Origin of the sequence: Nonomuraea sp. NPDC050153, from assembly GCF_044460125.1 — a bacterium.
Classification (GTDB): Bacteria; Actinomycetota; Actinomycetes; order Streptosporangiales; family Streptosporangiaceae; genus Nonomuraea.
Genome location: NZ_JBITJQ010000002.1, coordinates 827424 through 875593 on the forward strand (window position 1 = coordinate 827424; position 48170 = coordinate 875593).

The following is a 48170-nucleotide window of genomic DNA, read 5'->3' on the forward strand; positions in this document are numbered from 1 at the left end:
TCCTGGCCTTCATCGCGACCTGGAACGAGTTCATCATCGCCGTCACCATGATCAACGACCAGTCGCGGCAGACGGCCACCGTGCGCATCGCGCAGTTCACGGGGGCGGCCAAGTTCGACACGCCGTTCGGCACCCAGATGGCCGCCGGCGTGCTGGTCACGATCCCGCTGGTGCTGCTCGTGCTCTTCTTCCAGCGCCGCATCGTCGCCGGGCTGACGGCGGGCGCCCTGAAGTGACCCCGGCGGGGGTCAGACGGCGGGTGCCCTGAAGTGACCCCGGCGGGGGTCACTCGCTGGGAGTCGGGCCGGTGGGGGTCTCCTCGGGCTCGCCCGGGTCGGGGCCCGACTGCGGGGCCAGGCCGAAGACGATCTCGACCGCGCTTCCCGGCCTGGCGCAGTCGCCGGACTGGAGGCCCTGGTCGAGGATCGTGCCCACGCGCGACTCGTCGTCCACGACCTGGCCCCTCGTCCGCACCGCGAACCCGGCCGCGACCAGCGCCGCCCGGCCGTCCTCCAGCGACTGCCCGACGACCGACGGGACGGTGGCGCCGTTGCGCGCGACCGTGAGCGCCACCGAGGTGCCGCCCGTGACGCGCCGGCCCGCCTTGGGCTGCGTGGAGAGCACCTGCCCGTCCGGCTGGTCGACGCAGGAGCGGGTGACGGCGCCCACCGCCAGGCCCGCGTCGGTGAGGGCGTTCTCCGCCGCCTTGCGCTGCAGGCCCGTGACCGCGGGGACGGCCAGCCCGGCCGACACCTCAAGCGAGACCTTGCTGCCCCTGATCACCAGCATGCCTGGGGCGGGCTGGGCGCCGAGAACCTGGCCGATCTTCTTCGGCGAGTCGAGCTGGGTGACGGTGCCGAGCACCAGCCCGGCCTGCTTGATCGCCTTCGTGGCCGCGCTCTTGTCCATTCCCGCCAAGGCCGGGACCGGGACCGTGGCCGGGCGCACCACCGGCGGATCCGCCGTGGGCCCGCGTTCCTGAGCTGTCGCCGTGGTCCTCATCGGGGTCTTCAGCGGCGTCGTCTTGTCCACCGGAGGCCGGGATCTCACCGGATCGGACTGTGGGGGGACCGACGGGCCGGCCGCCTGCGGCAGCTGGGGCCGGTCATCCCTGTCCGCCGTGGGTATGTGGGCGGTGAGCAGCACGGCCGCCGTCACCAGCAGGGCCGCGCAGACCGCGACGGCGGCCCTGGGCCAGGGGCCCTTGGACGGCACCGGCGGCAATGGACCGTTCCCCGAGCCGGAGCCATCGGGTAACGACCCGCCCGCTTCCGTGTTCTGCCCTGCGCTCTCCCCGGCGCTCTCCCCGGTGCGGGAGCCGGGCAGCAGGTAGCCGCCAGGCACCCCCGTGGCCTCCGGCTCGGCCATCGGCGACCGTTCCGACGAGCGCTGCTCGGGCACCAGCGGCTGGACCCGCAGGATGTGGGCCGGCGGCGAGCTCAGCACCTCCGCCGGCACCTCCGACTCCCCCAACAGCTCGAACAGCAGGTCCCTGCTGGTGGGCCGGTTCCGCGCGTCCTTGTCCAGGCACGCCGCCACGAGGGTCCGCAGCCGCCCGTCCAGGCGGCCCAGCTCGGGCGGCGCGGTCAGGATGCGGTGCAGCACCGGCGCGACCGAGTCCTGCCCGAACGGCGCCGTGGCGTTGGCCGCGAAGCACATCGTGGCGCCCCACGAGAACACGTCCGCGGCACCCGTGACGGCCGACGCCGTGATCTGCTCGGGCGCCATGTACGCGGGCGTGCCCACCCCGCGCCCGGTCACCGTGGCCGCCGCGTCCAGCGCCCTGGCCAGGCCGAAGTCGATGACGCGGGGCCCGTCGGAGCCGAGCAGCACGTTCTGCGGTTTGAAGTCCCGGTGCACGATCCCGGCCCGGTGGATGGCCGTGAGCGCGGTGGCCGTGCTGACCGCCAGCCGTTCCAGCGCCCCGCCCCGCCGCGGCCCGGTGAGCACGACCTCCCTGTGCAGGGACGGCCCGTCGACATACTCGCTGACGATGTACGGACGCCCCTCGTCGAACCCGGCGTCGACCACCTGGGCGGTGCAGAACCTCGCGACGTGCTTGGCCAGCTCGACCTCCCGCAGGAACGCCGCCCGCTCGTCGCCCACGGGTCCGTGCAGCAGCTTGACCGCGTAGGGCTCCCCGCTCCGCGAGCCGAGGAACACCGCGCCCTGACCACCCTCGCCCAGCCGCCCGGACAGCACGTACTCCCCGAGCCGCTGCGGGTCCCCCGTTCTGAGCGGCTGCGCCGTCGGCACGGACGTCTCCCCTCGCCGCCACCCCTTCCCTGCCTTCTACTGAAAGCAACGGGCCGCCCCGAGTCAACGGTGGTCAGGGCAATCGCGGCCTGACCGTGACACAGCTGGTCAGGATGCCCGCGTGACCGTGCCCGAATAGGTCACCTCGTCCTTACCCTGGCGCGTCACCTTGATGGCCATCTGGTTCGATGCCGACGTCGGGATCATCTGCAATGTCCCTGGATAGCACTCGTCGCCCGTGACCCCGTCGAGGGTGAAGACCATCCCGCTGCCGTGCCGCAAGAGCCGTCCCGAGCAGTGCAGGTCCGCTCCCCACAGCATGGCCCCGCCGTCCTCGTCTGGGCCCAGGCGCAGCTCGACGGGGAAGACCCGCTGGGCGGTGAAGTGCTCGGCCGAGCCCGTCCACGTCCCTTCCAGCCCCGGGCCCTGGGCGCCGCGCAGCCAGAACACGAACCCGGCCACCGCCATGACCACACCCGCCGCGGCCACGACCACCTGCCAGGCCTTCACCCGCCTGCGGGGCGTGGGCTCGGGAGCGGTGTCGCGGGTGACGGCGGGGAAGCTCGTGGTGGGGTCGGGGTCGTGGATGCGCCCCGGCCCGTCGCCGGGCGGCGCGCTCTCCATGACCAGCCGGAGCCCGGCCGTCTGCGGCTCGCGATCGGCGAACGCCCTGCCGGAGCCGGTGGCGGACGTGACCCGGGCGGCCGGGCCGGGGCCGACGGCGGCCTGCGCGCCCGAGGACAGCACGTCGCCGCCCGCGGCCGCCTGTCCCAGCAGCCGCCGCAGCGCCTCCTCCGCGTCCGGCCGCTCCCCCGGCTCCGGCGCCAGGCACGCCTCCACGATCTCCCGCAGCCGCCCGGTCAGCGGCCCGAGGTCCGGCTTCCCGTACAAGATCCTGGCCAGGACCTCCTGGTAGGTGTCCGCCGTGTACGCGTGCCGCCCCGTCGCCGTGTACGCGACGGTCAGCGCCCATGCCCACAGGTCGGCGGGCGGTCCGGCGAGCTCGCCGTTGATGCGCTCGGGCGACAGGTACGCCGGCGTGCCGACGGGGACCATGCTGGAGGTGGCCGCGGTGTCCATGAGCCGGGACACCCCGAAGTCGATCACCCGCGGCCCGTCGAGCCCGAGCAGCACGTTGCCCGGCTTGAAGTCCCGGTGGACCACCCCGGCCCGGTGGATGGCCCCGAGCGCGGTGGCGGTGCCGATGGCCAGGCGTTCGAGCGACCCGCCCAGGCGTGGCCCCTTGGCGACCACGTGCTCCAGGAGCGAGGGGCCCTCGACGTACTCGCTGACCAGGTAGGGCCGGTCGCCTTCGAGGTCGGCGTCGAGCAGCTGCGCCGTGCAGAACGCGGCCACCCTGCGGACCGCCTCGACCTCTCCCAGGAACCGGCGCCGCACGTCCGGGTCGCCGGACAGGCTCGCGTGCAGCAGCTTGATCGCGACCTGGGCGCCCTGCTCGGAGTGGCCGAGGTAGACGACGCCCTGTCCGCCCTGGCCGAGCCTGCGCGACAGGCGGTACGATCCCAGCTGTCGCGGATCATCGGCGCGGAGTGCGGACATATTTCACGATTATGCCGGGGAATCGATCAGTCGCGCATAATCATCGAGGATCGGCAGCACCGTATCCGCGGGCGCGCTGGGCAGGGTGGCCACCGCCTCCTCGATGCCGAGCCCGGCGAAGTAGTCGATCTTCTCCCTGGTCGGCACCGTCCCGAACGGGATCACCCGGGCCATCGGCCGCCCGGCCTTCTCGCACGCCTCGCGCAACATCGGCAGCGCCGCCCTGATCCCCTTGCCGCCGATCGGCATCCAGCCGTCGGCGTACTCGGCGACCTGGGCGAACAGCTTCGGCCCCGCCGCGCCGCCCACGTACACCGGCAGGTTCCGCAGCGGCTTGGGCCAGGACCAGGACGCCTCGAAGCCGTCGAACGCGGCCACCTCGTCCCGCCACAGCGCCTGCATGGCGAGCACGTTCCGCCTGGCCACCTCGCGGCGGCGGGCGTACGGGACGCCGTGGTTCTCGATCTCCTCGACGTTCCAGCCGAAGCCGACCCCGACCGCGACGCGCCCGCCCGAGAGGTGGTCGAGCGTGGCGATCGCCTTCGCGGTCACGATGGGGTCGCGCTGGGCGGCCAGCAGGATGCCGGTGCCGACGCGCAGCCGGCGTGTCGCGGCGGCGGCGAAGGACAGGGCGACGAGCGGGTCGAGCGTGCGCTTGTACTCCTCGGGCAGCACGTCCTGCCCCGCCGCGGGAGGCGTGCGGCGCGAGACCGGGATGTGGGTGTGCTCCGGCACGTAGAGGGAGTCGAAGCCACGTTCCTCCGCGGCCCTGGCGAGGTCCTGAACCGGCATGGCCAGATCCGTGGCGAACATCGTGACCCCGAGTCTCATGGGACCTCCTCCTAGTTAACCAAGCGATTGCTCGGTTAAGATTTCCAGAGTACCTTGCAGAAGACCATTCCGCGGAAAGAGGTCCCCGGTGAAGTTTTCTATCTTCCTGAATCCGCAGATTCCCGGCTCCGGGTACGCGGCCGAGGAGAACGCCAAGGCCAAACGCCCGATCGGGCGCGACACGGAGTCGTACCAGAAGCTGCTGCACGAGGTGCGGGAGATAGCAGTGCACGCCGACCAGCTCGGGTTCGACGCGCTGATGATGACCGAGCACCACTTCCACTCGGAGGGCATGGAGTTCTCGGTCAACCCGCTGATGTTCCTCACCGACCTCGCCGCCAGGACCGAGCGGATCCTGCTCGCACCGCTCGGTCTGGTGCTGCCCGCCTGGGACCCGATCAGGGCCGCCGAGGACGTGGCGCTGCTCGACCAGTTCAGCAAGGGCCGGCTGCGGCTGGGCGTGGCGCGCGGCTACCAGAACCGCTGGATGAACGTCCTGGGGCAGCGCTGGCACGCCGCCGCCGCGCGCTCCGACGGGTCGGCCTCGGACACGCGCAACTTCGACGTCTTCGGCGAGGTGCTGAAGATCATGAAGCTGGCGTGGACGCAGGAGACGTTGCGCTACAAGTCCGACGTGCTGGACTACCAGGTGCCTTATCCATACGAGGGCATCGAGGGATGGCCCGCGCTGGAATGGACCCAGACGTTCGGCGCGCCGGGCGAGATCTCCGAGGACGGCAAGGTGCAGGCCGTCTCCGTCTGCCCCCGGCCGTACCAGAACCCCCACCCCGAGCTGTGGCAGCCGTTCACGATCTCGGACCGGTCGGTCATCAGGGCCGCCCAGGAGAACATCCTGCCGTGGATGTTCACCCCCAACCCCGACGACCACGCCGCCAAGGCCAAGCTGTACCAGGAGGAGTCGGCCAAGCAGGGCCGCCACTACAAGCTGGGCGAGCACACCGGCATCCTCAAGATCGTCGGCATCGCGGACACCACCGAGGAGGCCATCAACACCTTCGGCCGCAGCATCCCCAAGGACTTCGCCGCCTTCTTCGGCCCGTTCGGCTACCTGGAGGTGCTGCGCAAGAAGGAGGACGAGAAGCACAAGCCCATCTCCCCCGAGAAGGGCGACGCCAAGCGGATGAACGACGTGGAGATGGCGCTGTTCGGCACGCCGGACGACGTCAAGCGCGGGATCCAGCGGATGCTCGACCGCATGCCCGACCTGGAGTGGTTCGGGCTCTATATGCAGGGCCAGCAGGGCGTGCTGCCGCTGGACACGGTCAAGCGGAACCTGGAACTGTTCGCCACCAAGGTCATCCCGGAGTTCCAATGAGATTCTGGCTGGGGGCCTCGTTCGTCGACACCGACCAGTTCACGGAGCTGGCGCGGGCGGCCGAGCGGTGCGGGTTCGACACGCTCACGCTGTCGGACCACCTGTTCTACGCCGACTTCGCCTCGCCGTACCCGTACTCGCGGTCGGGCCGGCCCCGCTGGGACGCGCGTACGCACTGGCCGGACCCCTGGGTGACGATCGGCGCCATGGCGGCGGTGACCACGACCCTGCGCTTCTCCCCCAACGTCTACATCGCGCCCGCCCGCGACCTGTTCACCGTGGCCAAGCAGGTGTCCACCGCGGCGGTGCTGTCGAAGGACCGGGTGACGTTCGGGGTCGGGGTGGGGTGGTGCAAGGAGGAGTTCGTCGGCACCGGGCAGGACTTCCACACGCGAGGGCGGCGGCTGGACGCGATGCTCCCGACCCTGCGCTCGCTCTGGGCCGGCGAGACGGTCGCCCTCGACGGCCTCCCCGAGCTGTCGATCTCGCCCACCCCCGCCCGGCCGATCCCCGTCTACGTGGGCGGCGACAGCGACGCGGCGCTGCGCCGGGCCGCCCGGCTGGGTGACGGCTGGATCGGGAACCGGATCTACACCGAGGAGCAGCTCGACGCGGTGCTGGACACGCTCCGCGGCCACCTCGACGAGAGCGGCCGGAGCGAGCCGTTCGACATCATCGCGGGGCTCGCGGTGATGCCGGACGCCGACACCTACCGCCACTTCGCCGCCAAGGGCGTCACCGGGACCATGGCGGCCCCGTGGTGGCTGGCCACCCCCGAGGAGAAGGCCAGGTACGGCGAGGGGACGCTGGACCTCAAGATCGCCACCATGGAGCGCTTCGCCGAGGAGGTCATCGCCAAGCTCTGACGTCAGCGCGGCCGCAGGCCCAGCTCCTCCAGGGCCTGCGCCAGGTCCTTCGGCGCCTGCGTCACCGCGCCGATGCGGGCCAGGGCGGCCAGGCCGAGATAGCCGCCGTACGCGGTCAGTGCCCGCCGGGCCGCCTCGTCCGGCGGCTGGCCGACCTCCTCCAGGACGGCTCGCATGAACGCCAGCCGCCGCTCGCTCACCCGCCGCACCACCGGGCCCACCACCGGGCCCATGACCGGGTCGTCGGCCTCGCTGATCAGCCGGAACGAGATGGCGGCGTCCTGCCCGTCGCCGAAGGCCCACTCCAGCAGCGTCCGCATGCGCTCCACCGGATCGGGCACCGGCTCCAGCCGGGCGATGACCTCGTCGGTGCCGGCCTCCCACCGCTCCAGCGCCGCCTCGACCAGCGCCTGGCGGTTGGGGAAGTGCCAGTAGAAGCTGCCCTTCGACACGCCGAGCCGCACCGCCACCGGCTCCACGGCCACGGCGGCCAGCCCGCCCTCCGCCAGGGCTTCCAGCGCGGCCCGCGCCCAGTCGTCCGCGTTCAACCGACCCATTCGCCCATCCTTCCATACGCCGCCGTATAGTCAGAACCGTACGCATCCGTATGGAAAGAGGTGGCCCATGCCCACGCTCACGGACCGGTTCATCCCGCGGCCCGACGCCTCCGAGCGGCACTCCATCGTGATCAAGGCACCGCGCGAGCGCGTCTGGGACGCCGTCGCGGACCCGGGCTCGTTCGACCTCCGGGCCGTCGTGGCCATCCGCGACGTGGCCGCGCGCCTGAGCGGCGGCCGGCCGCACCGGGGCGCGCCGCGCTTCACGCCGCTCGCCGAAGACCCGGGGCACGAGCTGGTCATGGGGCTCATCGGGCAATGGTGGCGCCTCGGGCACGCCGAGAGCAGCGGCGCGATCTCCGGCGCCGCCGACTTCCACGCGTTCGACCGGCCCGGCTACGCCAAGGGCACGCTGAGCTTCCGGCTGGACGACGCGGGCAAGGGGCGGGTCAGGCTCGTCACGGAGACCCGCGTGGTGGCCACGAGCGAGGACGCGCGGCGCGCGTTCCTGCGCTACTGGGTGGTGATCCGGCTCGGCAGCGGCCTGATCCGCCGCATCATGCTCGCCGCCATCCGCGCCCGCGCCACCCGGCCTCTCTAGCCGTTCGGCCCCGGCACCTCGTCCGTCAGCTCGATGACGATCGAGCGCCGGTCCTCGGGATGCCGCTCCCGCCGCGCGCCGTCCCGGGCGCGGGGGGTCGGGGGTGGGCGGTAGCCTTCGTCCTGTGCTGGAAAGGATCTCAGCCACCCGTTACGTGACCCCGCTGCGAGAGGGCGGCTCCCTGCCCGGCGTCGTCGAGGCCGACGACCTGGGCACGTACGTGGTGAAGTTTCGCGAGGCGGGCCAGGGCCGGCGGGTGCTCGTCGCCGAGATCATCGCGGCCGAGCTGGGCCGCAGGCTGGGGCTGCGCACCCCCGATCTCAAGCTCATCGACCTCGACCCGCAGCTCGGCATCCGGGAGCCGGACGAGGAGGTGCAGGACCTCCTCAAGGCCAGCACCGGCCTCAACCTGGCGGTCGACTTCCTGCCGGGCGCGCTGGGGTTCGAGCCGCTGGCGTGGGCGGCGGACCCGGTGTTCGCGGCCAGGGTGCTGTGGTTCGACGGCCTCATCCACAACATCGACCGCAGCTGGCGCAACCCCAACCTGCTGGTCTGGCACCGCGAGACCTGGCTGATCGACCACGGCGCGGCGCTCTGGTTCCACCACAACTGGCGCACGGCCGACCCCCAGCGGAAGTTCGACGCGAGCGACCACGTGCTCGCGCCGTACGCCGGTGACGTGGAGGCCGCGGGTGACCAGCTGGCCGCGAGGATCACGCGAGGGCTGCTGGAGACCGCGACCGCGATGGTGCCCGACGAGTGGCTGGACGGCGAGCCGGGGTTCGACGGGCCGGAGACGGTGCGCGAGGCGTACGTCGATCATCTGATGGAGCGGGCGCACGGCCCGCGCGAGTGGCTCGTGCGCGGCGAGGCCAAGCCGCCGCGCGGCGGCCCGGGGTCCGTGGGCGAGTTCTGGCGGGGAGGCGGCCGGTGACCAGGGACGTCTACGAGTACGCGGTGATCCGCGTGATACCCAGGGTCGAGCGCGGCGAGCTGATCAACGCGGGCGTGCTCCTCTACTGCCAGCCGCGCGGCTACCTGTGCGCGCGGGTCGAGCTCGACGCCGCCCGGCTGCGCGCCCTCGACCCGAACGCCGACATCGACGAGGTGCGCCGTGCGCTCAGCGCGTACGAGCTGGCCTGCGGCGAGCGGCCGGGACCGCTGGCCGAGGAGCCGCTCGGCGGCAGGTTCCGCTGGCTGACCGCGCCGCGCAGCACGATCGTCCAGACCGGGCCCGTGCACGCGGGCCTCACCGCCGACCCCGACACCGAGCTGGCCAGGCTGTTCGACAAGCTCGTCCGTATCTAGAAGAGGACGGACATGAAGGTGTCGACCTCCTGGAAGCCCACCTTGCGGTAGACGGCCCTGGCCGAGAGGTTGAAGTCGTTGACGTAAAGCGTGACCACGGGGGCGAAGCAGCTCTTCGCGGCCTCCACGACGGCGGCCATGCCGGCCGCGGCGTGGCCCCTCCCCCGCAGCTCGGGGGCGACCCAGACGCCCTGGATCTGGCAGGCCTGCGGCGTGACGGCCCCGATCTCCGCCTTGAACACCACCCGGCCGTCGTCGATGCGCGCGTAGGAGCGGCCGATCCTGATCAGCTCGGCGACCCTGGTGCGGTAGAGCGCGCCGCCGTCGCCGAGGTTCGGCGAGACGCCGACTTCCTCGGTGAACATGGCCACGCACGCGGGCAGCAGGATGTCGAACTCCTCCGGCCGCACCCGGCGCACCAGCGGATCGGCGGGCACCGGCGACTTGCGCGAGGTGGCCATGACCGGCTGCGCCCAGCGGATGGCCCGCGCCCGGCCCCAGTGCGGCTCCAGGCGCTCCCACAGCAAGGAGACGGCGTCGACCGGGCCCACGATGGAGGAGCAGCGGCGCCCCTGCTTGCGGGCACGGTCGGCGAAGGCGTGCACGGCCTCGGGGCCGGCGTTGACGGGCACCATGTTGGCCCCGGCATAACAGAGTGACACAAGGCCGCCACGCGCCCCGAACCCCCACATCTGCCCGCCGAGCCTCGCCGGATTGAGTCCGACGGCCCGCACCCGGGAGGAGACGAAGACGTTCGCGACCGGGTCGGTGTCCAGCAGGGCTAGGACCTCGTCCCGGTCGCTGTCGTCGAGCACGCGCGACGCCGATGTACGCAGCATCACATGGTCAGACTACGCGAAGGGGCACCGATTGGCTCAGTGGGCGACGGCCACGGTAATCCTTTCTTGACGTCAGTCAGAGACCAAGGGTGCCGAGGAGCCCGAGCAACCCGGCCGGCGGGCTCACCGCGTCCGCCGTCATGTGGGTGGACGGGCGCGGCTCCGGCAGCGCGGCGCACTCCACGTCACGCGGCGGCACCGTGCCGTCACGCAGGTACGCCGCCAGGTGCTCGTCCACGCACTCGTTGCCGGTCAGCGACACGCCGTGGTTGCCGCCGCCGTCGATCACCATCGACGCGCGGACGAAGTGCTTGCGCATCTCCAGCGCCCCCTTGTACGGCGTCGCGGCGTCGTCGCGGGACTGGATGAAGAGCACCGGCGGCAGGCTCGCCGCACCCTGCACCTCGATCGGCGTCCCGCCCCGCACCGGCCAGAAGGCGCACGGCGCGTTGAACCAGGCGTTCGGCCAGGTCAGGAACGGCGCCCGGCGGTGCAGCCGGGTCATGTCGGTCCGCCACTTCTCCCACTTGCGCGGCCACTTGGCATCCGCGCACTGGACGCCCAGGTAGGAGGCGTAGCCGTTCTCGTCCTGCTTGTCGTCCTTGCCGTGCTTGTCGTAGACGCCGACCAGCCCTTTCACGTCGCCCTGCCGCACGTATGAGGACCAGGCCGCGGCGAACGCGGGCCAGACCCGGTCGCTGTACCCGGCGACCGTGAACGTGTCGTCCAGCTCGCTCGGCCCGACCACGCCGCCGGCCGGGCGGGCCCGCAACCGGTCGCGCATCGCGTAGTAGGCGAACGACGTCTGCTTGGGCGTGGTGCCCAGCCGGTAGACGTCGTTGTGCTTGGCCGTCCAGGCCAGGAACTGGCGGTGACGGTTCTCGAAGGCGCCGTCCTGCTTGAGGTTCGCCTCGTACCACACGGCCGTGGGGTCGACCGTGCTGTCCATGACCAGCCGCCGGACCCTGGTCGGGAAGAGCGTGGCGTAGACGGCGCCCAGGTAGGTGCCGTACGAGTAGCCGAGGTAGCTGATCTTCTGCTCGCCGAGCGCGCCCCGGATCGAGTCCATGTCCCTGGCGGAGTTCTCGGTGGTGAGATGCGGCAGCAGCCAGGACCACTGCGCGCCGCACCGGTCGGCGAACTCGTGCGCCCGCCCGAGCAGCACCCGCTCCTCGGCCGGCCCCTTCGGCACCGCGTCCGGCCTCGGGGCCTTGAAGAAGACGTCCGGGTCCACGCAGTGCAGCGTGGGCTCGCTGCCCCCGACGCCGCGCGGGTCGAACCCGATGATGTCGTAGCGCTCGCTCACGTCCGACGGTAGCGACGAGGACACGTACTCGGCCAGGCTCCGCCCCGGCGCCCCCGGCCCGCCCGGGTTCACCAGGAGCACGCCCAGGTAGTTGGCGCTCTTGGACACCCTGGCCCGGACCCGGTTGACGGCCAGCTCGATCGTCTGACCCCATGGCTCCCGGTAGTCGAGCGGCACGCGTATGGTGCCGCATTCCAGGTTGGCCGGCGCCGGCCTCCCACCCCCTATCGGACAGGGTCCCCAGGCGATGGCCGACGGCGCCTGTCTCGCGCCATTGGCCATCGCCGTCCCATCCCCGCTGACCATCCCGCCGACGAGCACCGCAACACCGGCGGCAACCCCAACGACCCGCTTCACCCGGCCCCCTCCCATGTTCATGAGCCATGCGATGCTCCCGTGCGCGACCGAGTGATCACGTTGGGTATGGGGAAAAGCTTGCCAATTTGTAATCGCGCGATTGCACGACGTAACGATCACATATCGGGCGCTGCTCGGGGTCCGGCCTGGGCGCTGCTCCGGCGGTCATGTTCCCGGTCGCCAACCCGCCGGACCGAAGCCAGACGTGTTCGACTTCGCGCCCGCGAGCGAACACCTGGAGGTGGAAGAGCCCGTCCGACATCCGGACGGCCTGGGCGACGGCCGCCCAGGCTATGCGTGTTGGGCCGTGTCGAACAGGGCCTTGGCGGCGTCGCCGAAGTACGGGCCGTACATGGTGCGCTGGTCGTCGCTGTACTTGAAGCTGCTCACCGACGTGATCGTGCCCTTGCCCGTGCCCAGGTCGAACGCGGTCATCCACGGCCCGCCGCTCGAACCCGCCGTCATGTCGCACCCCAGCCCCTGGTCCCGACTCTGCGCGTACGGGTCGGCCTTCAGCCGTCCCGCGCAGTAGAACAGATGGCGCCCGTCGTACGGCGGGTCGGCGGGGTAGCCGAAGCCGAACGCCTGGCCCCCGCGGGCGGCGTTGAAGGCGATCTCCTGCGTGCCCACCACGTCGGCCACGTGCCTGCCGCCGGACGTGGCCAGCGCGACCATGCCCACGTCGTAGTTGTCGTCGCCGCTGCGCGACCAGGGCCCGGCCACGAACATGCGGCGGGCCGCGTACTGGCCGTACCGCTGCGCCCCGCCCGTCCCGTACCCCGGCACGAACGTCCAGTTGGCGGCCCAGCCGCCCGCGCCGTCCTTGACGCAGTGCCCCGCGGTGACCACGACGTCCCTGTTGGCGCTGCGCACGGTGCTGGCCGAGCAGACGAAGTCCGCACCGCGCACGGTCAGGAAGACGCGGCCGGTGGTCCTGGCCACGGCGCCGCCGGTGATCCAGCGCGAGCCGACCGTGTTGGTCTCCGGCCGCCTGGCCGTGGACTCCCCGTCCCGCTCGGCGGCCGCCTGGTGCCGCCGCGGGTCGCGGCCCCACAGCCGGGCGGCCAGGCCCTCACCCGACGCGCCCGTGGTCACGCCGTCGCCCGGCGAGGTCAGGCGCCGGCCCGACACCTCAGGAGCGGCGTGCACCTCGGTGCGCCCCGTCAGACCGCTCAGCAGGCCCTCGCCGCGCGTCACGATGTCCGGCAAGTCGATCGGCAGCGCTTTGGCCATGCGCTCCGGCGTCCAGTAGTCGAGCACGCGCCGCTGCTCGACGGTGGTGCGCGCGGCCACGTGCTCGACTATCTCGTGAGGCACTGCCCGGTGGCCAGGTCCGTCGGCCTGCTGCCGGCCGGGGGGCACGCCGAGGAGGGCGGGCCCGATCAGCCCCGCCAGGAGCGGGGCGGCCGCCAGCAGGGGGGTGCTCAAGGTCATGCCCCCCGAGTGTGCACTACGAGATGTGTTCTTGTGACTACTTTCGGTAAATTCCTCAGAGTGCGTTGGTGCTCTGGGCTGCTTGATAGACGTTCTGCGCCTCGTTCCCGAAATATGGGCCGAACATCCAGTTGGGAGCGAAGTTGTATTTGAAGCTGTTGACCGAATTCTGCGTGCCGAGTCCCGTCGACTCGTTGAAATTCAGCATCCAGGGACCGCCGCTCGAACCGCCGGTCATGTTGCAGGTCAGGCCGTGGTCCTGGCTCATGAGGAAGTCGTCGAACGTCCGCCCGCTGCAGTAGATGAGCTTCGAGCCGTCGTACGGCGCCGCCGCCGGGTAGCCGAACGCGTACATCTGCTGCCTTCTGCCCTGGTTGAACGCGACGCCCTGGCCGCCCACGACGTCCACCAACGTCTTGCCTTCCAGGGGCGCGACCACGGCGGCGGCGACGTCGAAGTTGATGTCCTCGCTCGCGTTCCACTGCTGCGTGGTCAGCAGTTTCGTGGCCGCCCAGGTGCCGGACGGCCGGTTGCCGGCGTTGTAGCCGGGCACGAAGACCCAGTTCGTGTGGAACGTTCCGTTCAGCTTGACGCAGTGGCCGGCGGTCAGGACCACGCTCTTGTTCGCGCTGGTCACCGCCGAGCCCGAGCAGGAGGCGTTGCGCCCCTGCGTGGTGAAGAAGACCCGGCCGGTGGTCTTCACGACCGCGCCGGAGCCGGTCCACGGCCCGCCGGACGACCTGGCCGCCTGCAGCTCCGCCCCGGCGCGGGTCGCCCCGGTGGGCGGCGCGGTCCACGGGGTGCCCTCGGCAGGCTCTCCCAGCGCCATCTTCGCCCCCTTCTTGGGGCCGGGCGCGTCCAGCGGCTGGGCCGCCTCCATCCGCTGCTCGGTCCAGTACGTCAGGACCTGCCGCTGCTCGGACGCGGTGTCCGCCGCCGCGTGCTGGGCGGGTTTCGGCCGCATCTGCACGGCGGCCTGCGCCCCACCGGCGGGCAGCAGCGCGGCGCCGCCGGCGGTGAGCGTGAAGAGGGAAAGCAGAACGACTGCGCGGTGCATTACGTACCTCCCGAAAACCGGACCTGGGGTACGGAAGGTAGTCGTACCAATATCCAGATTTCTCAAGATTTGCGCATACCGCTATAGCCGTATTCCGGCATAAATTCACTGCGTTATCTCAGGTCACATAAGTGCAGGGATTTGGGCAGGGGCGGCACCCCGTGCCCGAGCGCGCCCTGCAGCGGGGACAATGGACGCGTGCATGAAGAGACCCTGCGCTCGGTCGTCGTCCTCGGCTCCACCGGCTCCGTCGGCACCCAGGCCCTCGATGTCATCGCCGCCAACCCCGGCGGTTTCAAGGTCGCCGGGCTGGCGGCGGGGGGCGGCAAGGTCGACCTGCTGGCCAGGCAGGCGGCGGCGTTCGGCGTCGAGGTCGTCGCGGTGGCCGACCCCGCGGCCGTGCCCGCGCTGAAGGAGGCGCTGTCCGCGCACGGCGCGAGGCCCACGGTGCTCGGCGGCCCCGAAGGGGTCGCGGAGGTGGCCGGCCAGCAGTGCGACATGGTGCTCAACGGCATCACCGGCGCACTCGGGCTGACCTCCACGCTGGTCGCGCTGGAGGCGGGCAGGACCCTCGCCCTGGCCAACAAGGAGTCGCTGATCATCGGCGGCCCGCTGGTCAAGCGGCTCGCCAAGCCCGGCCAGATCCTCCCGGTCGACTCCGAGCACTCGGCGGTGCAGCAGTGCCTGTGGGCCTCGGGGCCCGACGGCTACGACCCCGACAGCGTCAAGCAGCTCGTGATCACCGCGAGCGGCGGGCCGTTCAGGGGGATGAAGCGCGAGGAGATGGCCGACGTCACGCCCGAGATGGCGCTGGCCCACCCCACCTGGTCGATGGGCCCGGTCATCACGATCAACTCCGCCACCCTGGTCAACAAGGGGCTGGAGGTCATCGAGGCGCACCTGCTGTTCGACTTGGGTTTCGACCGCATTGAGGTCGTGGTCCACCCGCAGTCGATCGTCCACTCCATGGTGGAATACGTCGACGGCTCGACCGTGGCCCAGGCCAGCCCGCCCGACATGCGGCTGCCGATCGCGCTCGCGCTCGGCCACCCCCACCGCATCCCGGGTGCGGCACGGGCCATCGACTGGACCAGGGCGCACACGTGGACGTTCGAGCCCCTCGACGACGTCGCGTTCCCCTCCGTCGCGCTGGCCAGGCACGTCGGCGGCGAGGGCGGCACCGCGCCCGCCGTCTACAACGCGGCCAACGAGGCGTGCCTCGACGCGTTCATGCGGGGCGAGCTGCCGTTCCTGGCGATCGTCGACACCGTGGCCAAGGTCGTCGAGGAGCACCAGGTCACCCCGGCCGACTCCGTCGAGGAGGTGCTCGCGGCCGACGCCTGGGCCCGGGCCCGCGCGATCGAGCTGTCCCGCTGACTACCTAGACTGGAAACCGTCGTCACAGTAAGGGTTGAAATGTCTTCTGTAGCTCTCGGCATCCCGACGGTCCGTCCCAAGCCGCTCGCCGAACGCCGACACTCGCGCCAGATCATGGTCGGCAGCGTGCCCGTCGGCGGCGACGCACCCGTCTCGGTGCAGTCGATGACGACCACGGTGACCGCCGACGTCAACGCCACGTTGCAGCAGATCGCCGAGCTCACGGCGTCCGGCTGCCAGATCGTACGCGTGGCCGTGCCGTCCCAGGACGACGCCGACGCGCTGCCGATCATCGCCAAAAAGTCGCAGATCCCGGTCATCGCCGACATCCACTTCCAGCCGAAGTACGTGTTCGCCGCCATCGAGGCGGGATGCGCGGCAGTCCGGGTCAACCCCGGCAACATCAAGAAATTCGACGACAAGGTGGGCGAGATCGCCCGGGCGGCCTCCGACCACGGGGTGCCGATCCGGATCGGCGTCAACGCCGGCTCGCTCGACCCGCGCCTGCTGCAGAAGTACGGCAAGGCCACGCCCGAGGCCCTGGTGGAGTCGGCGCTGTGGGAGTGCTCGCTGTTCGAGGAGCACGGGTTCCGCGACATCAAGATCTCGGTCAAGCACAACGACCCGGTCGTGATGATCAACGCCTACCGGCTGCTCGCCGCCAAGTGCGACTACCCGCTCCACCTGGGCGTCACCGAGGCCGGCCCCGCCTTCCAGGGCACCATCAAGTCCGCCGTCGCCTTCGGCGCGCTGCTGGCGGAGGGCATCGGCGACACGATCCGCGTCTCCCTCTCCGCGCCTCCGGTGGAGGAGGTCAAGGTCGGCGCCCAGATCCTGGAGTCCCTCGGGCTGCGCGAGCGCGGCCTGGAGATCGTCTCCTGCCCGTCCTGCGGCCGGGCCCAGGTAGACGTCTACACCCTCGCCGACCAGGTGCAGGCCGGGCTGGAGGGCCTGAAGGTGCCGCTGCGGGTGGCCGTGATGGGCTGCGTCGTGAACGGGCCCGGGGAGGCCCGGGAGGCGGACCTGGGGGTGGCCTCGGGCAACGGCAAGGGGCAGATCTTCGTCAAGGGCGAGGTCATCAAGACGGTGCCGGAGTCGCAGATCGTGGAGACGCTGATCGAGGAGGCGCTCCGGCTGGCCGAGGAGATGGGCGTCGACGTCGAGCTCGACGACGACTCCGGCCCCGTGGTCACGGTGAGCTGACGACTTCTGGCCGGCGGAAGACCGTCATCCCCAGACGTCGGAGGCCGGCAGGGCCCATAGCCGGTCGCCAAATGACAGACGGCGCTCTCCCGTATGCAGAACGATCCCACCCACGAACGAGTCACCACACCGATCGAGACGATCACGCAAGTAGGAGAGCCCACGGAAGTCCTCTTCGCGTGGGGTAGAGCTCGCTTTCACCTCGATGCCGAGCACCCGACCATCCGCAGCTTCGAGCACGATGTCCACTTCCGTGCCGCCGGACTCACGGAAGTGGAACATCCTGGCCAGAGTGTTGCTCCAGGTGAGCTGCTTCGCCAGTTCGTTGACCACGAAGGTCTCGAACATCGCACCCGCCGCGGGATCTGTAGGACGGCGTAGCGCCGTCGCATCCTTGCCCAACAGCCCGGCCGCGACTCCCGTGTCCGCCATGTAGAGCTTGGGCCTCTTGACCACCTTGGCGGACAGGTTCCTGCTCCATGCCGGCAAGCGATGCACCAGGAATGTGGTTTCCAGCCATGGCTGGTAAGTGGACGCGGTCACCCGATCCAGACCCAGCCGATTCGCGACCGTGCTCATGACGAGTTCCTGTGAGGTGGTCGCCGCGAAGAGATGGACCATGTTGAGCAACTCATCGGCTCGGCGTATGTCGGCGGCCACCTGAACTTCTCGTTGCAGGACCGTCCGAACGTATTGGCGGAACCAACGGCCTCGGGACCTCCCGGCGAAGCGCTGCACCTCGGGATAACCCCCAGCGCACAGATACTCGAAGTACGTCTGGCGCTCCAGGGTGGGCCGGTCGTAGTGGATCAGGGCGGCGGGGTCGCCCAAGGCGCGATCAACGAAATCATCGCTACCACCGGTGAGCTCCCCCACCGAGAGCGGCCACAGCGTGAGAAGGTCGACGCGGCCGGCAAGCGTCTCGGCGATGGACGGGACGGTGAGGAAGTTGCTGGATCCGGTCAGCAGGAACCGCCCGGGACTGTTGTCGGTGTCCACCACCTCTTTGATCGCCAGGACAAGGGGCTCGCCAACTCGCTGCACCTCGCCGATCACCAGAGGCGTGCCCGATTCTCTGAGATACGTGCGGGGATCTCGCTCAGCGGCATCTCGATCCTCTCCGCGATCGAGCGTGACGTACGCGGCACCGAGGCGCCCCGCCAGTTGCCTGGCCAAGGTGGTCTTGCCTGTTTGGCGAGCACCGTGCAGGACCACGACACGGAACGACGCAAGGGAATCCTCAGCGAGCTCCAGCGCGCGCCGGGGAATCACACCCCGCAGTCCGTCCGCCATCAAGCCACCCCACAAATCCTCCACTGCCTACTCGACATTCGATCCTACCTCTACCCCACAATTTCTCCGCCATGTTCTCGACATTTTCTCTGGTGGGTGCAGTTCATCTGGCGATGATCTCGTGAGAGTTCCGCGTCCGCGACGACTCGAGTCCTCAGGTCGTCGGCTGACAGCGACGGATCCGGGCCCACACCCTGTGCCCGACCTCATCATTGCCTTCGTAACCGACCCGGTCGGCAATCTTCGCTACGACGGCCAGCCCTCGCCCGTGCTCGGCGTCAGTACGGCCACGTACGCCAAAGCGTGGTGTGCCGCCCCACCCACAGTCGTAGACGGCGACGGTGACCGTGGCGGTGGTCCGGGTGACCTCGACGATGAATGTGCCGCGGGGGTGACCGCTGCTCGTGTGCTGGACGGCGTTGGCGGCGAGCTCTGCGACGATGAGTTCGGCGTCGTCCCGGCATGGGGAGTCGGCCAGGAGGTAGCGGACGAATTGGCGGGCGTATGGGACCTGGTGGGGGGTGCCGGGGAAGGTGCGCCGCCAGGTCAGACCGCCGGGGCGCAGATCGATCATCGCGTCCACGTGCTCGCGCCTGACCTGACGAGGGATGAGCGTTTCGGCAACATCATGCATGCACATACGGTGACGCAGCAGACGCGCTGGGAAACCCCCACCCCGGGATGAGTTGACCACCCCTGATGGCACCGCTACTGACCTGCGGGAATCCACGAAGATCGGCACTCGATATCCCTCAAGCGGAAACCACTCGATCACTCCGTGACCATGGATGTACAATCCGTACGCAATCCCAGGTGAGAAGGGTGCGTGCGTCATGTCCGGCGAGGGATATCGCGTGCTGCTACAGGCTCGCTCGTGGAGCAAGCACCTGCGCGAGAAGAACTTCACCTGGGACCAGATCGCCGACGTCCTCGCGCTCACGCATCCGGTCAGCCCGCTGCGGTTGTACCGGCTGGCCCACGGCCGCACCGCCGCCGAGATGGTAGCCCTGGCCAACGACGCCGACCCGGCGGGCACGGCCTGCCTGCGCGAAGCCCGCTTCTACGACTACGAGAACTGGTCTGGGGACGGACGCCGACCGCCTGCCCGCCTTCTGGTCACGTTGGCGAGGATCTACCAGACCACCGCGCGGAGCCTGGTCGGCGACCCGGCGGCCTGCAGCAACACCGACCGCGACCTGATCGATAGTGCGGACTTCCGCGACCTGGACACCAAGCGACGCCCATCCCCGGAACGGACAGGCCATGTCACCATGGAGGCGAGCGCAGCAGCCACTGGTCTGAACGCCTCGGCGTGCGTGCACTTGCTGCGCGCCATCGGCGTTGAGGAGACCGACGTGAAACGACGGGAACTGCTCTTCCAACTGGCCCTGGCATTGGGCGGAATACGAGCCCTGGACTTCTTGCGGGTTCTCTCCCCCGATGAGGAAGAACGTCTCGCCGGGGTGCTGCGCAGCACGTGGCGAGTGGACGAGGCGACGGCGCGCACGTTCGAGAAGCTCACGATGCACGCGCGCCAGGCCGATGACCTGTACGGGCCCGCGACACTGCTCCCGGTGGTGAACGGACATCGCACAGCCCTCGGGCAGGTGCTTGCCTGCGAGCAGATGCCGCCCCTCCTCCGTAACCGCCTGCTGAGTGCATACACGCAGATGTCACAGCTTGCCTTATCTCGCCTACGACCTGCTCGACTATGCGGCAGCCGAGGATGCACTGAACGACGGGCTGCGGGCGGCGCTCGACCTCGGCGATCCGACGTTGATCAGCTACCTGCATTTCTGGCTGGGCAGGGCGGCAGCCGATCAGCAGCGGACAACTACGGTCCTCGACCATGCCTTTGCCGCCCAGAGTTGGGCTGCCCGGTCATCAAGCAATCTAGTGCGGTCGCTGAACGAGTCGTTGTTCTCGATGGCGCACGCCTCCGACGGAGAATCTTCGGCGTGCGCCCGGGCACACGACCGCGCGGTCGCCATGGCCGACACACCCAAGAGCAGCGAACCGTCGTTCCTCTACTGGATGTCGCCTTCGATGGCGGAGAGCAGAGCCGCCCCGTCGCTGATCCAGCTGAAGCAATCCAGACCCGCCATTGCGGCGGTGCAGCGGTCACTGGCCGGGCTGGGGCAGCAGTTCAAGCTCGATCGGGGATTTGCGCTCGTCAGCTACGCCGAGGCCCTGACCCTGGCCAAGGAGATCCCCGAGGCAGCGTCCAGGCTTACGGAGGCCGCTGACATCGCCTCGCGGCACAGTTCGGCCCGCCTGACCGACCAACTCACAAAAGCGCGCGCCCGACTGGAGCCCTGGGCGGGCAACGCTCGCGTCCGCCAGCTGGATGAGAACCTCCGAGCCCACGGCGTGTGGCAATAAGCGGTACAACGCGGAGGGGCGAGCACGCGTAGCCTTGTTGCCGCTGATAGGGCCGACGGTGTGGAGTTAAGACGTGGAGCAGGTGAGCACGGTGGCGGATCATCGATTGTTCTCTCTGGAGGTGGAGAACTTCCGCAGCCTGCGGGAGGTCGCCCTTCCGCTGGGGCCGGTCAACGTGCTTGTCGGGCCGAACGGCGCAGGCAAGACGAACGTGCTGGAAGTGTTCCGGTTTCTGGCCGACATTGTGCGCACAGATCTCGTCCCGGCACTGGACCAGCGTGGTGGATTCGAGCGGCTGGTCTTCCACGGCGGCAGCGTACCGGCTGACTACATTCGGATCGGGATCAAGGGATCCTGGTCGCCCGATCCAGGCGACCGGCAAGATGAGTACGACCTACGGATCACCGGGACCCCGTTCGCCCGGGAAGAGATCTTCCGGTCCGGCACAGAGCGGCACCGGGTGCGGACGATCACGGTCGTGAACAAGTCTGCGATCACCCACGCCCTGGACCCATCCGCCACCTCGAAACCATCTCTAGAAGCACCTGGAGACGTTGACGAGATCGGCATCCAACCGTTTAGCAGTGGGCTGTCCACGCTGCCACGACTCAGCGATGCGAAATTTGGGCCGATCACAGCTCAGGTCGCGGGGCTGCTCGGTAGTTTCCGCATCTTCGACGTGGATGTTCAGGCTGCGGCGCGACCCACTCGGGCGCCGATCCGGATCGGCGAAGCAATCGCGAGTGACGCCTCCAACCTGTCGACCTTTCTCCTCTGGCTGAGCACCAACGAGCCAGACGCCTGGCAGCGGTTGCAGGTCGATGCGGTCGAGGTATTGCCCCAGTTGGAGGCCATTGAGTTCAACCACGTCGGACCTACCGTTCTAGGGATGCTGCGGGAGCGGGGATTGCGCGAGCCGACGCCGCTGCCGGACGCCTCATATGGCACCATCCGGCTTTTGGGGCTGCTCGCCATGCTGTACGACCCGCACCCACCCGCATTGACCTGCGTTGAGGAGATCGATCACGGGCTGCATCCGCAGGCGTTGGAACTGCTGGTCGAGCGAGTGCGGGAGGCCGGTGACAGGACCCAGTTCATCATTGCCACCCATTCGCCGGCACTGGCCGATCGGCTCAAGCCAGAGGAACTCGTCGTGTGCGAGCGGAGCGATGATGGCTCGTCACTGATTCCGGCGGTCTCCAGAAGCAAGGTCAAGGAAATCGTCCGAGCCAGCGAGGGGCTTCCGCTCGGGGAGCTTTGGTTTTCGGGAGCGCTGGGTGGTGATCTGTGAGCCGTCGTGGTGGTACCCGTGTCAAGGCGACGCGGAAGCCGATCGTCGTTCTCGCGGGCGAAGACCGCAACGACAGACGTAGTATGCGGGTGCTGCTGGAGCAATGGTGCCCGGACATGCGTGGCCGCATCGTTGAGATCAACGACAAGCCCACCCTTCACACGGCGAGCAGCACCACCTTGGCCGCCCGGGCGGAGACGCTGGCGGGTAAAGTACGCGCTCGGGCCGTACTGGAGGAGGCAGAGGTCGCCTGCGTCTTCGTACATGAAGATCTCGATGGTGTGGACAGCGACCAACACCCAGTGATCCGCGAGCGGGTCGAGAAGGCTCTGGCGGCGGCTATGCGGTCGGGAACGGCGCATTACGTCCTGGCCGTTGCCGAGATCGAGGCGTGGCTCCTGCTCTTTCCGGAGGCATTGAGCGCCTTCGCATCATCCTGGTCGGTCCCCGCGAAGTATCGAGGCAAGGACACCGGCCGGATCGAGGATCCCAAAAAGGTGTTGAAAGCGGAGGTCTCGGCCGGACGCTATCGGGAGTCCGACGCGCCACTCATCCTGGAGAAGGCGGTCGAACTCGGGTTGGTCGCCCGACCAGTGGGCCAGAACCGGTCGTACGCCCAATTCCGCAGCAGTGCTATCGAGTGCTGCGCGAATCACCTGGCGGAGAGAATTCCCCGCCGCCCCCGTTGATCATAAGTCGGAGCCGTCCTCACACCCCCGTGACGCTCGGGCCGTCCTATCCCGACCAGGTGAAAGGCCCCGACCGGCCCGTCAGGGGAGACCAAGGGTCACACCCGGCCAACCCCGGTCGGGCCCTCGGCATGCGCCAACCTCGAATCACCCACCCAATTCAAGATCATTAAGTGATAGCGGTTCACCCCTCAAGATCGTGAAAGATCGGGGTTAGACAGGGCCGTTACTCAGGATGAAATTTCTCAGCGTACCAAGTCGGAAGCAACACTTACGCTTGCGAATGAATCTTTTGTAGGAATATTCGCAATTACCGACATGCCGCCATTTTCATCCAATTTTACAAGTTGTCCGCTTTTGAGACACCAGCCAATGACATAGACACTGGCAGAGCCGGCCAAATTACAACGTGTTTCCTCCCGGGTGTTGCCGGGAGCGGGAGAAGCAGGTCGCAGCCGACGCTCAATAACTTTTGCCGTTCCTGTATCGACAATTATCCAATGATTGCCAGCCTCCAATATGATCTTTTGATCGCCTCTCCAAAAAGCAGCAGATGCCCCTTCTGGCAAAGATATATATGCGTGTTCATTGGTCTTCAATGACACGATGACAGCGACTGGGGCAGCCACAGATTCGGAACCGCTTTTCCGTTGATCAGTTAGGGCGACAAGCCGATCACCAGAAGGACTAATATCCACCGATTTAACAGCACCCTGGAGGCGTCCAATCACAGAAACGCTTGGCGGAGATTTGGAGAAGTCTACTCGCTTTATCGTTCCTGATGAATCTCCCAGCACAACGCGAAAATTGTCGATCCAAGCACCAGTCGAGGCATCGATGTCCAAATCCTCAACCGCCCCGCCAACATAACCTCTTATCGCATAGCTGCCGCCACCTGGAGCGTCTTGGTTCCAGCAACCCAAGAGAAGCAAAGAGCGGCCGTCGCGACTAAGCACAAGAGTCTCTATGTCAGAATCCACTGAACAGCGCTCGACACGCCTTGTAGTTGTAGCGTCAGACTCAATCAGATAATTTTCAGGCTGCCTAATGGAGCCTGCCTGTACAGCTAAAAGCCATCTGCCATTAGCCGGCAACGCCTGAGGCTGTTCAGCGGAGCATCCGATGCATACCAACAAAACCAGGAGCGCCAACAACCGCCCGCGCATACCCCTCCACCCGCTCGCGCACCTACACAGTGACGCGGCGGCGGACCTCGGTGAGGGCCTGGTTGCCCAGTTGCACGATGTGGAAGTGGTCGACCACCAGCGTGGCGTGCGGCAACATGGCGAGTACGCCACTCCCACCCTCACATCAAGACCCTCGTCCTGACCACCTTCGACGGCGACTCCGACGACCTGCCCGCCATCGAAGCCGGCGCCACCGGCTACCTCCTCAAAGACGCCCCACCGACGAACTCCTGCGCGCCGTCCGCGCCGCCGCGGGCGAGCCGGTCCTGCCCCCCTCAGTCGGCGCACGACCTGAGCGGGGATGCCCGCCTCGATCAAGTTGCGATCCAGCTCATCCAGGATCCCTGCTGACCACAACGGCCGGACAGGCCCGCTTCCGCCAGGCGCAGCAGTGTGTCCCGTAGATAGGCCGGATACAGCACGCACGTGTCGAGTAGGACGCTGAAGGTCATCCCGCCCTCCGGTCACCTGGTGCGACGCGGGTCGGCGGTTACCTCGTACAGATCGGCTTCTTCGGAGATCTCCACCATCCGGTCCAAGGACGCTCGGCGTTGATGACGATGCCGATCCTGGTAGGCCAGCACCTCGCGGAGCAGAATCCGGCGGTGCCGTCCAGGCTGTTCGAAGGGGATCTCACCGCGTTCCAGCAGCCGGACCACCGTCGGTCGACTCACGCCCAGCAGATCGGCGGCTTCCTGGGTGGTCAGTGTCTGATGATGTGGCGCGATCGTGACCGCCTGCCCCGCGGCCATCGCCAGCACCACCAACCGAAGAACCTCAAACACCTCACCGGGCAGAACGATCCGCTCTCCAGCCGCTGCAACCAACTCACCACGCCCCCCGCACGAGTGCCGCACCACATCAGCCAACCGATCCAGCGGCACCCCCGGCGGGAGGATCGTCCGCTCGGCAAGTTCAGTCGTCAGGTGGACCTCCTCTCACCCGTCTCGGCCATAGCAGGGAAACGAACGAAACGAACATCCATTACGGCAGGCCGTCTCAGAGTGTCAGACCCGTCAGGACCATGACCTTCTCGTACGTCAGGTCCGTCATCGCCGAGTGAAGGCCCTCGCGCCCGATCCCTGAGTCCTTGACCCCGCCGTACGGCATCTGGTCGGCCCGGTACGACGGCACGTCGCCGATGATCACGCCGCCCACCTCCAGCTCCCGGTTCGCCCGGAAGGCGGCGTCCAGGGAGCGGGTGAACACCCCGGCCTGCAGGCCGTACTTCGAGTCGTTGACCAGCGCGTACGCCTCGTCGATCGAGGCGGCGGGCTGGAGGATCATGACGGGGCCGAAGACCTCCTCGCACGCCACCTTGGCGTCGTGCGGGACGTCGGCCAGCACGGTCGGGGCGATCGTCGCGCCCTCGCGGGTGCCGCCGGCCAGGACGCGGGCGCCCGCGGCGACGGCCTCGTCGACCCACTGCTCCACGCGCTTCGCGGCGGCCTCGGAGACCAGCGGGCCCACCTGGGTCTTCTCGTCCGCCGGGTCGCCGGTGACGAGGCCGGCGACGGCCGGGAGGAGGCGCTCGACGAAGGCGTCGTACACGGGCTGCTCGACGATGACCCGCTGCACGGCGATGCAGCTCTGGCCGGCCTGGTAGTTGGAGAACAGGGCGATGCGCTGCGCGGCCCAGTCGAGGTCGGCGTCGGACAGCACGACGGCGGCGGCGTTGCCGCCCAGTTCGAGCGTCACGTGCTTGCGCGGGACCTGGTCGGCGATGGCGTACCCGACGGGCGCGGAGCCCGTGAACGACACCACGGGGAGCCGGGGGTCCTGGACCAGCGCCGAGGCACGCTCGTTCTCGATCGGCAGCACCGAGAACATCCCGGCGGGCAGGTCCGTCTCCGCCAGGATCTCGCCGAGCAGGAGCGAGGAGAGCGGTGTGGCGGGGGCGGGCTTGACGATGACGGGGGCGCCGACGGCGATGGCGGGGGCGACCTTGTGGGCGACCAGGTTCAGCGGGAAGTTGAACGGGGTGATGGCCAGCACGGGCCCGTACGGGACGCGCGACAGGTACGCCAGCCGCCCGGCCGCGGCGGGCTCGGTGTCGAGCCGCTGCACGTCGCCGGACCAGCGGCGGGCCTCCTCGGCGGCGAAGCGGAACGTGGCGATGGCGCGGTTGACCTCGCCGCGCGCCCAGAAGATCGGCTTGCCGTTCTCGGCCGTGATCAGGTGGGCGATCTCGTCGGCCCGTTCGGCGAGCCGCCGCGACACATGGGCCAGCGCCTCGGCGCGCACGTGCACGGGCAGCGCGGCGGCCTCCCGCGACACCGCGTGAGCAGCCGCGATGGCCTCTTCGACCTGGGCATCCGTCGGTACGGAGTGCCGCCCGACCTCGCGGCCGTCAAGGGGGTTGGTCACAGTGAGCTCGGAGTCCCCGGTCGCGGCGCGGCCGGCCAGCCAGAAGGTACGCACGTCCATACTCATGACGTTATGCCAAGCGGAAGATGGGGGATTTACACCAGGGTGCACAAGACTCCCCTCAGGGCTCACCGTTAAGTACAAGCTCCCTGGTATACCCATGATGTAACGGAAGTAGACCCAATTCGGGATGTTTACCATGCGGAGTGGTTTGAGCGATCTCCGCCATGGCTAAGTCATCGGGTGCGGGTCTCCAGCGCGGTGGGCCCCCGATCTGAGAAAGGCGTGGGCCCCGTGACCGAACGGCGTGAGGTCACAAGGACGCATAGCTGGTCCTTGGGCGCAAGGGAGGTCTCATGACCTCGGCCCCGCTGGGCCTGCAGGGCGCTTACCTCCTGGGCGAACGCGCCACCCACGACGAGCTTCGCTCCCGCCTCCTCGACGTGGCGGTGAACCTCCTCGAGTCGGACGGGCCCGACAGCCTGACCATGCGCAGGATCGCGGCCGAGGCGGGCTGCACGACGACCGTCATCTACACGATGTTCGGCAACCGGGAGGGGCTGGCGGAGGCGCTGTATCTGGAGGGGTTCGAGCGGTTTCGACGCTTCCTGGAGGCGGTGCCGTCGCGGCGCAACCCGTTCGAGCACCTGTCCGCGCTCGGGCCCGCCTATCGGCAGGCGTGCCTGTCCGAGCCCGGCTACTACAGCCTGATGTTCGAGCGGGCGATCCCCGGGTTCGAACCCAGCGAGCGCGCCAGGACCCTGGCCCGCGCCGCCCTGAACATCCTCGACCGGGTCATCGCCGACTGCATCTCGGCCGGCTACCTGATCCCGACCCAGCCCCGCAAGATCGCGGACGCGCTGTGGGCGGCGGCCCAGGGGGCGATCGGTTTGGAACGCGCCGGTCACCTGCGCGACGGGAGCACGTACGAGGCGGTGACGACGGCGATCATCTGCTGCTACCTGGTGGAGAAGCAGGAGTAGCAGCGCGCCGGCGGCGGGTGGCTTCGAGCGCGAGCCACAGCTCCGCTCGCACGCCCGGGTCGTCGAGGTCGCGTCCGAGCAGCTCGGTGACGCGTTTCATGCGATAGCGGAGCGTGTGGCGGTGCACGCCGAGCCGCTGCGCCGCCGCGTCCCAGTGGCCGTTGCTGCCCAGGTACGCGCGCAGCGACTCGACCAGGTCGGCCCGGGAGCCGTACGCGGTGAGGGGGGCCAGCAGCGCGGCGGCGAACGCCTGGGCGGCGGCCCGGTCGAGCAGCCCGAGCAGCCCCTGCCCGGCCAGCTCCCCGAACGTCACCACCCGCCCGCCTCCCTTCCCCGGCGCCCCACCGCCCGTGGCGGCGTCCAGCGCGCGCCGCGCCTGGTCCAGCGCGCCCTTCAGGCTCTCGGGGGCGTAGCCGCACGGCAGGCTCACGCCCACCGGCGCGTCCGCCTCCAGCGCCGCCTTCTCCGCCACGGCGTCGGGCACCAGGGCGACGGCCAGCGGATGCTTCGGCTGCCCCGACGGCGGCGCGGAGCCCGCGGGATCGAGCAGGGCCGCGAACGCGTGCTGATCCAGCGCCTCCAGCGCGTCGGGATCCGCCGCCAGCACCGCCAGCGGCTCCTCGGGGAGCCGCCCGCCGAGCGGCTCCAGGACCGTCCGCGCCTGCTCCTTCGCGCCCGAGAGCAGCAGCTCCAGTACGGCGGAGCGGGCTCGCCGCTCGGCCGCCAGCTTGGTTCTGCCCTGCTCCAGGGCCAGGGTGAGCAGGGATCCAGCGGCGTTGATCACCGTGTGGGTGACGGGCGAGAAGGGCTGCCCGGCCCCGACGGCGAAGAAGCCGCGCGGGCGCGCCCCGCCGCCCAGCGGCTGCACCACGATGTGCTCCCCCGGCCCCGACAAAGCCAGGCTCGCAGGCAGCGCCCCACCGCCACCACGCGCGCCGCCACCACCACCGCCACGCGCCCCACCGCCACCACGCGCAACGCCATCGTTACGCGCGTCGCCACCGCCGCCGCCGCGCGTGGCCCCCTCGCCGCCCGGCTCGCCACGGAGGCGGGCCAGCTCGGACACGACCGCGTCCGTGTCGGCGCCGCGCGTGGCATGGCGCACCTCGCCCGCCTCGTCCAGCAGCGCGGCCCACCCGCCCACCTCCTTGGCGAGCCGATCGACGACCGCGTGCATGCCCTCCGGCCGGAGCGCCGCCCGCGTCAGCCGGCCCTGGGCGGCGAAGGCGCGGCTGATCTCGTCGTACTGCTCGGCCGCCAGCAGCTCGCTGACCGCCTTGCCGATCGCGATGAACGGGGTCTCGCGCGGCACCTCGAACAGCGGCAGCCCCGCCTCCTCAGCGGCGGCGACCAGGGCCGGGGGCACCTCCTCGTGCGAGACGCCGACCCCGAAGCCCAGCCCGGCGACGCCGCGGGCCACGAGGCGGGCGACATACTGGGACTGGTCGCCCTCCATCCGCATGCCCGTGGTGAGGAGCAACTCCCCGCCCTCCAGGTACGGCGTCGGGTCCGCGAGCTCGCTGACCGCCACCCAGCGCACCGCGGCGTCCCACACGCCGGCGGCCCCGTGGCCCGGAATTCCGGCCACCGGCCGGAGGCTCATGCGGCGGACGACGGTCCGGAGCGTAGGTGGCATACGAAATTTGTCCATTTCGGCAAAGACGACCACCTCCAGTGTGACATATCGACGTATCGGCGCAGGTGGGAGCCCGCCGTAGCGTCAAAACCATGAGCATTCCCCAGGAGCGGCGCGTCGTGACCGCGATCCCAGGCCCCAAGTCGCAGGAGCTGCTGGCCCGCAAGCAGGCCGCCGTCCCGCCCGGCATCGGCACCACGCTGCCGGTCTTCGTCACCCGTGCCGGCGGCGGCGTGATCGAGGACGCCGACGGGAACTCGCTGATCGACTTCGGCTCCGGCATCGCCGTGACCAACGTGGGCAACGCCGCGCCCAAGGTCGTCGAACGCGTCCAGAAGCAGGTGGCCGACTTCACCCACACCTGTTTCATGGTCACCCCGTACGAGTCGTACGTCCAGGTGTGCGAGAAGCTCAACGAGCTGACCCCGGGCGAGCACGAGAAGCGCACGTTCCTGGTGAACTCGGGCGCCGAGGCCGTGGAGAACGCGGTCAAGATCGCCAGGCACGCCACCGGCCGGCCGGCCGTCGTCGTGTTCGACCACGGCTACCACGGCCGCACGCTGCTCACGATGACGCTGACGGCCAAGAACATGCCGTACAAGCACAGGTTCGGCCCGTTCGCGCCCGAGGTGTACCGGGTGCCGCTGGCCTACCCGTACCGCTGGCCCACCGGCGCCGAGAACTGTGCCGAGGAGGCCGCTGCGCAGGCCATCGACATGATCACCAAGCAGATCGGCCCGGACAACGTGGCCGCCGTGGTGATCGAGCCGATCGCGGGCGAGGGCGGGTTCATCGTGCCGGCCAGGGGCTTCCTGCCGCGCATCGCGGAGTTCTGCGAGGCCAACGGCATCGTGTTCGTGGCGGACGAGGTGCAGACCGGTTTCGCCAGGACGGGCAGCCTGTTCGCCTGCGAGGACGAGGGCGTCGTGCCCGACATCATCACCACTGCCAAGGGCATCGCGGGCGGCCTGCCGCTGGCCGCCGTGACCGGGCGCGCGGAGATCATGGACAAGGTGCACGCCGGCGGCCTCGGCGGCACGTACGGCGGCAACCCCCTGGCCTGCGAGGCTGCGCTGGGCGTGCTGGAGACCATCGAGGCGGAGGACCTCGTCGCGAAGGCCCGCCGCATCGGCGAGATCATGCTCCCCCGGCTCAAGGCCCTCCAGGAGCGCTTCGACGTGATCGGCGACGTCCGCGGCCGGGGCGCGATGATCGCGATCGAGCTGGTCGAACCGGGCACCAAGGAGCCGAACCCCGCCGCCGTCCAGGAGATCGTCAAGCGCTGTCACGCCGAGGGCCTGCTGGTCCTGACAGCCGGTACGTACGGAAACGTCCTGCGTTTCCTGCCCCCGCTCGTCATCCCCGAGCACCTGCTTGAGGAGGGCCTCGGCATCCTGGAGAAGGCGGTCGCCGAACTCTAGAAGAAAACCCCACCAATCGGGCATCCGGCTTGCGGCTGGATGCCCGATTTTGTGGTGTAAGTGGCGCCGCTCGGGTAGAGAATTCACCCTGACTTGACGCTCAGCAGGACACTCACGGCCGCAGTCAGGGTTATAAACGATCCGGTATACGGATGGGCGATGGCTGCAGGAAGCGTGATGAACTGGAGTCCGACCGGAACGGCGCGAAGTATGTTGACGTTCGACCCTGAAGGCCTGACGTGGGCCCAGCGCGACGGCGACGCCTGCGTCGTCTGTCACAAGAGATGGCCGCGACCCCGCGTGCGCGTGGGGCGCCTGCCCGACGACTCGGCCGTCCTGGCCTGTGGCGACTGCGCCGAGGCGCTTCTGCCCACACCCAAGTCCACGGTGGTGGCCTTCCCGTTCCGCTGAGCCGGCGACAGGGCGGACGCCAACGAGACGCCCCGGGACGGGGGGGAAGGCCCGGGGCGTCCCCGCAGGCCGCGCCCAGGGGGGAACGGGCGTGCCCGCCGTACTGTCACAGGAGGATCGGCGGCTCGCTCATTTCGCGAGCTTCTGCCACCTATCCAGCCAAGTGAGATAATCAGTGCATTCCCCATCTTCCGCCCGGCAACCCCCGGGAGGCCGTACGGCGAAGGCGACCCGGTCGAGCTTCTTTCCCCTCCCGTACAGCTCGCACATCGCCTTGGCCCGCCCCTTGCACGCCTTGGCGCTGGCCGGGGCCAGCCCCGACCACGCGGCGGCGTCACGCTGCGCGCCGACCGCGGTCACCCAGTTGAGCCACCGGTAGGCGCAGGTGGTGTCGGGGACGTTCGCGCCGAGCATCCAGGAGTCCACCCACCCGGTCGTCTCGGGCGTCTGGAGCGTCTTCACCGGCTTCCCGGCCTTCTGCAGGAGCACCCGGTAGTAGGGGGTGGCCTGGGCGTAGTCGAGCGACCCGGTGGCGAACCCCTGCACCAGGTCGACCGGGCTGCGCCAGTACGTGCGCCCCTTGCTCTGCTCCAGCAGCGCCACCGCGCCGTCGAGCTGGTCCTCGGTCAGCTCGTACGGGTCCTTCGCCGAGCCGTCGGCCAGCGCGGCGTCGGCGATCGTCAGCGGGCTGTCCCTCAGCGCCACCCGGTCGGAGGCGAACGCCTGCTTCAGATCGCCCTTGACCTTGGTCGAGTCGTAGATGAACTCGTGGTAGCCCCACAGGTACGGCACCCCGTACACCTTGCCCGACACGGTGGACATGTCGCGGAAGCGCTTGTCGATGTCGTCGTAGCCGCTCACCTTGGCCGGGTCGATGGGCTGCGCCTGCTTGTCCTTGATCAGCTTGGCGGCCAGCACGGGCCCGGCGGAGATGACGTCGTACGGCCGCTGCCCGGCCAGGTCCTCCATCTCCTTCGCGCTCTGCACGGTGTCGAGCTTGGCGATCCGGCAGCCGGTCTCCTTCTCGAAGTTGCCCACCCAGTTGACCTTGGGGCTGGTGCCGCCGTACTCGGCGTATCCGCGGTAGGTGAGGATCTGGAGCGTGCCGTCGCTCTGGGTCGCGCTGGGAGTGGGGGTGGGCGTCGGTGCGGGAGTGCGGGTGGGGGTCGGGGTGGGTCGCGCCGCGCCCATGCCGGCGACCAGCGCCGCCGCGGCGAGCGCCAGCGCATAAGACCCACGATTCACGATGTCCCCCTGTCCATGTGTGCTGGAGCTTACAGGGGAGTGGGGCGGGAGAGACGTACGTCCCGCCCGCCCCGGGTACCGGCGTCTACTTGTTGGTGGGGAAGCCCAGGTTCACGCCACCGTGCGAGGGGTCGAGCCAGCGCGAGGTGACGACCTTGCCGCGGGTGTAGAAGTGCACGCCCTCGGTGCCGTGCACGTGCGTGTCGCCGAAGAGCGAGGACTTCCAGCCGCCGAAGCTGTAGAAGGCCATCGGCACCGGGATCGGCACGTTGATGCCGACCATGCCGACCTCGACCTCGTTCTGGAAGCGCCTGGCCGCGCCGCCGTCGTTGGTGAAGATCGCGGTGCCGTTGCCGTACAGGCCGCCGTTGATGATCTCCAGGCCCTCCTCGTACGAGGAGACCCGCACGATCGACAGCACCGGCCCGAAGATCTCGTCCGTGTGCGTCCGCGAGCCCGGCTGGACGTGGTCGAGCACGGTCGGGCCGAGCCAGAAGCCGGGCGTCTCGGCGGCCTTGCCGCCACCCAGCACGGCCGTCTCGCGGCCGTCCACGACCAGCTTCGCGCCCTCCTCGACGCCGAGGTCGAGATAGGAGGCGACCTTGTCGCGGTGCACCTCGGTGACGAGCGGCCCCATCTGGGACTTCGGGTCGTCGCCCGGGCCGATCACCAGCTCGTCCACCCGCTCGACGATCTTCTGGACGAGCTCGTCGCCGATCGGGTCCACGGCCAGCACGACGGAGATCGCCATGCACCGCTCCCCCGCCGAGCCGAACCCCGCCGACACCGCCGAGTCCGCCACCAGGTCGAGGTCGGCGTCCGGGAGGACGAGCATGTGGTTCTTGGCGCCGCCGAGGGCCTGCACGCGCTTGCCGTGCGCGGTGCCGGTCTCGTACACGTAGCGGGCGATCGGGGTGGAGCCGACGAACGACACGGCGCGCACGTCGGGGTGCTCCAGCAGCCGGTCCACGGCGACCTTGTCGCCCTGCACGACGTTGAACACGCCGTCGGGCAGCCCGGCCTCCGTCCAGAGCCGCGCCATGAGCAGCGAGGCCGACGGGTCCTTCTCCGACGGCTTGAGCACGAAGGCGTTCCCGCACGCGATCGCGACGGGGAACATCCACATCGGCACCATGGCCGGGAAGTTGAACGGCGTGATGCCGGCCACGACGCCCAGCGGCTGGCGGATCGAGTAGGAGTCGACCCTGGTCGAGACGCCCTCGGAGAAGCCGCCCTTGAGCAGGTGGGGGATCCCGCAGGCGAACTCCACGACCTCCAGGCCGCGGGCCACCTCACCGAGCGCGTCGGAGTGGACCTTGCCGTGCTCGGCGGAGATCAGCGCGGCCAGCTCGTCGCGGTGCGCGTACATGAGCTCGCGGAAGCGGAACAGCACCTGCGCCCGCTTGACCAGCGACGCGTCCCGCCAGGCGGGAAAGGCCGCGACGGCCGCGGCCACGGCCGCGTCCACGTCGGCCACGGAGGCCAGCGCCACGTGGCCGCCGACCTCGCCGGTCGCGGGGTCGAAGAGCTCGGCGGCGCGGGAGTCCCCGTCCGCGAGCGCTCCGTTGATCCAATGCTTGACGGACTTCACTGGGCTGCTGCCTCTGCGTTGATGGTTTCTGCGTTGATCGTTTCCAGGGCGGTCACGATGATGCCGAGGCCCTCGACGGCCTCGTCCACCGAGAGGGTGAGGGGCGGGGCCATGCGGATGGCGGTCCCGTACAGGCCGCCCTTGCCCGCCAGCAGGCCCGCCTTCTTGGTCTCCTCCATGAAGCGGGCGGCCTGGGCGGGGCTCTCCAGCTCGACGGCGAACATCAGGCCCTTGCCGCGCACGCTCCTGACCACGGACAGGCGCTCGGCGGCCTCCTTGAGGCCGCTGACGATGATCTCACCGGTACGCGCGGCGTTGGCCTGCAGGTCGTGGTCGAGCACGTAGTCGAGGGTGGCGTTGGCGGCGGCCATGGAGATCGGGTTGCCGCCGAACGTGGCCAGGCCCACGGCGTGCGGGGCATCCATCAGGTCGCCGCGCGCCACGACGCCGCCGACGGCGAACCCGTTGCCCAGCCCCTTGGCGAAGGTCATCATGTCGGGGGTCACGCCGTGGTTCCCGATGCCGAAGAACGAGCTGCCCGTACGGCCCCAGCCGGTCTGGACCTCGTCGGAGATGAACAGGATGCCCTGCTCGTCCAGGACCTCCTTGTACGCGGCGAACAGCCCGTCGGGGGCCATCGTGAACCCGCCCACGCCCTGGATCGGCTCGGCGATCAGCGCCGCCACGTCGTTGGAGACCGCGGTGGCCAGCACGTGGCGCAGGTCGTCCACGCACGCCTGGATGTACTCGGCGTCCGACATGCCCTTGAACTGCGCGAGATGCCGGTCGGCGCCGTGCAGGAAGGTCACGTTGAGCGGGGAGAGCGAGTTGTTCTTCCAGGCGCGGTTGGAGGTGACGCCGATCGTGCCGAAGCTGCGCCCGTGGTAGCTCTGCCGCATGGCGAGCACCTGGTCGGTCCTGCGCGCGTACGTGGCCAGGAGCAGGGCGGTCTCGTTGGCCTCGGTGCCGGAGTTGGTGAAGAAGACCTTGGCGTCGGGGATGCCGGAGATCCGCGCGATCTTCTCGGCCAGCTCGATCTGGCCGCGCAGCAGGTAGACGGTGCTGGTGTGCACCACCCCGGTGGCGATCTGGCGCTCGACGGCCTCGCGCACCTCGGGCACGTCGTACCCGATCATGTTGGTCAGGATTCCGGCGAAGAAGTCCAGGTAGCTCTTGCCGTCGGCATCGATGACACGATTGCCCTTGCCGCTGACGATCTCGATGGGCTCGTTGTAGTTGAGTGCCAACCAGTTCGGCATCACTGCCCGGTGGCGCGCGAGAAGCTCCGACATGCTACCGAGTATCCCTTTTCTTCTCCTTTGACTCCCACCTACAACCTGTCGGGGGACGGAAAAGTTCGCTTACACCCTGCAAACTACCTCGGCATCCCCTAGGGGATGTCCCGTCCGCCTGGCGATGTACGCGGCGCGCGGCCACTACGCCGCCGGAGGCACCCCGGATGACCACCGGCGGGCGACGACCGGGGCCGTGCCGGTCGGCCACCATCGGATCATCCCGACGACGAAGGAGAGATCGAGATGACCGTCACCCTCGACCGCCGGCCCGAAGCGCCCTCCGGCCCGCCGAAGCTCGACCGCGACCAGCTCCGCCGCGCCCAGCAGGACACGCTGGACACCCCGCGCATGAAGTACAGCCTGCTGGCCAGGATGATGTTCAAGCCCGTGGACATCATGTACGGCAAGCAGGGCTCGTACACGAAGTTCGCCATGCTGGAGATCATCGCCCGCGTGCCGTACCAGGCGTGGGAGCGGATGGGCTACTGGGCCGTGCACCGCCACCGGGGACGCTCGGCGCTGGCCAGGAGGGTCTTCGAGCGGATCGTGGAGGCCCGCGCCGACCAGGACAACGAGCAGTGGCACCTGCTGATCCTGCAGGACCTGGTGCAGCGCTCCGGGCAGCGGCAGACCTGGCTGCTGCACCGGGCCGCGCCCTGGCTGATCGCGTTCTTCTACTACCACGTGTCCTGGGTGCTGTTCCTGGTCAGACCCGACTGGAGCTACCGGCTGAACGCGGAGTTCGAGGACCACGCCGAGCACGAGTACATGACGTTCGTGGCCGAGAACCCGGAGCTGGACTTCGTGCCCGACCCCGGCACGTACGCCGCCGAGTACGGCCGCTACCGCTCGGTGGCCGACCTGCTCCGGCAGATCGGCCACGACGAGCGCACCCACAAGCTCGACAGCGTGGAGAGCATGCGGGAGCCCCGTGTCCGCTAGACCTTCACGGGTTCCGCCGGGGCCGCCGCGGCCGGGCGCAGCACGGAAATCGCGAGCAGCGCGGCGGCCACGCAGAACGCGGCACCGACCCACGAGCCCAGATGCATGGCCGAGGTGAACGCCTGGTTGCCGACCTCGGCGAAGCCCGACAGATGCGCGCCGCCGACCGACTCCCTGGCGGCGGCGGGCAGGTCGGCGGGCATCTGCGAGGTGTACTGCCCGGCCAGCACGCTGCCCAGGATCGCGATGCTCAGCGCCATGCCGACCTGCTGGACGGTGTCGTTGAGCGCCGACCCGACGCCGGCGTGCTCGATGGGGATGGCGCCCATGAGCGAGGCGTACGCGGACGGCCCGGCCAGCCCGCCGCCGACGCCCATGATCACCAGCCCCGTGAGAAGCCCGGGGTATCCGGTGGTCATCGCCATGACGACGAACCCGCCGGCCATCACCAGCAGGCCGGCTCCGATCAGCACCCTGTTGCTGGCCTTCTTGCCCAGGCCGGCGCCGACGCCGTTGAAGATCGCGGCGGCCACGCCGTAGGGCAGCATGGCCAGGCCGGCCTGCATCTCCTCGTAGCCCAGCACGAACTGCAGGTACTGGGTCAGCATCAGCATCACGGAGCCCGCGCCGAAGGCCATCAGCAGGATCGAGAACGACGCGCCGCTGAAGTTGCGGTTGGCGAACAGGTGCAGGGGCAGCATCGGCTGCGCCTGCTTGCGCTCCCAGACCACGAAGCCGCCGAGGGCGAGGACCGCGATCGCGATGCCGATCACGTTCCACTCGCGCTCGATGATGACGTACACGGCCGCCGTCAGGCCGACGGTCGACAGCACCACGCCCACCGGGTCGATCTTCCGCCCGCTGCTGCGGCTCTCGGGCATGAGCACGACGGCGGCCACGATGGCGATCGCCGCGATCGGGATGTTCACCAGGAAGACCGAGCCCCACCAGTAGTGCTGCAGCATGAGGCCGCCCAGGGTGGGGCCCGACACCATGCCGACCAGGGCCACCGCGCTCCAGGAGGCCATCGCCTTGCGCCGCTCCGCCTCGTCGAAGACGGTCATCAGGATCGACAGCGTCGAGGGCATGACCAGCGATCCGCCGATGCCCATCAGGGCACGGGCGGCGATGAGCTGCCAGGGCTCGGTGACGAGCACGGCCAGCAGCGACGCGCCGCCGAAGAACGCCAGGCCGATGATCAGGAACAGGCGGCGGCCGTACTTGTCGGACAGGCTGCCCGAGGTGAGCAGCAGTCCGGCGTAGGCCAGCACGTACGCGTCGATGATCCATTGGATGTCCGACGCCGACGCGCCCATTTCCTCGTTCAGCGAGGGGATGGCGAGGTTGAGCACGGTGTTGTCGACGACCAGCACCAGCAACGCCAAGCAGAGTACGACGAGAATCCACCAGCGGCGGGGGTCTCGTACAGTGTTCGAGTCCACTCGCACACTGTAAGACACTCTCGAACAGTGTGCGAGTGGATTTATCCTTGGAGGATGACCGGCAAGCAGTTCGCCTCCGTATGGCTTCGCGAGCCGCGCAAGACCGCGAGCCCGGGGCGCAGCCGTGAGGAGATCGTCCAGGCCGCCATCGAGCTCCTCGACGCGGAGGGCCTCGACGGGCTCAGCATGCGCAAGCTGGGCGCCAAGCTGAGCGCGGGCGCCACCAGCATCTACTGGTACGTCGCCCACAAGGACGAGCTCCTGGAGTTGGTCTACGACCAGGTGTGGGGCGAGATGACCATGCCCGAGCCGGAGGAGGCCGGCTGGCGCGACACGGCCTCGGCCCTGGCCCACAGCATGCGCGCGGTGATCCTGCGTCACCCGTGGTCGGCCGACCTCCTCGGCCGCCTGCCCGCACTCGGCCCCAACGCCATCCAGGTCGCCGACCGGATGCGGCGGATGTTCCGGCTGGCCGGGTTCAAGGGGATGGACGTCGACTACGCCGGCAGCACACTCACCGCCTACGTCTATGGCATGACCATCCCCGAGGTCGCCTGGAACTCCGCCATGGGCGAGCACCAGTACGACCCCGCCCACATGCAGGAGATGGTCACCAGGGCGGTCAAGGACTATCCCGACATGCTGGAGCGTATCGAGATGACCGCCTACGACGATCCGCAGGCCGTCCGCGAGGTGGCTTTCGACTTCGGGCTGGTGTCGGTGCTCGACGGCCTTGAGCGGCGGCTGGCGACGTAGCAGGATCCGGGGCATGAGCCATTTCCGTGCCGCCCGCGACTTCCTCCTCCACGCCGACCCGGCCACCGCCCGCCGCGACTTCCGCTGGCCGGAGCTCGCGGAGTTCAACTGGGCGCTCGACTGGTTCGACGGGGTGCTCGCCACCGAGACCCCCGACGCCGTCGCTCTCAAGATCGTGGGAGCGAGCAGCGCCCGCTACACGTTCGCCGAGCTGTCCGCCCGCTCCAACCAGGTCGCCAACTGGCTGCACCGGCAGGGCGTGCGCCGGGGCGACCGGATCCTGCTCATGCTGGGCAACCAGGCCGAGCTGTGGGAGTCGCTGCTGGCCGCGATGAAGCTGGGCGCGGTCATCATCCCGGCCACGACGCTGCTGACCGCCAAGGACATCTCCGAACGCCTCAATCGCGGGGGCGTCGCCCACGTGATCGCCAACGCCGCCGACGCGGGCAAGTTCGGGGCCGGCGAGTACACGAAGATCGCCGTCGGCGACGCCTACAACTGGCTGCCGTACCACGAGGCGTACGAGGAGGGCACGCTCTTCGTCCCCGACGCGCCGACGCGGGCGGACGACACGCTGCTGCTCTACTTCACCTCCGGCACGACCTCGCAGCCGAAGCTGGTCGAGCACACGCACGCGTCCTATCCGGCCGGGCACCTGTCGACGATGTTCTGGATCGGGCTGAAGCCGGGCGACGTGCACCTCAACGTGTCCTCCCCCGGGTGGGCCAAGCACGCCTGGAGCAACGTCTTCGCCCCCTGGAACGCGGGCGCCACCGTGCTGATCCACGACTACCAGCGCTTCTCGGCGCCCGCGCTGCTGGAGGTGCTGCGGGACGAGCAGGTCACCACGTTCTGCGCGCCGCCGACCGTCTGGCGGATGTTGATCCAGGAGGACCTCGCATCGTGGAAGCGGCGAACGTTCAGGCCCGAGAGCGGTGGCTCGCGTGACCAGCGAGGGCCGAGTGAGCGCGACCATGAATCGGAGTTGGCGTTGCGCACGGCCGTGGCCGCCGGGGAGCCGCTCAACCCGGAGATCATCGACCAGGTCGCCAAGGCGTGGGGCATCACGATCAGGGACGGCTACGGCCAGACCGAGACCACCGCGCAGATCGGGAACGCGCCGGACGAGCCGGTCAAGCCCGGATCGATGGGGCGGCCGCTGCCCGGCTACGAGGTCGTGCTGATCGACCCCGTCAGCGGCGAACCCGGGGACGACGGCGAGATCTGCCTGCCGCTGGACGCCCGCCGCCCCGTAGGCCTCATGTCCGGATATATAGGTGGATCGACGGATGCGATGCGGGGCGGTTTCTACCACACCGGCGACGTCGCCACCCGCGACCAGGACGGCTACATCACCTACGTCGGCAGGACCGACGACGTCTTCAAGGCCTCCGACTACCGCATCTCGCCGTTCGAGCTGGAGAGCGTGCTGCTGGAGCACGCCGCCGTGGCCGAGGCCGCCGTGGTGCCCGCCCCCGATCCCGTACGCCTGGCCGTACCGAAGGCTTATGTGACCCTCGCGCCCGGGTTCGAGCCGGACGAGGAGACCGCGCGGTCGATCTTCGAGCACTCCCGCAGGGAGCTGGCCCCCTACAAGCGGGTGCGGCGGCTGGAGTTCGGCGAGCTGCCCAAGACGATCTCGGGCAAGATTCGCCGGGTCGAGCTACGGGTGCGCGAACCTCGCCGGGAATACCGGGAGGAGGACCTCAGCTCGTGACAAAGCGTAAATGGGAGCATGGCCGTTCTTACAGAGCGATCGGCTAGGCTCTGCCCCGTGTTGCCCACCATCGCCGACGTCCTCGCCCTGGAGACCGTGCGCCGGGGCAGCCCGCGCGTGGTCGCGGGCGCCGACCGGCTCGACACCAGGGTCCGGTGGGTGCACGTCGGCGAGATCGCCGACATCGCCCAGCTGCTGCGGGGCGGGGAGCTGGTGCTCACCACGGGCGTCGCGCTGCCGGAAGACCCGGAGAAGCTCGCCGACTACATCGGCGAGCTCTCCTCCGTCGGCGCCTCGGGGCTGATCGTCGAGCTGGGCCGCAGGTTCGTGCGGGAGCTGCCGCCCGTCGTGGTCAAGAAGGCCGAGGAGCACGGGCTGCCCCTCATCGTGCTGGCCCGCGAGACGCCGTTCGTGCAGATCACCGAGTCCGTGCACGCGCGGATCATCGACATCCAGCTGGAGGAGCTGCGGGCCTCCGAGCAGCTCCACGAGGTCTTCACCGAGCTGTCGGTCGAGGGCGCCTCGCCCGCCGAGGTCCTCGCGCAGGTGGCCAGGCTCTCCAGCCGGCCCGTGCTGCTGGAGAACCTCGCCCACCAGGTGCTGGCCTGCGAGTCCGCCGGGCGCGACGCGGGCGCGCTGCTGGCCGGCTGGGAGACCCGGTCCAGGGCCGTGGCCCCGGCCGAGCGGACCGCGTACGACCCCGCCTCCGGATGGGTGGTCACCACGGTGGGGGCGCGCGGGCAGGACTGGGGCCGGCTGATCCTGATCTGCGACTCGGCGCCGACGCCGCGCGACATGGTGCTGGCCGAGCGCGCCGCCACCACGCTCGCCCTGGGCCGCCTGCTGGAGCGCCACCAGGAGTCGCTCGAACGCCAGGCGCACGGCACGATCATCACCGGCATCCTGACCCACGCCTACTCCGACCCCGACGAGGCCGCCGCCCGCGCCAGGGCCGTCGGCGTGCCGCTCACGGGGCGCAAGCTGATCAGCGTGGTCATCAGGCCCACCGAGCCGGCCGACCAGGCGCTCGACGGCCAGGCCCAGCTCGGCGAGCTGGCCGAGGCCACCGCCGCCGCCTGCCGCGACGCCCGCCTGCCCGCCCTCGTCGGCGCCCTCGACCAGGAGCGCGTCGGGGTTCTCCTCCCCCTCCCGCCCCGCGCCCAGGCCGAGCCCGCGCTGACCGCGCTCGCCGAGCGGCTCCGCGTGCTCTGGCGGCCGGGCGTGCTCGCGTTCGTGCTGGCGGCGGGCTCGGTCGTGGAGTCCATCAGGGACGTACGGCGCAGCTTCCTGGAGGCCGAGCAGGTGGCCGACGTGGCCGTCCGCCAGCCGGACGGGCGCGCCTTCTACCGCCTGCCCGACCTGCGCCTGCGAGGGCTGCTGCACCTGCTGCGCGACGACGCCCGGCTGCAGACGTTCGCGGAGCGGGAGCTGGGGCCGCTGCTGGCGCACGACGCCCAGCGCGGCGGCGACCTGACCCGGATCCTGCGCATCTACCTCGACGCCGGGCGCAACAAAGCGGTCGCCGCGCAGAAGGCCCATCTGTCCAGACCCGCCTTCTACGACCGCCTGCGCCGCCTCGAACGCGTCCTCGACACCGACCTGGACGACGTCGAGTCGTGCCTGTCACTCCACGTGGCGCTGCTGGCCCTGGAGTCCTTCCGCCGCGAACAACGCTGACCGCCCCCGGCCGCCTAGCGTCGCGGGTGTGCCCCTTTTCTTCAACGCCCTGGAGGCCGCGGCGCACCGGCTGTCGGTCGTGCCGCCGATGCTCGACTACTTCGGCGTCCTGGGCCTGCACGCGCTCGTCGCGGCGGCCAGGACGGGCGTCTTCGACGCCCTGCGCCGCCGCCCGTCCACCGGCGCCGAGCTCGCCGCCACGCTCGGCCTGGACCCCTACTCCTCCGACACGCTGTTACGCTCCCTGGCCGGGCTCGGCTACCTGCGGGTCCGCGGGGGCCGGTACCGCCTGACCCGCGCGGCGCGGTTGTGGTTCACGACGGACTCGCCGCAGTCCCTGGTGGCGGGGCTGGAGTTCTGGGAGCGTACGGCGTGCGTGATCTGGCCCCGGCTGGAGAGTGCGGTGCGCGACGGGGCACCCGCCACGCCCTTCTACGAGCTGCTGGAGAGCGATCCCGAGCTGTCCCGGTCGTTCCAGGCGTGGACGGCGGCGCTGGCCGGGCGGCAGGCACCGGCGGTGGCCAGGGCCGTCCCGGTGCCGCGCGGCGCCCGGCGGGTGCTGGACGTGGGCGGCGGCCACGGCCGGTTCAGCCTGGAGCTGCTGCGACGGCATCCCCGTCTCCACGCCACGGTGCTGGACCTGCCGCAGGCGCTCAAGGCCACCGCCGATCATCCCCGGCTGAGCACGCGTGCCGGTTCGTTCCTGGACGGCGAGCTGGGCGACGGGTACGACCTCGCGCTGGTGTTCAACATCCTGCACGGGCTGGACGACGCCGAGGCGTCCGCCCTCCTGGAGCGGGTGGCGGCCGCGCTCAACCCGGGCGGGACGGTCGTGGTGGGCGACCAGTTCGGGGACGGCGTCATGCCCGGCCGGGCCAGCCGTACGCTGCTGCACCTGCTGAACCTGAACCACCTGGTCACGACCGGTGGCAGGGTGCGGGGCTTCCGGGAGGTGTCGGAGCTGCTCCGGGCGGCGGGCTTCCACGCGCCCCGGCGCCGCCGCCCCCTCCGCTCCGTGCCCACGGAGCTGGCCCTGGCCTCGCTCGCCACACCGCGAGGTGCCCGCTAGAAGCCCGTCACCGCACCAGGAGGTACCCGCTGGAAGCCGCGCTCGCCACGCCATGAGGTGCCCGCTAGAAGCCCATCGCCGCCCGCACCTCGTTCAGCGTCATGACCGCCCGCTCCCTCGCCACCTCGTTCCCCGCGGCGAGGATCTCCCGCACCTCCGCCTCGGTGCGCTCGGCGCGGCGTTTCCTGATCGGCCGCAGGAACTCGTTGACCGCCTCGGTGGCCAGCCTCTTGAGCGCGGACGCGCCCCCGTCCCCGATCTCGTCGGCGATGGCCTGAGGCGAGCGACCGAGGCAGAGGCCGGCCAGCGTGAGGAGGTTCGCCACCTCCGGCCGGTTGGCCTCGTCGAACGTGATCAGCCGCTCCGAGTCCGTGCGGGCCTTGCGGATGAGGGCGGCCGTCTCGTCCTCGGTGGCCGACAGGGCGATGGCGTTGCCGCGGCTCTTGCTCATCTTGCCGCCGTCGAGCCCCTGCAGCAGCGGCCGTTCGCCCATCATGGCCTCGGGCAGCGGGAACACCTCGCCGTACCGCTCGTTGAAGCGGCGCGCCACCAGCCGCGTCACCTCCACGTGCGGGAGCTGGTCCTTGCCGACGGGCACCAGCGTGCCCTTGCAGAACAGGATGTCGGCCGCCTGGTGCACCGGATAGGTGAACATCAGGCCGCTGACCGCCTGCTGCGAGCTGTGCTCGATCTCGTCCTTGACCGTGGGGTTGCGGCGCAGCTCGGCGACCGACACCAGGCTCAGGAACGGCAGCAACAGCTGGTTCAGCTCGGGGATGGCGCTGTGCTGGAAGATCGTCACCTTGGCCGGGTCGATGCCGACCGCCAGATGGTCGAGCAGCAGCTCGGTGATGTTGCGTTGGATCTCGCCGGGCAGATCGCGGTCGGTGATCACCTGGTAGTCGGCGATCAGCACGTACATCGGGAACGTGTCCTGCAGCGCGACCCGATTGGCCAAGGAGCCGAAGTAATGGCCGAGGTGCAGGGGGCCGGTCGGGCGGTCACCGGTGAGCACGACGTCGTTCATTATGGTCTCTCTCTTTCAGGTCTATGCCATCTCAGAGAGGACCGCACGCTCGGAGGGCCGTCTCGGAGACGGCCCACGCATGGGGAATCAGCGGCCGTCTGTCGGCCGCCACCACATGCTGATGCGTGTCATATCGGAAGTGTATCCGTATGCGGTGTCAATCTCGTAACCTCTTTTGCCGTTTAGCGTGTTCGCCTGCCCCGGCGACCATGATCTCGCCAGTATGGTGCGGTCCCTTTTCCGCCCTCTGGAGAATTCATGTCTCGACGCACCCTCGCCGGCGGCCTGGCCATAGCCGCCGCGCTGACGCTCACCACCTTGCCCGCCGCCGCGGAGCAGGTGTCGGTGAGGTTCCCGTCGGCCAAGTTCCCGCTGGGCAGCAGGCCCGTACCGACCAAGACGATGACCGCCGTGGCCCAGGGCATCGACCTGTACGACGTGAAGGCCGGCTCCGCGACCGACGGCTACACGGTGACCGTGCTGATGCCGAGCGGTCGCGACTACGGAATGCAGACGACCGCCGAGGCCAAGGCCGCCGAGGTGGAGGCCGCCGGGGAGACCCCCAGCGTGCAGAAGGTCGTGCGGCCGAGCGTCGCCGACGCCCCCTCCCAGACCGTCTACATGGTCCGGGTCGGCCTCTGGTCCCTCGACGACAAGAAGAAGGCCGAGGAGACGGCCAAGAAGCTCAAGGACGCGGGGCTCAAGGTCAAGGTCGACTACCTCGGCGACGACGGGCTCAAGACCACCGGTCCCTGGGACGTCAAGGTCGTGATGATCGACGCCGGGGCGTTCGGCGGCTCGTTCGCGTCCTCGCTCGGCACCAGCGTGGCCAAGCGGGAGACCGTCTCGTCGATGGCCAAGGCCCAGAACGCGCTGGTCGGCGTCAACGGCGGCTTCTTCAACATCCACACCGACAAGGCGCTGCGCGGCGAGCCCGTCGGCGCGTCCGTGGTCAGGGGCAAGCTGCTCAGCGAGGCCGTCCCCGGCCGCTCGGCGGTCGTGCTCAAGGGCCGTACGGCCAAGATCACCGAGCTGCGGACCACCGTCACCGCCATCCCTCAGGACGGCCAGAAGACCGAGGTCAACGGCGTCAACCGGGCCGTCACGACGGACGAGATGGTGCTGTACACCGAGGAGTGGGGCGCCAAGACGCCCGCCGGCGGGACCGACGCCGTCCTCGACGCCAACGGCAAGGTCGTCGGCCTGCGCCAGTCGGGCGCCGCGGTGGCCGCCGGGACGCGCGTGCTGCACGGCAACGGCCTGGCCGCCGACTGGCTCAACGAGCACGCCCTCCAGGACTCGACGGTCAAGGTCGACACCAAGGTCGTGGACCTGCGTACCCGCAAGGCGCTCCAGCTGACCCCGGACCTCAACGTGATCGCGGGCAGCGTCGGCCTCGTGCGGAACGGCAAGGTGAAGATCACCGCCAAGCAGGACGGCCACGACTCCGTCAACATGATCCTGCGCCGCCACCCGCGCACCCTCCTCGGCACCACCAGGAACGGCAGCCTCATCCTCGCCACCATGGACGGCCGCAACCCGGGGGTGACCGTGGGGGCGAACTTCCTCGAGGCGGCCCAGTTCATGCGCTGGCTGGGCGCCACGCAGGCCATCAACCTGGACGGGGGCGGCTCGACGGCCATGGTGGTCGGCAACAAGCTGATCAACCGACCCTCGGACGGCGTGGAGCGCGGCGTCGGCGACGCCCTCCTGATCCTGCCCAAGTAGTCCGCACTGGGCCCGGACCGCAGCCACGCCCTGGCGCACGGCTGCGGTCCACCACTCACGACCGGGCGACGGGCCGTCACCGTACATTTACGACCCGGGCCGGCACCTTACGCTCACGACCGGGCGACGGGCCGGTACCGTACGTTCACGACCGACGTGGGGTCGCCTTCACCGAGCCGGTGGAGCCGGATCGGCTCGCCGCCGGGGTTGTCGAACAGCCGGATGCCCTCGCCGAGCAGGACCGGGGCGATGTGCAGGTCGATCTCGTCGATCAGCCCCAGTTCGAGAAGCTGACGGCCGATGGTGGGCGAGAACACTTCGAGGTTCTTCCCGCCGGCCGCCTCCAGCCCGATCCGCACCGCCTCGGCCGGGTCACAGCTCAGGAACGTCACCCCGTCGGCGGGCGTCGCGTCCTCGGGGTGGTGGGTGAGCACGAAGAGGGGCCCCTTCCAGGCGCCGCCGTAGATGGCACCGGGATCCGGGAACTGGTCCCATCCGTCCCGACCTCCCAGCACGGCGCCCGTGGTCTCGACGTACTCCTCGATCAGACCCGGGCGGGCCGAGATCCCGGCCATCCAGTCCATCCCGTGGCCAGGCCCCGCCACGAACCCGTCCAGCGACATCGTGAAGTGCCAGAGCACCTTCCCGCCCGCCGTCTGCGGCTCGGTGTCGCCCATATGTGGCCTCCCGCATCTGCTTGCGATCTACAACCGGTAGCCTGACGCTAGGGCAACCGATAGTAGATTGCAACCAGTTCGGAGGTGAGGTGCGGGTTGGTGGAGACAGCGCGTTCGGGTTGCCCGATCAATGCCGCGGTCGAGGCGTTCGGTGACAGCTGGAGCCTGCTCGTACTGCGGGACATCCTGTTCGGGAACCGGCGCTACTTCCGGGAGCTGCTCGCCGGCTCGGAGGAGGGGATCGCCTCCAACATCCTGGCCGACCGGCTGAGGCGTCTGGTGAACGCGGGCCTGCTGACCCGCGAGGACGCGGGCCCGGGACGGCGGGCCGCCTACAGCCTGACCGAGGCGTCGATCCAGCTGGTCCCGGTCTTCGCGCAGCTCGGCGAGTGGGGCCTGCGCCACCGCCCCACCACGAAACGGCTGCGGGTACGCGCGGAACTGCTCGCGGCCGGCGGGCCGGAACTGTGGACCGAGTTCATGGCGGAGCTACGGACCCTCCATCTCGGCACACCAGCACCGGAACGGGACGGCCCGAGCGTCATGGAACGCCTGTCCAAGGCCTACACCACCGCCCTCTGACATCCCCCCGATCACCGCCGGGGACCGGCCCCGCGCGCACCGGTACGCCGGCCGGACCGCACGAGCCACGCAACGCCCTCCACCGGCCCGGACGAACCGACTCCTCGGACGCGACACCCACCCGCCGCCCTTCCTCACAGCCAGGCCACCCGCAAGGTGCGAGGCCGTGCGACGCGCTCACCGGGCAGCGCAAATCCGCCCCTCGGGCACGCTTCCACCCCGTGTACGCACGTCACCCAACTGCAGGGCACGAGCCGTGCGAGGTGCGGAAAGCACCGCGAAGAACAAGTCAGTGGCCTCAGCCATCCACCGGCAGACCCGCATCCGGTTTCACGGCCTTCATCGCGAGGTGCGACGTCACCTGTGCCACCCCCGGCAGCCCGGAAAGGGTCTCGGAGTAGAACCGCTCGTATGCCGCCAGATCCGCCACCGCCACCCGCAGCAGGAAGTCCGGATCGCCGAACAGCCGGTGCGCCTCCACCACCTCCGGCATCCCCGCCACCAACCGCTCGAACTCCGCCACCGTGTCGTGATCCTCGTATCTCATCACCACGGTGACGAACGCCTGGAACCCCCGCCCCACCGCGCCCCCGTCGACCAGTGCCCGATAGCCACGGATGACGCCGGACTCCTCCAGCTGCCGCACCCGGCGCAAGCACGGCGACGGCGTGAGCCCGACCCGGTCGGCCAGCTCGGTGTTGCTCAGCCGCCCGTCCCGCTGCAGCTCCTGGAGGATCCTGCGGTCAATTCTGTCCACAACGCAATATCCTGCCACTCATGCGTCCGTGCCCGCACGAATAGACCATCGCGTGCCAACCCTCCTTGATTACCGTTCCAGAAGGAGGTGGTTCTCATGGATACCCGGCTGCTGGTGCTCTTCCTGGGCATGGACCTGCTGCTGATCTGCACGCCGGGCCCCGACATGCTCTACGTCATGGCCCGCTCGCTCGGCCAGGGTCGCCGCACCGGCCTTACGGCGGTGGCGGGGATCTGCTCGGGCTACACCGTACACACGGTTCTGGCCGCCGCCGGCCTCGCCGCCGCACTTCGCGCGGTCCCCGCCGCGTTGCCCGCGATGCGGTACGCCGGCGCCGCATACCTGATCTTCCTGGCGATCAAGACCTTGGCGTCACTCAGAAACCCCGCCACCCCAGTCCCGGGCGCGACCCCGCAGCCCACAGGCAGGGTGTTGCGACAGAGCATGCTCACGGCCCTGCTCAACCCAAAGGGCGTGCTGCTCTATCTGTCACTGATGCCCCAGTTCATCTCCACGGATACGGGCATCCCCCTGGGTTTCCAGCTCGCCGCGCTCGGTCTGCTCCACGTCGTGAACTGCGCCATCCTGTACGGCCTGATCGCTCTGGCCACGGCACGGGCCAGCCACGCCCTGACCCGAACCCCGAAGGCCGCCCGCCGGATCTCGGCCGTCTCCGGAACCCTGCTCCTCGTAGTCGCGGCCGCCACGCTCGGCAGCCACTGAGCACACAAAAAAAAGGGGGCCCGACGCACACGGCGTCGAACCCCCTCACAAAACAAGAAAGGCCCCACGCTCAAGCGTGAGGCCCTTCTCCAAAGATTGTCCGGCGGCGACCTACTCTCCCACACCCTCCCGAGTGCAGTACCATCGGCGCAGAGAAGCTTAACTTCCGGGTTCGGAATGTAACCGGGTGTTTCCTTCCCGCCATAACCGCCGTAACCCTCCGAAACACACAAGCACAACCGCTTGCTGTCTCAGAATCACATAATGGACGCGAGCAACGACTAGAAAAGTCTGCTTTATGGTCAAGTCCTCGGCCTATTAGTACCGGTCAGCTCCACACGTTACCGCGCTTCCACCTCCGGCCTATCAACCCGATCGTCTATCGGGAGCCTTA

At 69.6% G+C, this 48170-nt stretch carries 45 protein-coding genes, 2 rRNA genes and 1 pseudogene (1 of these 48 only partly in view); 23 read left to right on the forward strand and 25 right to left on the reverse strand.

The window, feature by feature from the left end; translation table 11 throughout:
* Positions 1-236, forward strand: the final stretch of a protein-coding gene (locus ACIBQ1_RS08050; protein WP_397275450.1) for a carbohydrate ABC transporter permease. It extends 571 nt beyond the left edge of the window; the window shows 236 of its 807 coding nt (coding positions 572-807); the start codon falls outside the window, past its left edge; it ends in the stop codon at positions 234-236.
* Between the two features lie 49 nt (positions 237-285).
* On the opposite strand, the gene ACIBQ1_RS08055 is transcribed toward ACIBQ1_RS08050, so the two are convergent.
* The 3 genes from ACIBQ1_RS08055 to ACIBQ1_RS08065 form a co-directional block, all read right to left on the reverse strand.
* Positions 286-2256, reverse strand: a complete 1971-nt coding sequence (locus ACIBQ1_RS08055; protein ID WP_397275452.1) for a PASTA domain-containing protein — start codon at positions 2254-2256, stop codon at positions 286-288.
* Between the two features lie 108 nt (positions 2257-2364).
* Positions 2365-3816 (reverse strand): serine/threonine-protein kinase, encoded by a 1452-nt coding sequence (locus tag ACIBQ1_RS08060; RefSeq protein WP_397275454.1) that lies wholly within the window; start codon positions 3814-3816, stop codon positions 2365-2367.
* A 9-nt stretch (positions 3817-3825) separates the two neighbouring features.
* Complete coding sequence (locus ACIBQ1_RS08065; protein ID WP_397275456.1) at positions 3826-4647, reverse strand: LLM class F420-dependent oxidoreductase; 822 nt, start codon at positions 4645-4647, stop codon at positions 3826-3828.
* An 88-nt stretch (positions 4648-4735) separates the two neighbouring features.
* Here ACIBQ1_RS08065 and ACIBQ1_RS08070 point away from each other — a divergent pair, with 88 nt between their 5' ends.
* On the forward strand, positions 4736-5983 hold the full coding sequence (locus tag ACIBQ1_RS08070; protein WP_397275458.1) for an LLM class flavin-dependent oxidoreductase: 1248 nt from the start codon (positions 4736-4738) through the stop codon (positions 5981-5983).
* Positions 5980-6849 (forward strand): TIGR03619 family F420-dependent LLM class oxidoreductase, encoded by an 870-nt coding sequence (locus tag ACIBQ1_RS08075; RefSeq protein WP_397275460.1) that lies wholly within the window; start codon positions 5980-5982, stop codon positions 6847-6849. The genes ACIBQ1_RS08070 and ACIBQ1_RS08075 overlap by 4 nt, the downstream gene beginning before the upstream one ends.
* A gap of 2 nt (positions 6850-6851) precedes the next feature.
* On the opposite strand, the gene ACIBQ1_RS08080 is transcribed toward ACIBQ1_RS08075, so the two are convergent.
* The gene (locus tag ACIBQ1_RS08080) at positions 6852-7406 is read right to left on the reverse strand and encodes a TetR/AcrR family transcriptional regulator (protein WP_397275462.1); all 555 of its coding nucleotides are present in this window, start codon (positions 7404-7406) and stop codon (positions 6852-6854) included.
* Between the two features lie 67 nt (positions 7407-7473).
* Here ACIBQ1_RS08080 and ACIBQ1_RS08085 point away from each other — a divergent pair, with 67 nt between their 5' ends.
* The 3 genes from ACIBQ1_RS08085 to ACIBQ1_RS08095 all read left to right on the forward strand — a co-directional run bounded on the left by ACIBQ1_RS08085 (position 7474) and on the right by ACIBQ1_RS08095 (position 9315).
* Entirely contained in the window at positions 7474-8007 is a 534-nt protein-coding gene (locus ACIBQ1_RS08085) for a hypothetical protein (protein ID WP_397275464.1), read from the forward strand.
* Positions 8008-8131: 124 nt separating this feature from the next.
* Positions 8132-8941, forward strand: coding sequence for a HipA family kinase (locus ACIBQ1_RS08090; RefSeq protein WP_397275466.1), 810 nt, complete (start codon positions 8132-8134; stop codon positions 8939-8941).
* Positions 8938-9315, forward strand: coding sequence for a DUF3037 domain-containing protein (locus ACIBQ1_RS08095; protein WP_397275468.1), 378 nt, complete (start codon positions 8938-8940; stop codon positions 9313-9315). The genes ACIBQ1_RS08090 and ACIBQ1_RS08095 overlap by 4 nt, the downstream gene beginning before the upstream one ends.
* On the opposite strand, the gene ACIBQ1_RS08100 is transcribed toward ACIBQ1_RS08095, so the two are convergent.
* The 4 genes from ACIBQ1_RS08100 to ACIBQ1_RS08115 form a co-directional block, all read right to left on the reverse strand.
* Positions 9312-10154, reverse strand: a complete 843-nt coding sequence (locus ACIBQ1_RS08100) for a GNAT family N-acetyltransferase (protein ID WP_397275560.1) — start codon at positions 10152-10154, stop codon at positions 9312-9314. The two genes, ACIBQ1_RS08095 and ACIBQ1_RS08100, sit on opposite strands and share 4 nt — an antisense overlap.
* A gap of 76 nt (positions 10155-10230) precedes the next feature.
* Positions 10231-11637, reverse strand: a complete 1407-nt coding sequence (locus ACIBQ1_RS08105) for an alpha/beta hydrolase (protein ID WP_397275470.1) — start codon at positions 11635-11637, stop codon at positions 10231-10233.
* 471 nt (positions 11638-12108) lie between these two features.
* Positions 12109-13251, reverse strand: a complete 1143-nt coding sequence (locus tag ACIBQ1_RS08110; protein ID WP_397275472.1) for a trypsin-like serine peptidase — start codon at positions 13249-13251, stop codon at positions 12109-12111.
* Between the two features lie 55 nt (positions 13252-13306).
* Complete coding sequence (locus ACIBQ1_RS08115; protein WP_397275474.1) at positions 13307-14308, reverse strand: peptidase; 1002 nt, start codon at positions 14306-14308, stop codon at positions 13307-13309.
* 198 nt (positions 14309-14506) lie between these two features.
* Between ACIBQ1_RS08115 and dxr the strand changes: the two genes are divergently transcribed.
* Together dxr and ispG are read left to right on the forward strand one after the other, a co-directional pair.
* Positions 14507-15685: a 1-deoxy-D-xylulose-5-phosphate reductoisomerase gene (gene dxr / locus ACIBQ1_RS08120; RefSeq protein ID WP_397275476.1), complete on the forward strand. Its 1179-nt coding sequence runs from the start codon at positions 14507-14509 to the stop codon at positions 15683-15685.
* Positions 15686-15724: 39 nt separating this feature from the next.
* Positions 15725-16888 (forward strand): flavodoxin-dependent (E)-4-hydroxy-3-methylbut-2-enyl-diphosphate synthase, encoded by a 1164-nt coding sequence (gene ispG / locus ACIBQ1_RS08125; protein WP_397275478.1) that lies wholly within the window; start codon positions 15725-15727, stop codon positions 16886-16888.
* A 24-nt stretch (positions 16889-16912) separates the two neighbouring features.
* Here ispG and ACIBQ1_RS08130 read toward each other — a convergent pair whose 3' ends face one another.
* The 3 genes from ACIBQ1_RS08130 to ACIBQ1_RS08140 all read right to left on the reverse strand — a co-directional run bounded on the left by ACIBQ1_RS08130 (position 16913) and on the right by ACIBQ1_RS08140 (position 19770).
* The gene (locus ACIBQ1_RS08130) at positions 16913-18181 is read right to left on the reverse strand and encodes an ATP-binding protein (RefSeq protein WP_397275480.1); all 1269 of its coding nucleotides are present in this window, start codon (positions 18179-18181) and stop codon (positions 16913-16915) included.
* 154 nt (positions 18182-18335) lie between these two features.
* On the reverse strand, positions 18336-18815 hold the full coding sequence (locus ACIBQ1_RS08135) for an ATP-binding protein (RefSeq protein WP_397275482.1): 480 nt from the start codon (positions 18813-18815) through the stop codon (positions 18336-18338).
* Positions 18816-19041: 226 nt separating this feature from the next.
* Entirely contained in the window at positions 19042-19770 is a 729-nt protein-coding gene (locus ACIBQ1_RS08140; protein WP_397275484.1) for a hypothetical protein, read from the reverse strand.
* 91 nt (positions 19771-19861) lie between these two features.
* Here ACIBQ1_RS08140 and ACIBQ1_RS08145 point away from each other — a divergent pair, with 91 nt between their 5' ends.
* The 3 genes from ACIBQ1_RS08145 to ACIBQ1_RS08155 all read left to right on the forward strand — a co-directional run bounded on the left by ACIBQ1_RS08145 (position 19862) and on the right by ACIBQ1_RS08155 (position 22543).
* Positions 19862-20563, forward strand: coding sequence for a hypothetical protein (locus ACIBQ1_RS08145; protein ID WP_397275485.1), 702 nt, complete (start codon positions 19862-19864; stop codon positions 20561-20563).
* 73 nt (positions 20564-20636) lie between these two features.
* Complete coding sequence (locus ACIBQ1_RS08150; protein ID WP_397275487.1) at positions 20637-21854, forward strand: AAA family ATPase; 1218 nt, start codon at positions 20637-20639, stop codon at positions 21852-21854.
* An 83-nt stretch (positions 21855-21937) separates the two neighbouring features.
* Complete coding sequence (locus ACIBQ1_RS08155; RefSeq protein ID WP_397275488.1) at positions 21938-22543, forward strand: hypothetical protein; 606 nt, start codon at positions 21938-21940, stop codon at positions 22541-22543.
* 245 nt (positions 22544-22788) lie between these two features.
* Here ACIBQ1_RS08155 and ACIBQ1_RS08160 read toward each other — a convergent pair whose 3' ends face one another.
* On the reverse strand, positions 22789-23523 hold the full coding sequence (locus ACIBQ1_RS08160; RefSeq protein ID WP_397275490.1) for a hypothetical protein: 735 nt from the start codon (positions 23521-23523) through the stop codon (positions 22789-22791).
* A gap of 208 nt (positions 23524-23731) precedes the next feature.
* Positions 23732-23827: a transposase gene (locus tag ACIBQ1_RS08165; RefSeq protein ID WP_397275491.1), complete on the reverse strand. Its 96-nt coding sequence runs from the start codon at positions 23825-23827 to the stop codon at positions 23732-23734.
* 20 nt (positions 23828-23847) lie between these two features.
* Between ACIBQ1_RS08165 and ACIBQ1_RS08170 the strand changes: the two are divergent.
* Positions 23848-24008, forward strand: a pseudogene (locus ACIBQ1_RS08170) (DNA-binding response regulator); the annotation flags it as partial.
* Between the two features lie 186 nt (positions 24009-24194).
* On the opposite strand, the gene ACIBQ1_RS08175 reads toward ACIBQ1_RS08170, so the two are convergent.
* Positions 24195-24614 (reverse strand): excisionase family DNA-binding protein, encoded by a 420-nt coding sequence (locus tag ACIBQ1_RS08175; RefSeq protein WP_397275493.1) that lies wholly within the window; start codon positions 24612-24614, stop codon positions 24195-24197.
* 115 nt (positions 24615-24729) lie between these two features.
* Positions 24730-26157, reverse strand: coding sequence for an aldehyde dehydrogenase family protein (locus ACIBQ1_RS08180; RefSeq protein WP_397275495.1), 1428 nt, complete (start codon positions 26155-26157; stop codon positions 24730-24732).
* A 296-nt stretch (positions 26158-26453) separates the two neighbouring features.
* Between ACIBQ1_RS08180 and ACIBQ1_RS08185 the strand changes: the two genes are divergently transcribed.
* The gene (locus tag ACIBQ1_RS08185; RefSeq protein ID WP_397275497.1) at positions 26454-27080 is read left to right on the forward strand and encodes a TetR/AcrR family transcriptional regulator; all 627 of its coding nucleotides are present in this window, start codon (positions 26454-26456) and stop codon (positions 27078-27080) included.
* On the opposite strand, the gene ACIBQ1_RS08190 is transcribed toward ACIBQ1_RS08185, so the two are convergent.
* Positions 27046-28668, reverse strand: coding sequence for a PucR family transcriptional regulator (locus tag ACIBQ1_RS08190; protein ID WP_397275499.1), 1623 nt, complete (start codon positions 28666-28668; stop codon positions 27046-27048). The two genes, ACIBQ1_RS08185 and ACIBQ1_RS08190, sit on opposite strands and share 35 nt — an antisense overlap.
* Positions 28669-28808: 140 nt before the next feature.
* Between ACIBQ1_RS08190 and gabT the strand changes: the two genes are divergently transcribed.
* Positions 28809-30137, forward strand: a complete 1329-nt coding sequence (gene gabT, locus ACIBQ1_RS08195) for a 4-aminobutyrate--2-oxoglutarate transaminase (protein WP_397275501.1) — start codon at positions 28809-28811, stop codon at positions 30135-30137.
* A gap of 210 nt (positions 30138-30347) precedes the next feature.
* Positions 30348-30548, forward strand: a complete 201-nt coding sequence (locus tag ACIBQ1_RS08200; protein ID WP_397275502.1) for a hypothetical protein — start codon at positions 30348-30350, stop codon at positions 30546-30548.
* 129 nt (positions 30549-30677) lie between these two features.
* Here ACIBQ1_RS08200 and ACIBQ1_RS08205 read toward each other — a convergent pair whose 3' ends face one another.
* The 3 genes from ACIBQ1_RS08205 to ACIBQ1_RS08215 all read right to left on the reverse strand — a co-directional run bounded on the left by ACIBQ1_RS08205 (position 30678) and on the right by ACIBQ1_RS08215 (position 34676).
* On the reverse strand, positions 30678-31793 hold the full coding sequence (locus tag ACIBQ1_RS08205) for an extracellular solute-binding protein (protein ID WP_397275504.1): 1116 nt from the start codon (positions 31791-31793) through the stop codon (positions 30678-30680).
* 85 nt (positions 31794-31878) lie between these two features.
* Entirely contained in the window at positions 31879-33384 is a 1506-nt protein-coding gene (locus tag ACIBQ1_RS08210; protein ID WP_397275506.1) for a CoA-acylating methylmalonate-semialdehyde dehydrogenase, read from the reverse strand.
* Entirely contained in the window at positions 33381-34676 is a 1296-nt protein-coding gene (locus ACIBQ1_RS08215) for an aspartate aminotransferase family protein (protein ID WP_397275508.1), read from the reverse strand. The genes ACIBQ1_RS08210 and ACIBQ1_RS08215 overlap by 4 nt, the downstream gene beginning before the upstream one ends.
* A 246-nt stretch (positions 34677-34922) precedes the next feature.
* On the opposite strand from ACIBQ1_RS08215, the gene ACIBQ1_RS08220 reads away from it, so the two are divergent.
* The gene (locus ACIBQ1_RS08220) at positions 34923-35621 is read left to right on the forward strand and encodes an alternative oxidase (RefSeq protein WP_397275510.1); all 699 of its coding nucleotides are present in this window, start codon (positions 34923-34925) and stop codon (positions 35619-35621) included.
* On the opposite strand, the gene ACIBQ1_RS08225 is transcribed toward ACIBQ1_RS08220, so the two are convergent.
* A complete protein-coding gene (locus tag ACIBQ1_RS08225; protein ID WP_397275512.1) occupies positions 35618-37063 on the reverse strand; it encodes an MFS transporter in 1446 nt (481 codons plus the stop codon). The genes ACIBQ1_RS08220 and ACIBQ1_RS08225 overlap by 4 nt on opposite strands.
* 54 nt (positions 37064-37117) lie before the next feature.
* Here ACIBQ1_RS08225 and ACIBQ1_RS08230 point away from each other — a divergent pair, with 54 nt between their 5' ends.
* From ACIBQ1_RS08230 to ACIBQ1_RS08245, 4 genes are read left to right on the forward strand one after another with little or no spacing between them, the layout of a single operon-like run.
* Positions 37118-37819: a TetR/AcrR family transcriptional regulator gene (locus tag ACIBQ1_RS08230; RefSeq protein ID WP_397275513.1), complete on the forward strand. Its 702-nt coding sequence runs from the start codon at positions 37118-37120 to the stop codon at positions 37817-37819.
* A 13-nt stretch (positions 37820-37832) separates the two neighbouring features.
* Positions 37833-39536 (forward strand): AMP-binding protein, encoded by a 1704-nt coding sequence (locus ACIBQ1_RS08235; protein ID WP_397275514.1) that lies wholly within the window; start codon positions 37833-37835, stop codon positions 39534-39536.
* A 57-nt stretch (positions 39537-39593) separates the two neighbouring features.
* Positions 39594-41213, forward strand: coding sequence for a PucR family transcriptional regulator (locus ACIBQ1_RS08240; protein ID WP_397275516.1), 1620 nt, complete (start codon positions 39594-39596; stop codon positions 41211-41213).
* A 28-nt stretch (positions 41214-41241) separates the two neighbouring features.
* On the forward strand, positions 41242-42282 hold the full coding sequence (locus ACIBQ1_RS08245) for a methyltransferase (protein WP_397275517.1): 1041 nt from the start codon (positions 41242-41244) through the stop codon (positions 42280-42282).
* A 64-nt stretch (positions 42283-42346) separates the two neighbouring features.
* Here ACIBQ1_RS08245 and trpS read toward each other — a convergent pair whose 3' ends face one another.
* Complete coding sequence (trpS, locus tag ACIBQ1_RS08250) at positions 42347-43309, reverse strand: tryptophan--tRNA ligase (RefSeq protein WP_397275519.1); 963 nt, start codon at positions 43307-43309, stop codon at positions 42347-42349.
* A 258-nt stretch (positions 43310-43567) separates the two neighbouring features.
* Between trpS and ACIBQ1_RS08255 the strand changes: the two genes are divergently transcribed.
* Positions 43568-45037 (forward strand): phosphodiester glycosidase family protein, encoded by a 1470-nt coding sequence (locus tag ACIBQ1_RS08255; protein ID WP_397275521.1) that lies wholly within the window; start codon positions 43568-43570, stop codon positions 45035-45037.
* Positions 45038-45150: 113 nt separating this feature from the next.
* Here ACIBQ1_RS08255 and ACIBQ1_RS08260 read toward each other — a convergent pair whose 3' ends face one another.
* Positions 45151-45714 (reverse strand): dihydrofolate reductase family protein, encoded by a 564-nt coding sequence (locus ACIBQ1_RS08260; RefSeq protein ID WP_397275522.1) that lies wholly within the window; start codon positions 45712-45714, stop codon positions 45151-45153.
* A gap of 99 nt (positions 45715-45813) precedes the next feature.
* Here ACIBQ1_RS08260 and ACIBQ1_RS08265 point away from each other — a divergent pair, with 99 nt between their 5' ends.
* A complete protein-coding gene (locus ACIBQ1_RS08265) occupies positions 45814-46296 on the forward strand; it encodes a winged helix-turn-helix transcriptional regulator (RefSeq protein WP_397275524.1) in 483 nt (160 codons plus the stop codon).
* A gap of 298 nt (positions 46297-46594) precedes the next feature.
* Here ACIBQ1_RS08265 and ACIBQ1_RS08270 read toward each other — a convergent pair whose 3' ends face one another.
* On the reverse strand, positions 46595-47053 hold the full coding sequence (locus tag ACIBQ1_RS08270; protein WP_397275525.1) for an Lrp/AsnC family transcriptional regulator: 459 nt from the start codon (positions 47051-47053) through the stop codon (positions 46595-46597).
* A 96-nt stretch (positions 47054-47149) separates the two neighbouring features.
* On the opposite strand from ACIBQ1_RS08270, the gene ACIBQ1_RS08275 reads away from it, so the two are divergent.
* Positions 47150-47776 carry a LysE family translocator gene (locus tag ACIBQ1_RS08275; protein WP_397275526.1) on the forward strand — a complete coding sequence of 209 codons (627 nt, stop codon included), beginning with the start codon at positions 47150-47152 and terminating at the stop codon, positions 47774-47776.
* A 98-nt stretch (positions 47777-47874) separates the two neighbouring features.
* On the opposite strand, the gene rrf is transcribed toward ACIBQ1_RS08275, so the two are convergent.
* Positions 47875-47991: ribosomal RNA gene (gene rrf, locus ACIBQ1_RS08280) — 5S ribosomal RNA — on the reverse strand.
* 83 nt (positions 47992-48074) lie between these two features.
* Positions 48075-48170 (reverse strand): 23S ribosomal RNA (locus tag ACIBQ1_RS08285); the annotation flags it as partial.

Excerpts from the sequence above, each read along its gene's own strand:
- ACIBQ1_RS08060 (WP_397275454.1), bottom strand. The coding sequence starts at position 3,816 with ATGTCCGCACTCCGCGCCGATGATCCGCGACAGCTGGGATCGTACCGC.
- ACIBQ1_RS08065 (WP_397275456.1), bottom strand. The coding sequence starts at position 4,647 with ATGAGACTCGGGGTCACGATGTTCGCCACGGATCTGGCCATGCCGGTT.
- ACIBQ1_RS08075 (WP_397275460.1), top strand. The coding sequence starts at position 5,980 with ATGAGATTCTGGCTGGGGGCCTCGTTCGTCGACACCGACCAGTTCACG.
- ACIBQ1_RS08080 (WP_397275462.1), bottom strand. The coding sequence starts at position 7,406 with ATGGGTCGGTTGAACGCGGACGACTGGGCGCGGGCCGCGCTGGAAGCC.
- ACIBQ1_RS08085 (WP_397275464.1), top strand. The coding sequence starts at position 7,474 with ATGCCCACGCTCACGGACCGGTTCATCCCGCGGCCCGACGCCTCCGAG.
- ACIBQ1_RS08100 (WP_397275560.1), bottom strand. The coding sequence starts at position 10,154 with ATGCTGCGTACATCGGCGTCGCGCGTGCTCGACGACAGCGACCGGGAC.
- ACIBQ1_RS08110 (WP_397275472.1), bottom strand. The coding sequence starts at position 13,251 with ATGACCTTGAGCACCCCCCTGCTGGCGGCCGCCCCGCTCCTGGCGGGG.
- ACIBQ1_RS08115 (WP_397275474.1), bottom strand. The coding sequence starts at position 14,308 with ATGCACCGCGCAGTCGTTCTGCTTTCCCTCTTCACGCTCACCGCCGGC.
- ispG (WP_397275478.1), top strand. The coding sequence starts at position 15,725 with ATGTCTTCTGTAGCTCTCGGCATCCCGACGGTCCGTCCCAAGCCGCTC.
- ACIBQ1_RS08130 (WP_397275480.1), bottom strand. The coding sequence starts at position 18,181 with ATGGCGGACGGACTGCGGGGTGTGATTCCCCGGCGCGCGCTGGAGCTC.
- ACIBQ1_RS08135 (WP_397275482.1), bottom strand. The coding sequence starts at position 18,815 with ATGCATGATGTTGCCGAAACGCTCATCCCTCGTCAGGTCAGGCGCGAG.
- ACIBQ1_RS08140 (WP_397275484.1), bottom strand. The coding sequence starts at position 19,770 with ATGTCCGTTCACCACCGGGAGCAGTGTCGCGGGCCCGTACAGGTCATC.
- ACIBQ1_RS08155 (WP_397275488.1), top strand. The coding sequence starts at position 21,938 with ATGCGGGTGCTGCTGGAGCAATGGTGCCCGGACATGCGTGGCCGCATC.
- ACIBQ1_RS08165 (WP_397275491.1), bottom strand. The coding sequence starts at position 23,827 with ATGTTGCCGCACGCCACGCTGGTGGTCGACCACTTCCACATCGTGCAA.
- ACIBQ1_RS08180 (WP_397275495.1), bottom strand. The coding sequence starts at position 26,157 with ATGGACGTGCGTACCTTCTGGCTGGCCGGCCGCGCCGCGACCGGGGAC.
- ACIBQ1_RS08185 (WP_397275497.1), top strand. The coding sequence starts at position 26,454 with ATGACCTCGGCCCCGCTGGGCCTGCAGGGCGCTTACCTCCTGGGCGAA.
- gabT (WP_397275501.1), top strand. The coding sequence starts at position 28,809 with ATGAGCATTCCCCAGGAGCGGCGCGTCGTGACCGCGATCCCAGGCCCC.
- ACIBQ1_RS08200 (WP_397275502.1), top strand. The coding sequence starts at position 30,348 with ATGTTGACGTTCGACCCTGAAGGCCTGACGTGGGCCCAGCGCGACGGC.
- ACIBQ1_RS08215 (WP_397275508.1), bottom strand. The coding sequence starts at position 34,676 with ATGTCGGAGCTTCTCGCGCGCCACCGGGCAGTGATGCCGAACTGGTTG.
- ACIBQ1_RS08220 (WP_397275510.1), top strand. The coding sequence starts at position 34,923 with ATGACCGTCACCCTCGACCGCCGGCCCGAAGCGCCCTCCGGCCCGCCG.
- ACIBQ1_RS08230 (WP_397275513.1), top strand. The coding sequence starts at position 37,118 with ATGACCGGCAAGCAGTTCGCCTCCGTATGGCTTCGCGAGCCGCGCAAG.
- ACIBQ1_RS08235 (WP_397275514.1), top strand. The coding sequence starts at position 37,833 with ATGAGCCATTTCCGTGCCGCCCGCGACTTCCTCCTCCACGCCGACCCG.
- trpS (WP_397275519.1), bottom strand. The coding sequence starts at position 43,309 with ATGAACGACGTCGTGCTCACCGGTGACCGCCCGACCGGCCCCCTGCAC.
- ACIBQ1_RS08255 (WP_397275521.1), top strand. The coding sequence starts at position 43,568 with ATGTCTCGACGCACCCTCGCCGGCGGCCTGGCCATAGCCGCCGCGCTG.
- ACIBQ1_RS08260 (WP_397275522.1), bottom strand. The coding sequence starts at position 45,714 with ATGGGCGACACCGAGCCGCAGACGGCGGGCGGGAAGGTGCTCTGGCAC.
- ACIBQ1_RS08275 (WP_397275526.1), top strand. The coding sequence starts at position 47,150 with ATGGATACCCGGCTGCTGGTGCTCTTCCTGGGCATGGACCTGCTGCTG.